We start from the raw sequence: 42,469 nt of genomic DNA, 5'->3' as shown, positions 1-42,469 counted from the left end.
TGTTTTTCTGCATAGTTCTGTTCTCCCTCTCGTTTCTATTGTAGGGGCGGGACATGTCCCGCCCTCAGCCTTTCCATCACAGCACTTTTGCCGTAAAACCGCGGGCCGGGCATGCCCGGCCCCTACAGGGCATCAGTCCTTCAAGCTGTTCATCAGGCCGCCCTTGGCGATAATGTTCTGGATGAACGGCGGGAAGGGCGCGGCCTGGAAGGTCTGGCCCGTGGTTTCGTCGGTAATGACGCCGGTGTCAAAGTTGATGCTGACTGTATCGCCCTCGTTGATTGCTTCGCTGGCGGCGGGGCATTCGAGAATCGGTAAACCGATGTTGATGGCGTTGCGGTAGAAGATGCGGGCAAAGCTCTTGGCGATAACGCAGCTGATACCGGACGCCTTGATGGCAACGGGGGCATGCTCGCGGGAGGAGCCGCAGCCAAAGTTCTCACCGCCCACCATGATGTCCCCCGCCTTGACACGGGTAACAAACGTTTTATCGATATCTTCCATACAGTGGCTTGCCAGCTCGGCGGCACTCTGGGTATTCAGGTAGCGGGCCGGGATGATCACGTCGGTGTCAATGTTGTCGCCGTATTTAAAAACAGGACCTCTTGCGTTCATAGCTCAAACCTCCCTCGGATCAGTGATGTAGCCGGTCAGGGCGCTGGCCGCCGCCGTGGCAGGGCTGGCGAGGTAGACCTCGGACTCCACGTGGCCCATGCGGCCGACGAAGTTGCGGTTGGTGGTGGAGACACAGCGCTCGCCCGCCGCCAGGATACCCATGTAGCCGCCCAGGCAGGGGCCGCAGGTGGGCGTGGAGACGATGCAGCCAGCGTCGATGAAAGCCTCGGTGTAGCCGCGCAGAATGCACTCCTTGTAGACGGCCATCGTGGCGGGGATGATGATGCCGCGCACGCCCTTAGCGATGTGCTTGCCCTTCAGGATCTCGTAGGCGGCCTCCATGTCCTCAATGCGTCCGTTGGTGCAAGAGCCAATCACGATTTGGTCGATCTTGATGTCCTTGCCCTCTTTGGCAAGATGCGTGTTCTCGGGCAGATGCGGGTAGCTGACCGTCGGCTCGAGCGCGTCGAGGTCAATCACGATGGTGCGCTCATACTCGGCGTCGGGGTCGGCCTCGTACTTGGTCCACGGGCGCTGGCTGCGGCCTTTGAGGTAGGCTTCGGTCACTTCGTCCACGGGGAAGATGCCGTTTTTGGCACCGGCCTCGATGGCCATGTTGCAGATGCAGAGGCGATCCTCCATCGTCAGGGTCTTGACGCCCTCGCCGACAAATTCCAGACTCTTGTACAGTGCGCCCGAGACGCCGATTTGACCAATCAGGTGCAGAATGACATCCTTGCCGGTGACGGGCTTGTGCAGCTGACCCTTCAGCTCGACCTTGATGGCGGCGGGGACCTTGAACCAGGCCATGCCTTTCGCCATGCCGGCGGCCATATCGGTGGAGCCGACGCCGGTGGAGAACGCGCCCACCGCGCCGTAGGTACAGGTGTGGCTGTCGGCGCCGATGATGCAGTCACCGGCGGTCACGATGCCCTGTTCGGGCAGCAGTGCGTGCTCAACGCCCATGCGGCCCACGTCGAAAAAATTGAGGATGTCGTACTTGTCGGCGAACTCGCGGCACTGCTTGGACTGGGCCGCGCTCTTGATGTCCTTGTTGGGGACAAAGTGATCCAGCACAATGTTGACGCGGGTGTTATCGAACACCGAGTCGAACCCTGCTTTTTCAAATTCGTTGATGGCCACCGGGGTGGTGATATCATTGCCGAGCACTACATCGAGCTTGGCGTTGATGAGCTGGCCCGCCGTGACGGCTGCTTCCCCGCTGTGGGCCGCTAAGATTTTTTGGGTCATGGTCATGCCCATGGTTGTGTACCTCCGTTTTAGGATCATCTCACCGTAGGGGCGGGGCATGCCCCGCCCTCGGCCTTGCCTTTACGTGCCGCCTGCCCTTATGTTGAGGGCCGGACAAGTCCGGCCCCTACCCGGCAGTGCGTTGTAGGGTGTTTACTTATTGTTGATCGCGCTTACCAGCGCCTTAATGCCCGCCACGATAATATCCGTATGCGTGCCGCAGCCCCAGCTCTCCTCGCCGGAGGCCCATTTCAGGCCGACGTAGGAGCAGGCGCGGGAGTTCGTATCGGAATCGAGGGCGTGCTCACTGTAATGCACAAGCGTGAAATGCATCCCGGTCTGCTGCTCGATGGCCGTTGCCACAGCGTCCAAGCGGCCATTACCGGTGGCGTTGCATTTGATCGTGCTGCCGCCGCTGGTGATGACGACGCTTGCCGTGATGCTGCCGTCTGAGTTCTGGATAAAGTGCGCTTCCGGCACATTGAGCGGGTGGGTGTGGTTGAGGTAGCTGCTCTCAAAGACGCCCAGCACTTCTTTCACGCTCAACTCGCGGTGCTCGTGGTCGCTGACGTCCTTGACGCGGTAGCCCAGATCCTCGCGCATTTTCGGCGGCGGGTTGTAACCGTAGTTCTGCTGCAGCAGGAAGCCGATGCCGCCCTTGCCGCTCTGGGAGTTGATACGGATGACGTCGGCATCGTAGGTACGGCCAATGTCGTGGGGGTCGATGGGGATGTAGGGGCAGGTCCACTGGTGGAGCTGCTTTTCCTTGCGCCATGTCATGCCCTTGGCGATGGCGTCCTGATGGCTGCCGCTGAACGCCGCAAAGACGAGGGAGCCTGCATACGGCGTGCGCTCGTAGACGTGCATCCGGGTCACGCGCTCGTAGACTTCGCAGATTTCGGGCATATTGCTGAAGTCAAGGTGTGGGTCCACGCCGTGGCTGTACATATTCATAGCCAGCGTGATGGCGTCCACGTTGCCGGTGCGCTCGCCGTTGCCGAAGAGGCAGCACTCGATGCGCTGAGCACCAGCCAGCACAGCCAGCTCGGCATCAGCGACGCCGCAGCCGCGGTCGTTGTGGGGGTGGGTAGAAAGAATCACGCTGTCACGATATTTCAGATGTTTGGAGCACCATTCAATCTGATTTGCGTAGATGTGGGGCATGCTCATCTCGACCGTGACCGGCAGGTTAATGATCATGGGGCGGTCGGGGGTGGGCTGCATGACGTCGAGAACGGCGTTGCAGACTTCCACGGCGTACTCCGGCTCGGTCCCGGTGAAGCTCTCGGGGCTGTACTCAAACAGGAAGTTGCCCTCGTACTCCTCGCTCAGCTGCTTGACGAGCTTAGCGCCGTCAACGGCGATCTTCTTGATTTCCTCTTTGGACTTCTTGAACACCTGCTCGCGCTGGGCGACACTGGTGGAGTTGTAGAAGTGGATAATGGCCCGGGGCGCGCCCTTGACGGCCTCGAACGTCTTGCGGATGATGTGGTCACGGCACTGGGTCAGCACCTGCACGGTCACATCCTGGGGGATGCGGTTGCCGTCGATCAGCGTGCGCAGGAACTCGTACTCGGTCTCGCTGGCGGCGGGGAAACCGACCTCGATTTCCTTAAAGCCGATTTTGACCAGCATATCGTAAAATTCAAGTTTTTCTTCCAGGTTCATCGGCACGATCAGGCTCTGATTGCCATCGCGCAGATCCACACTGCACCAGGCCGGGGCCTGCTCGATATGGTCTTTCTGGGGCCACTCATAGACATGGCCGGGTTCGACCGGCGGCGGATAGTAGCCTACATTGTACTTGGATGCGTCCATCATAATAAAAATGCCTCCTTCAAAGCGTTCGGTTCGCGCTTTGGGGAGGTAAAAATAAACCGTCCCCCAAAGGCGAAAGACCTTTGAGAGACGGGAGCAAAATTCACGTTGCTGTACCCGCGGTACCACTCTCATTGCCGTTGAAACGGCCGCTCTGTACGATCAGCTTTTCAGCGAATCGCGCCTGCATGATAACGGTCAGGTTCCGTCCGCGCCTACCTGTCAGCGCGGCTGCTCCGGGGCCAGTATACAACATCTGCCATACCGCCTTGCACCGACCGGCGGCTCTCTGCAATGGGATGGATGCTGCTTTTTCCCCTTCACTGCATTTGCAATGGTTCTATTTTAGCGGATTCTTGGGGGAATGTCAAGTATTATTTTTGCAAAATTTGCAAGGATGTGTTTTGTGTTTATCAACATTATTTATGTAGGGGCCGGGTATGCCCAGCCCCCGCGTGAAGGATAAGCAGGCACTTATGGGAAAGCTGCGGGCCGCGTATGCGCGGCCCCTACCGTGTGCCGCTACTTTTACAGGGTTTTCTTTTTATCGTTTATATGATATACTTATAATGATTTTTATTTAATTCCGAAAGGATTCTTCTATGCTTTACCAAAAATACAAACCGCTGGCCAGCCGCGTGTACTGTGCGGGGCTGGCGTTATTGCTTGTTTTGAGCGAGGTATTCAGTTCCAACCTTCAGTCTACGCTGCCGACTTTCAGCCGGGTGGCGCGGCTGGGGCTGACCGGGTTTGCCGTACTGCTGCTGGCGGGCAAAATCGTATTGCTGACCGAGTACGAGACGCAGCTGCAAAAAATCATCGTGGCCGTTGTGCTGGTCTACACGGCGTTTTCGGCCTGGTACGGCGGCGACCAGTGGTTTTTCCTGGCTGCGCTCGTCGGGCTGGGGGCCAAAGATGTGGATTTGCAGACGGCCCTGCGGGTCTACCTTGCCACGGCGGTGGCCGGGCTGCTGCTGGTGCAGGCGCTGCACTTTATCACGCCGCTGATGCCCTACAATTTCTACTGCCGCAACTGGGATTTCGGCTACGGCCACTACAACGGTTTCGGTGCGCGGTTGGTGGGCGTGTTCTTCGCCTGGGGTTGGCTGCGGCACGACCGGATGAGAGCTTTCGACTGGGCCGGGCTGGCCGCGCTGGCGATTTTTACCTACAAAGTACCCGGCAGCCGGGGCGCGTTCGGCGGTATGGCCGTGTTGTTCGGGCTGTTTCTGGTGCAGAAATTTCTGCCGAAGCTGTTTGACAACAAAATTTTCTACGGGTTTTCGATTGCCCTGCCGGTGGCGCTGGCAGCGTTCAGCCTATACGCTGGATACGTTTACAACCCCGAATGGCCCTATGAACGGATGGCACTGCTGCTGTTGAGCATTGCACTGTCGGGTCGGTTTGAGATTTGGCACAATGTTTTCTGGCAGGCCCCGCTCTCGCTGCTGGGCGGCCTGCCCACCGACGGCGACGAGCACCACGCCATTGACAACACGTTTTTGGCGGTGCCGATGAACAAAGGCATTATCGGTGCCATTCTGGTGGCCGCCGTGTTCCTGTTGCTGCTGTGGCGGTTAGCGAAGAAGCACCGCGCCACCGAGGTCATCTGCCTGGTGGCGCTGACGCTGTATCTCTTCATGGAGAACAAGCCGTTTTTGGTGTCGGCCAATCCGTTTTTGCTGATGCTGCCGGTGGTGTTTTTCGGCAGCCCCGATTCCAAAAATCAAACCGAATGAACCCTCTTAGGCTGGATCGTATCACATTTTCGCGGAAATGCGGTATCGATCCTGCCATTTTTGTGCTATACTGGGTGTATTCTAAAACAAAGGAGTCTCCCCGAATGCAGACGAAAATCGCATTTTTTGATATCGACGGCACGCTGATCGATATGCAGTCCAAGCGCATCACTGAGAAAACGCTGGAGGCTTTGCAGCGCCTGCGGGCGGGCGGCGTAAAAATCTGCCTGGCGACCGGGCGTTCCCCTGTGGCGCTGCCGGTGTTCCCGGGGGTGGAATTTGACGCCTACCTGACCTTCAACGGCTCTCTGTGTTACACGGCAGGCGGCGAGACGATTTTCAGCAATCCGATTGCACACGAGGATGTGCAGAAAATTATTGCCAACGGCGCAGCCATCGGGCGGCCTGCCTGTGTGTCGGTGCGTGACCGGCTGGCCGCCAACGGCACGGACGTGGACCTGACCGACTATTTTGCCATCGCCAAGATGGTTGTGCCCATCACCGACGAATTCGACACTGTCTGCCGGGAGGACGTCTACCAGCTGATGATGGGCGGCCGCAAGGATGAGTATGACGCAATTTTGCGCGGCGTGGACGGTGCCAAAATTGCCGCGTGGTGGGACCGCGCGGTGGATATCATCCCGTACAGCGGCGGCAAGGGTACAGGCATCGGGAAGATTCTGGAATATTACGGTTTTGACAAGGCCGAGGCAGTGGCGTTCGGCGACGGCAACAACGATATTGAGATGCTGCAAGCCGTGGGCGACGCCGTTGCCATGGGGAATGCGTCGGACGAGTTGAAAGCTGTTGCCACCGAGGTTTGCCGCCCTGTGACCGAGGACGGGGTGTATTGGTATTGCATGGAGAATGGGTTGATTTGAGGTAAAAGAAGTAGGGGCGACCATTGGTCGCCCGCGGATAGGAGGCAGCTTCCGGAAGGTTCCCGGGCGGATATGGAATCCGCCCCTACGGTGTAGGGGTCGATGCTCGTCATCGACCCGGGGACGCCGCGGCTGTCGCTATGTTCCGCGGGCGGCCAATGGCCGCCCCTACAATACGTTTTACACCCCCATCTCATAAATGCTGCGCTGGGGCATCATGCCGCACAGTAGTATGATCCTGCCAAGTTATGCAAAAAGCCGCCCCGCCGGGCAGATGTCCGGCGGGGCGGCTGTATGTTTATGGGTCAGCGGTTCTGGGGGCCGTTTTTCAGGATAACGTCATGGCTGCCGCCCTCGACGATGGAAGTGGAGGACACAACGGTCAGGCGGGCTTTTTCCTGCAGTTCGGGGATGGAGAGCGCACCGCAGTTGCACATGGTAGAGCGCACTTTGTACAGCGTCGTCTGTACACCGTCAGCCAGGGGACCGGCATAAGGCACATAGGAGTCAACGCCTTCCTCAAAGCTCAGCTTCTGGGCACCGCCCAGGTCATAGCGCTGCCAGTTGCGGGCGCGGTTGGAGCCCTCGCCCCAGTACTCCTTGACGTAGTTGCCGCCGACGCGCAGCTTGTTCGTGGGGGACTCGTCGAAGCGGGCGAAGTAACGGCCCAGCATGACAAAGTCCGCGCCCATAGCCAGTGCCAGGGTGATGTGGTAGTCCTGCACGATGCCGCCATCGGAGCAGATGGGAATATAGATGCCGGTCTCCTTATAGTACTCGTCGCGGGCCTTTGCGACCTCAATGACCGCGGTAGCCTGGCCGCGGCCAATGCCCTTGGTCTCGCGGGTGATGCAGATGGAGCCGCCGCCAATGCCGATCTTGATGAAGTCTGCGCCAGCCTTCGCCAGGAACAGGAAGCCCTCGCGGTCAACAACGTTGCCGGCACCGACCTTCACCTTGTCGCCGTAGTTCTCGCGGATCCAAGCGATGGTGCGGGACTGCCACTCGCTGAAGCCCTCGGAAGAGTCGATGCAGAGCACATCCACACCAGCGTCCACCAGTGCGGGGACGCGCTCGGCGTAGTCACGGGTGTTGATGCCCGCGCCGACGACATAGCTCTTGTTCTCGTCCAGCAGCTCGTTGACGTTCTCCTTGTGGGAGTCGTAGTCCTTGCGGAAAACCATATACTGCAGGCGACCTTCCTCGTCGATCAGGGGCAGGGAGTTGATCTTGTTGTCCCAGATGATATCATTGCAGTCGTGCAGGCTGGTGGTGGCGGGGGCCGTGACCAGCTTATCCAGCGGAGTCATGAACTCAGTGACCTTGAGATCCATCGTCATGCGGGAGAGGCGGTAGTCGCGGGAGGCGACGATGCCCAGCAGCTTGCCATGGGCAGAGCCGTCATCGGTGATGGCAACGGTGGAATGGCCGGTGCGGGTCTTGAGGTCCAGCACGTCGCCCAAGGTAGCCTCCGGCGGCAGGTTGGAGTCGGAAGTGACAAAGCCCTTCTTGTAAGCCTTGACACGGCGAACCATGTCGGCCTCCTGCTCGATAGTCTGGGAGCCGTAGATGAAGGAGACGCCGCCCTGCTTGGCCAGGGCAATCGCCAGTTTCTCACCGGAGACGGACTGCATGATGGCGGAGACCATCGGGATGTTCATTTCCAGCGGGCAGGCTTCCTCGCCCTTGCGGTATTTGACCAGCGGGGTTTTCAGGCTGACAGCCGTAGGGACGCACTCTGAAGAGGAATACCCGGGAACGAGCAGATACTCACCAAAGGTGCGGGACGGCTCGGAAAAATAGTATGCCATAATACACTCTCCTGACTTTCCTTTTTTCGACGGTTTTTACTTATTAGAAAGATTGTACCACAACCGCGGACAAAATACAAAGGATTCGGCGAAAATCTTTCTTGCACCGCGAAAAGGAAAGTTGTGGATTTTGAACAATGGATTGGGTGTGTAGTATGACTTTGGGGTGGCCGGGCGGGCCGATGCGAGCATCGGCCCCCTATAAGGGCGGCAGCTATGGCGAGGTGGAAGAGCCCCTCAGGCCTTGCTGCGCGCGGCCAGCTCCCCACTTCGTGAGGAGCCTTTTTGCGCGGGCAAAGCCCGCGTGAAAGTCTCCTCGCTTTGCGGGGAGGTGGTCGAGCGTCAGCGATGACCGGAGGGGCTCTGGCCGTTTGCTATACGCGGGCGGGATTACTGCGTCGTCGTCAGCACTACATCGCCCATCGACGCGGTAAGGGTCACGCTGCGGGGCGCGGCGGCCGTTTGGGTGTAGATACTGCTCATCGTCCTGCCGTTGAACACCACATTCCCCATGGACGTTTGCAGGTCAAGCGCGTAATCGTCGGGCCTGCCGTCCACCGTCAGGCCAATATTGCCCATGGCAGCTTCGACTTTAGCGGTTTCAACGCCCGCCAGCAGCCCCAAATCAAAATCGCCCATTGAGATATTCGCCGTAAACTGCTCTGCCTGCACGGTGCTACCGGTAAAGTTGCCCATCGCCAGATCTAAGTCGATGCTGTCGGCGGCGATGGTATTGCTGTTGTCAAATTCTGCATCGCCCATAGCGGCAGTGATGGAGAGCCTTTTAAAATGGAAGGTATTCGCATCCGGCACGGACAGGACAAACTCAGGCTCGGGCCCCAGCTCTTTGCCGAGGTTGTAGTTGGCGGGCACCTTGTAGCTGACACGCACCGGGCTTGTGTTGTCGCCCGTGTTGGTAAAGTTGAACCAGTCCTGACGCAGGTTCGTGCAGGAAAGGGTCGGCTCCGCCGCACCACTGTCCACAACGACTGTGACCGCGCCGTAGTCGATGTCGAAGGTTATATTTTTGGCGTCGGCCAGACCGGTGGTGAAATCCATCTTCTCCAATGGGCTGCCGCTGTCCGCGTCCTCGGTGGCGGCGGTCCCGTTGTAAAAGTCCTCGGTGCGGACAAGACCGGATGCAGCAGTTTCTTCCTCCGTCGGCGCAACAACCATCGACGCCGTGCCGCCGCCGGGCTTTGCAAAACTCAGCACAAGGACGCCCAGCTGAATGATCAGCGCCGCAACAATGACAACGGCAAAAATCAGCCACATTGTTTTTGCTTTGGGGCTGCGGCGCGGCGGCGCAGGCTGTGGGTCGGCGGCGGGCGGTTCGGGTGCAGTCGGCGGGGTCAGGGGCGTTTCCTCGGGCGTGGCATCGTCGGGCGTCAGGCCCTCCCCTTCCAGGATCTTGCGGGCGGCCTCGGCAGGGTCGCCCAGCTCGGCGGCGGTAGCGTCCTCGTTATCGGTACCTGCGGCGTCGAAGTATTCCTCATAATAGTTCAGCGCGTCGCGGCGCGCATCAGCTGGCAGGGCAGACAGCCGTTTTTCCAGTTCGGATAAGTACTCGTATTTTTTCATTGCGGCTCCCCCTTAAAGAGCTTGTTGATTTTGGCGGTGTAGGCTTCCCACTCGGCGGTAAGTTCCGCCAGCCGTGCGCGGCCCGCGGGCGTGATTTGATAGTAGCGGCGGTTGCGGCCGTTGAAGGCTTCGTCGTGGACGGCCAGACAGCCGTCCTTTTGCAGGCGGCGCAGCACCGGGTAGAGCGTGGATTCCGATAATTCCAGCACCGCGCGGACTTCCTGGGTGATTTTGTAACCGTAGGTGCCCGTTTCCTCCCGCCCGACGACGGCCAAAACGATCGCGTCCAGCAGCCCCGCCGTGGTATTGATGGCCATAGGGTGTCCCCCTTCCGGGTGTATGGTGTATAGGGTTATATATTATATAGCATATAATATTGTAGATTGCAATAGGCTGCCGCAACAAAATTATGTAGGGGCGGATTCCATATCCGCCCGTGGACGTTTATCTTGCCGCAAGCTCCCCGGGCGCATATAGAATGCGCCCCTACGATTCCGCCTTCACTTTTCTATTTCCTTATATAAATACCCCAGTGCGTCCGCCAGGCCGCCCAACTCGTCGATCAGCCCTTCCTCCACAGCCTGGGTGCCGTCCAATACGGTGCCCATGTCCATGACAAGCTCGCCGGTATTGTGCATCAGCTGGGTGAACCGCCGGGCCGTGATTTTGGAGTGCCCGGTCACAAAGCTGACTATGCGCTCCTGCATCTGTTCAAAATAGCGCAGCGTCTGCGGCACCCCCAGCACCATGCCGGAATGGCGCACCGGGTGCACCGTCATGGTGGCCGTGGGCACAATAAAGCTGTGCCGCGCCGCCACCGCCAGCGGGATGCCAATAGAATGCCCGCCGCCCAGCACCAGCGTGGCGCTGGGCTTGCTGACGCCCGCAATCAGTTCCGCCAGCGCCAGCCCGGCTTCCACATCACCGCCCACCGTATTCAGAATCACCAGCAGTCCTTCTATCTCGGGATCCTCCTCAATGTCCACCAGCTGGGGGATGACGTGCTCATATTTTGTCGTCTTTTGCGCGTCGGACGCCAGCGTATGGCCCTCGATCGTGCCGATGACCGTCAGGCAGTGGATGGCGTGGCGGCCCTTGGTGGCAGGCACAATGCCGTCTTCCTTTATCAAATCATGCTCCAGCCGCTTCAGGGCGGCGCTTTCGGTGGGGTTGTGCTTGGTGCCGACCTTTTTATCCTTCGTTTCCATCATTGCTCTCCTTTTCTGCGCAAACTATACACAAAAACAGTCTGTCCTGCGGCCCTGCAAAATATGCGCGGTTTGGGCCAGGGGTGTCGTTTTGTTTTGTCTATACCGCCAGAATTTCCCGTTCTATTTTTGTACAACCGTATAATAATTTGAGAAATCAGCTAAAAAACTTAGACAAAAAATTGACAACCGCCGTGCTTCATTTTATAATAAGCTATAAACAAGTATTGCAATGTGAGGGATACGATCATGGCTGTTCAAAATAAGGTGTCGCTCCCGGTCATCAAGCGACTGCCGAAATATTATCGTTATCTGACCAACCTTTCCGCCGACGGCAAGGATAAAATTTCTTCCAGCGAGCTGGCCCACATGATGGGCACCACCGCCAGCCAGGTGCGCCAGGATTTCAACTGCTTTGGTGGGTTCGGCCAGCAGGGCATCGGCTACAAGGTGGATGTGCTGCGTGCCGAGATTGGCAAGCTGCTGTTCGGCGATGGCGAAAAACTGCCCACGATTTTGGTCGGTGCCGGTCGTTTGGGTTCTGCAGTATCCAGCTTCATCAGCCGCGACGCCAACGGCTACAAGCTGCTGGGCGTGTTTGATGTGAACCCCGACTTGATCGGCAAGGAAATGTGCGGCGTGCCCATTCTTCCGCTGAGTGAGCTGGAGGCCTTCTGCACCGAGCACCATCCCGAGGTGGCCGTGCTCTGCGTGCCGCGCCAGAGCGCTATGGACCTGGCGGGTGAGCTGGTGGGCCAGGGCATCAAGGGTTTCTGGAATTTCAGCCACTACGATCTGTCGGTCGAGTACCCAGATGTCACGGTGGAGAATGTCCATCTGGGCGACAGCCTGATGAGCCTGGGGTACAGGCTGAGAAATCAGGAAAAGTGATATCTCTATAAAAAGACCGCCTTGTAGGGGCCGCACATGTGCGGCCCTCAGCCTACTGGTTGACGCGCGATTGCGGGAAGGTTGAGGGCCGGGCATGCCCGGCCCCTACGGTTATCAATAAACCGATAAGGAGCCACCATGGCAAAATTGTATTTTCGATATGGCGCTATGAACAGCGGCAAGACCACTGCGCTGATGCAGGTCGCCTACAACTATAAAGAACGCGGGATGCGCGTGCTGATTTTAAAGCCCGCCATCGACACCAAGGGGCAGGATTCCATCCTTTCCCGCCTAGGTATTTCCTGCAAAGTTGACAAGCTCGTCACACCCGACATGGACGTGGTGGAGCTGGTGCGCGCCGACGAGGCCGCCAATGGCAAGATTGCCTGCGTGCTTTGCGATGAGAGCCAGTTTTTCACGCCCGAGCAGGCCGACCAGCTGTTTCTTGTCACGGTCGATCTGGGCATTCCGGTCATCTGCTACGGCCTGCGGGCCGATTTCATGATGCGCGGCTTTCCCGGCTCGACCCGGCTGCTGGAGATTGCCCATACGATCGAGGAGCTGAAAACCATCTGCGCCTGCGGGCGCAAGGCCATCTGCAACGGCCGCAAGGTCAACGGCGAGTTCGTCTTTGAGGGTGCGCAGGTCGCGATTGATACAGTGGACGATGTGGAGTACCAAAGCCTGTGCCCCCAATGCTGGTACCGCGAATACCGTGCATTTTTAGCACGCCACCCGAAGAAGTGAACATAATTTGTGCAGGCCCCACCGGGATTTCTCCCGGTGGGGCCTTTTTTGCTCTTGGCCGCACTTATTTTGCACCGTGCATAGATGAATGCAATAATATTTGCAAAATAGCACGTTTTTTGCATCAATCTTGCATATTTTGCCCCTGGTAACGCATTTTAGTGGGTAAATATCGGTGCGCTTTGCCCTGGATATCCCCGTCCGGGTTTCCGTCGCCTTTGTTAAACTGCACAAATGCAGGTGCTCGTATTCGTAAGTTTTGACGGTGGTGTCAAATCGGTTACAAGCAACAAAGCAAGAATTGTTCGCTTTTGAGGTGGAACGCACTAAATTGACTGTTTTTTTTGTTGGTGCGTTTTGCTATCATATAGACAAGCGAATGGCAGATGTTGTGGTGCTTACACCCACACACGACAATCTGCAAAAATAAATCGCACAGCATTTTTAGGAGGACAAAACAATGAAGAAGGCAATTTCCCTTGGCGTTGCCGCTGCTATGACCGCCACTCTGCTGGCTGGCTGCGGCACCGCTGCCAGCAGCTCCGCCGCCACCAGCGAGGCTGCTTCCACTGCTGAAAGCACCGCTGCCGAGTCTACCGCTGAGGCTGCCCCCAGCGAGGCCCACGAGATCAACACCACCGATCCTATCGAGCTGACCATCAGCTGGTGGGGCGGCGACTCCCGCCACGAGGCTTACCAGAAGGCTCTGGAGGCTTTCCACGAGAAGTACCCCAACATCACCGTCTCCCCCACCTACGGCGCATGGTCCGGCTGGGAAGAGAAGCAGTCCACCGCGCTGGCCGCTGACCAGGGTTCCGATGTCATGCAGGTCAACTGGAACTGGCTGTACCAGTACAGCCCCACGGGTGAGAAGTTCGTCGACCTGCGCGAGTACAGCGATGTCATCGACCTGAGCCAGTGGAGCGATGCCGCCAAGAACGCCTGCACCGTTGCTGACAGCCTGCAGGCTGTACCCATCTCGATGACCGGCCGTATCTTCTACTGGAACATGAACACCTTCAAGCAGGCCGGTATTGAGCAGGTTCCCGCCTCCTATGATGATCTGATTGCCGCCGGCAAGGCCTTCCAGGAGAAGCTGGGCGATGATTACTATCCTCTGGCCATCGGTCAGTATGACCGCATGATCCTGATGACCTTCTACCTCGAGTCCAAGTACGGCAAGGCCTGGGTCGAGAACAACGAGTGCCAGTACAGCGAGGAAGAGGTCGTTGATGGCCTGAACTTCATCAAGTCCCTCGAGGACAACCACGTTATCCCCACCCGTCCGACCATGATCGCTGCCGGCTTCGACTCTATCGATAAGTCTCAGGAGTGGATCGATGGCAAGTACGCCGGCATCTTCGAGTGGGATTCTTCCGCCAACAAGTACCAGTCTGCTCTGGCCGACAACTCCGGCTTCACCGTCGGTGAGGAGATCAAGTTCGGCGACAAGGCCAACGGCGGCTTCTCCAAGGTCTCCATGGGCATGGCCATCACCTCCTCCTGCCAGCATCCCGTTGAGGCTGCTGCCCTGATTGACTTCCTGTGGAACGGCGAGGGCGCTGCCATCATGGGTTCCGAGTGCGGCATTCCTGCCTCCACCGCCGGTCTGGCTGCCGCTCAGGCTGCTGACGCTGTGAAGCCTCTGGTTCTTGAGGCCAACACCAAGGTTCTGGCCTTCGTCGATATGCCGCTTGACCCGTACTTCGAGTCCAGCAAGCTGAAGGACACCACCGACGGCGTTTACACCGACGTGTTCGACGGCTTCAGCTACGGCGACTACGACGCTGAGGAGGCTGCCGAGATCCTGCTGGACGGCGTTTCCGGTGTGCTGAGCGCCAACGCCTAAGAGCAATCGAAATCCTTTAAAAAGTAAAGTTTAGCCGGCCCCAGCCCCGTTATCACGCATGGCGGGGCCGGTTATTCATGTTAAAACGCAATGCAGCAATTTGTGACAAGGAGGTTTTTGGATGAGCTCTGCACCCAAAACGACCCAGCGCACACCGTTTAAGCGTTGGTGTGACGAAAACACTGGCCTGTTCTTCCTGATTCCGTGGATTCTGGGCTTCCTGATTTTCAAAGCCTATCCGTTTGCCAGCTCTCTGGTATACAGCTTTACTGACCTGAACTTCTTCAAGGGCATCAGCCAGTACGGCGTTATGAACTACGTTGAGATTTTCACCAGCCGCAAGACCGTTTCCGTTTTGCTGACTACTGTGAAATATGCCTTCATCACCGTGCCCCTCAAGCTGGTGTTCGCGCTGTTCATCGCCTACATCCTGAACTTCAAGATCAAGTTCGTCAACCTGTTCCGTACCGTTTACTACATTCCGTCCATTCTGGGCGGCTCTGTGGCCATCGCCGTTCTGTGGCGCGCCCTGTTCAAGGACACCGGCGTTGTCAACACGATTCTCGGCTTCTTTGGCATTGCCGGTCCCGACTGGCTGGCTGACAAGACTTGGGCGCTGTTCGTCATCTGCCTGCTGCGTGTGTGGCAGTTCGGCTCCGCCATGGTTCTGTTCCTGGCCGCTTTGAAGGGCGTGCCTGCCGACCTGTACGAGGCCGCCACCATTGACGGTGCTACCAAGACCCGCCAGTTCTTCTCGATCACCATTCCGATGATCACCCCCGTTATCTTCTACAACCTCGTCACCCAGATCGCACAGGCGTTCCAGGAATTCAACGGCCCCTACATCATCACCCAGGGCGGCCCGCGTAACGCTACAACGCTTGTCTCCCTGCTGGTTTACAACTACGCCTTCAAGTCCAACGAGATGGGCATGGCGTGTGCGCTGGCCTGGGTCATGTTCATCGCCGTTGCTCTGCTGACTGTGATTGCTTTCACCAGCCAGAAGCACTGGGTCTACTACGCTGATTAAGGAGGAACGAAAAATGAAACTTTCTACCGCCCATAAAATCGGCCGTTTCTTCCAGTACTTTGTGCTGATCCTTGTCGGCGTTATCATGATCTACCCGCTGGTCTGGATGGTGGGTGCCACCTTCAAGTCCAACGCCGAGATCTTCTCCGGCATCGGCTTCCTGACTGCCAACCCCACGCTGCAGGGCTACATTGACGCCGTCACTCAGAACTACGGCGGCGACATCAGCATCTGGCGCGCCTTCATCAACACCTACAGCTTCGTTATCCCCAAGGTCATCTTCACCGTTATCAGCTCTGTCATTGCCGCTTACGGCTTCAGCCGCTTTAAGTTCAAGGGCCGCGATATGCTGTTCGGCATCATGATCTCCACGCTGTTCCTGCCCCAGGTCGTTCTGAACGTTCCCCAGTACCTGATGTACAACTCCTTCGGCTGGGTCAACAGCCCCTTCTACCTGCCCCTGTGGGTGCCCACCCTGTTTGCCACCGAGACTTACTTCGTCTATCAGCTGGTGCAGTTCATGCGCAGCATCCCCCATGACCTGGACGAGGCGGCCGCCATTGATGGCTGCGGCCCGGTCAAGATCCTGTACAAGATCATTGCCCCGATGCTGAGCCCCTCTCTGGTGGCCTGTGGTCTGTTCCAGTTCATGTGGAGCTGCAACGACTACATGGGTCCCCTGCTTTACGTCCAGACCCCCAGCAAATATCCGATGTCCATTTTCGTCAAGCTGTCCATGGACGCTGACAGCGGTTTCAACTGGAACCGTATTCTGGCATTGTCCCTCATCTCCATCATCCCGCAGCTGATCGTTTTCTTCTGCGCGCAGGACGCTTTCATCGACGGTATCTCCGCCGGTGCTGTGAAGGGCTAATCGCCATTTTGGCAGTCCGAAAACCCACTTAAACCACGGCTGCCCCGCACCACAACCAGGGGGTACGGGGCAGCCTTTCTTTTGAAAATGACACTTCCCTCCCCTGCCAGGGGGACGGAGTTTTACTGATAGATTTGCAGGGTGCGGCGTCCCCGGCGCCCCGCGGGCGGATGCAAGCATCCGCCCCTGCAGCGGTGCAGACAAAAAAGGCCGCCCCATATCAGGGCGGCGGATGTTTCAACCTTACTTATTCACTCTCTTATAATACTGCCGGTACTGCTGCGGGGACAGACCCGTGGCATCCTTGAACACACGACGGAAATGGGCGGTGGTCATAAAGCCGGTCTTTTCCGCAATGTCGGAAATGCTCTCGTTCGATTTCTCGATGAGATTCTGCGCCGCCTTGATACGCACGCCGTTGATATACTCGATCAGACTCAGGTTGATGGACTTTTTGAAGAGTCTGCTCAGGTAGTAGGGGCTGATATAGAACTGGCTGGCAATGCCGGTCAGGGTCAGCTTTTCGGCGTAATGCTCGGCGATGTAGGCTTGAATTTGGTCCACGATATGGTTGCTGACGCGGCCATTCTCGCCGCCCTGCTCCTGCTGCTGGCGGCAGAGATCCTTGAGTTCCAGCAAAAGCGTGGCCAACAGCATTTTGCGCATGGCGTCGGACTCCGGGGAGGTTTCTTCCTGCAAAGCCAGCAGCTGCTGCAATAGATTGTGAATATGGTTCTGCTGCTTGACCGTGATGTTGGAGAGCAGATGGTTGTGCTCTTCGCTCAAGAACGAGAAGAAATCCACCTCCGGGAATATGTCGGTGATTTTGCTCAGGTATTCCCGGCTGAAGTTCGCAACAATGCGGCTGGAGGCCGTGTCCCCCAGCGAGGCAGTCTTGTGAATCTGGTTCTCGCCAATCAGCACAACACAGCCTGCGTTGACGATGTAGGCGGCATCCTCGATAAAATAGCGGCGGCTGCCCTCAATCTCATAGTAAATCTCATACTTATGGTGGATGTGGAAACTGGGCATCTCGTAGCCGGTATCGCGGTCAACGTGGTCAATAAAAAAGTCCACATGGGGCGAGTAGACATATTCCGAAACCATAACGCTTGCTCCTTGCTGCCGCGGTGCCATGCGCCCGGCGATTGGTTCTTGTTCTATTTACTAGAATAGCACAATTTTTGCTGTTTTTCAAACTATTTTTATACAAATTTTTATTATTTGGGGGTTTTCACATGAAAATCACGCTTGTACGTTCTATGGCGCGCAGTGCGGTATTTGAGTTGGTCAATTCCGGCTGCTACCGCGCACCGGCCCCTTACACGGTTGCCCTGGATGGTGATGCTGTCTATGATGGTGACACCAACGTTTTCTCGCTCTACTCCTTGGAGCCGGGCCGCAGCTACACGGTAGCCGTCACCCTCGACGGTGTGACTGATACGCTGGAATTTACCACCGCTGAGGAGAGCTTCTTTGTGGATGCCAGCCGCTGCGGCCTGGTGGCGGACGGCGTGACCGACAACACTGCCAAATTGCAGGCGGCGCTGTCCACCTGCCCAGTCGGCGGCACGGTCTATGTGCCCGCCGGTACTTACCGCACCCAGAGCCTGTTTTTGCAGAGCAACACAACGCTCTACCTCGAAAAAGGCTGCACGCTGCTGGGCGGCACCAAGCGCACCGACTATCCGATTTTGCCCGGTGTCCTCCCCTGCCACAACGAAAGGGACGAGCACTACCTGGCCCTGTGGGAGGGCAACCCCCTGGACAGCTTTGCGGGGCTTATCAATGTCATCAACGCCGAGAATGTGACCATCACCGGCGAGGGCACGATTGACGCCAACGCCCAGAACGGCGACTGGTACCAGAACCCGAAGAAGAAGAATATTGCCTACCGCCCCCGTCTGTTCTTTACAAACGGCGCCAAAAACGTGGTATTGCACGGTGTGCAGGTCTGCAACAGCTACTCTTGGACCATCCACCCGACCTACTCGGAGAATGTGGACATTCTGAACATCCGCATCCGCAACAGCTCCAGCAGCCCCAACACCGACGGCATCGACCCCGAGAGCTGCAAGAATGTCAATATCATCGGCAACCATATCCATGTGGGCGACGACTGCATTGCGCTGAAATCCAGCAAGCTGTTCTTAGGGATGAAGCGCCATATTCCCTGCGAGAATGTTGTCATCCGCAACTGCTGCCTGAGCCGCGGCCACGGCGGCCTGGTCATCGGCAGTGAGATGAGCGGCGGCGTCAAGAATGTCACCGTTACCCAGTGCCTGATGGATCACACTGACCGCGGCCTGCGCGTCAAGACCCGCCGTGGGCGCGGCAAGTATGCCGTCATTGACGGGCTGGTGTTCCGCGACGTCGTTATGGACGGCGTGCTGACGCCCTTTGTCATCAATATGTTCTATTTTTGCGACCCGGACGGCCGCAGCGACTATGTACAGACCCACGACCCGCTGCCGGTGGATGAGATGACCCCGACACTGGGCACGCTGGAAATGGAGAACATCACTGCCACCGATGCCCAGTACGCGGGCTGCTGGTTCAGCGGCCTGCCGGAGCAGCCCATCGGCGGCGTAAAGATGCGCAATGTGAAAATCAGCTTTGCGCCCGACGCCAAGGCGGGCCAGGCTGCCATGATGTGTGGTGCGGATGCCAGCTGCAAGGTGGGCATCCACGCCGAAAATGTGCGCAAGATCGAGCTGCACAACGTTGAAATCACCGGCTACGAGGGCGAGCGCCTGCAGTTCACCCACGTAGACAGCTATGAGGAGGACTAAGCCATGACCCACGAAGAAATCCTGTCCACCCTGGGCCATTATGTGGACTACCTGATTGCCGGTTCCACCGCCGAGGCCCCGCTGTGGAACATTGAAAAAGTGCGCAGCGGCAAGCCCAATAAGTGGAACTACATCGACGGCTGCATGATCACCGCCTGCCTGAGCCTGTACAAGACCACCGGTGACGAGAAGTTTTTGACCTTCTCCAAGAATTTTCTCGATTACTTCGTCAAGGATCACGGCGTCATTGAGACCTATGACCCTGAGGAATACAACCTGGACAATGTTAATCAGGGCAAAAACCTGTTTACCCTCTACGACCTGACCGGCGACCAGCGCTACCGCGACGCGATTGAAACGATACGCGGCCAGTTGGAGACCCAGCCCCGCACCAAGGAAGGCAACTTCTGGCACAAAAAAATCTACCCTAACCAGGTCTGGCTGGACGGCACCTACATGGCCCAGCCCTTCTACATGGAGTACGAGACCCGCTGCAACGGGATGCACGGCTGCATTGACAGCTACAAGCAGTTCATGAACATCCAGAAGCACATGAAGGACCCCAAGACCGGCCTGTACTACCACGGCTACGACGAGAGCCGCGAAATGTACTGGGCCGACCCCGTCACCGGCTGCAGCGCCAACTTCTGGCTGCGCGCCATGGGGTGGTTTCTGGTGGCGATGGTGGATGTGCTGGAACGCATGGACGAAATGCTGTACTACGAGTATCGCACCATCATGTCGATGCTGAAGGACGCCGTGGATGCGATGATCGCATTCCAGGACGCCGAGAGCGGTATGTTCTGGCAGGTCATTGACAAGGCCGGCGTCGAGGGCAACTACCTGGAGACCTCCGGCAGTGCGCTGTTTGCCTACGCGGTGCTCAAGGGCGTGCGGCTGGGCTACCTGCCTAAGCGCTATGCCGCCTACGGTGAGAAGGCCTTCTACGGCACCTGTGACCGCCACCTGGGCGTGGGCGCGGACGGTGCGCTGCAGTTGAGCGGGATCTGCCTGGTGGCAGGTCTTGGCGGTGCGACCCGCCGTGACGGCAGCCTGGCCTACTATTTCAGTGAGCCGATCGTGGAAAACGACGCCAAGGGCGTAGGCCCGCTGCTGCTGGCCTACACGGAGATCCTGGCCGCCCAAAAGCAGTAAGGAGGGGTTTGTATGCCGAAATTTATCGTGGGTGCCCGCCTGCATGACTACGGCAAGGGCACGCCCGACGAACTGTTTGCCAAGGTCTCTGCCGACGGGTTTGCCGCCGTACAGCTGGCCTACAAAAAGTGCGTGCCAACAGTCAAGAGCTATGCCGACGTGACCGACGCGCTGGTGGCCGACACTATTGCCGCCGAGAAAGCACACAGCATCCAGGTGGCCGTGCTGGGCACCTATGTGGAGCTTGCCATCAACGATGAGAGCCGCTTGCAGAACGCGGCAGATTTCAAGAGCCAGCTGGCCGTCTGCAAGGCGCTGGGGGCCGGGTGCAGTGGCACGGAGACGACCGCCATGTCCAAGCAGCCCGCCGGTACGACCCGCGAGGAAGCCCAGGAACTGCTTTGCCGCAGCCTGGCTGAGATTCTGCCCACGGCGGAGGAACTGGGCGTCACGGTGGGCATTGAGCCTGTGACGCTGCACAGCATGAACTCTCCCGCCGCCACGCGGCACATTCTGGACACGATGCGCAGCCCGAACCTGAAAGTCATCTTTGACATGAGCAACCTTGTCAACGCCGAGAACGTGCACGATCAGGCACGCATCTGGAACGACATGGGTGAGTTGCTGGGCGAGGAAATCGTCGCCGTACACTTCAAAGGCCAGGCGTTTGACGCCGAGGGCGGCCTGCTGCACACGAGCCTGGAAGAAAGCCGCACCGACTACGCCGGGGCCTTCGCCATGCTGCGCCAACTGCCCCAGGCCACCCTGCCGGTGCTGCGCGAAGAGGCCGTACCCGCCCGCGCGGCTAGCGACATTGCATTTATGAAAGGATTCTTTTGATGACTGACATTCAGAGAAAAACACTGGTAGTGGACGAGGGCGGCACCGGCGATTACCGCACGCTGACCGACGCCGTGGCCGCCTGTGCCGATACGCCCAATGAGCCGGTACGGTTCTACATCAAGCACGGCATTTATGAGGAACGGCCCTTTATTGAACTGGCCGACTATATCATCGAGGGCGAATACCGCAATGCGACCGTACTCACAGCCTCTGTGGGCGGCCGTGATCCCTGGCCGGGCGAGAGCAAGACCGGGACCTTCCGCAGTGAAACGCTGTTTCTGGGCGGCGGCAGGGCCGTTGTGCGCAACCTGACCGTGCAGAACAACGCCGGGGATGGTGCAAAGGCAGGGCAGGCGCTGGCTGTCTACGCCGACGCCAGCCGCGTGCTGATGGAGGACGTGAACCTTTACGGCAACCAGGATACATTGTTCACTGCTCCCCTGCCCCTGAAAGAGCGGGAGGAGCACGGCTTCCGCGGCCCGCGGGAAAACGCGCCCCGGCTGGACACCGTGCAGTATTACAAGAACTGCACGATCCGTGGCAACATCGACTTTATCTTCGGCGGCGCGAACGCGGTGTTTGACCGCTGCCGCATTGAGCCGTGGCACCACGCCACCGGCACCTGCTACATCACAGCCCCCAGCACACCCGCTGGCAAGCCCGGCTACCTGTTTGTGAACTGTACCGTACAGGGCAGCGCCGCGCCCGGCAGCGTCTATCTGGGCCGTCCCTGGCGGGCTGACGCGGCCTGCTACTGGCTGGACTGCGTGTTGAGCGACGAAGTCTGCACCGACGGCTGGGACAACTGGCGTGACCCCGAGAACGAAAAGACCGCCCGCTTCGGCGAGTATGGCTCCACCGGCCCCGGCAGCGCCGCCCAGCGTGCCTTTGGCAGCGTGGACAACGGCACCGAGGCCAACGCCCAGCGGGAGATGCTGGCCCGCGTAAGGGCTGAATTTGGGGTAGAATAGCCTGTATAGAAAAAGCGGCAGACCGTGCATAGTCTGCCGCTTTTCTTTATGCCTTCCCCCTTGGGGGAAGGTGGCCCCGCAGGGCCGGATGAGGGGCGAGCTTGCGGCTGCATCCCATTCAAAGGTTGCCTGACAAGCCTGCCCCTCATCAGTCCGCTTCGCGGACAGCTTCTCCCAAGGGAGAAGCCTTATTTAGTTGGCGCTCGTCACGCCGCCCTCGACGACAAGGCTGTTCTCGTAGTCGGTGCCATAGGTGTCAACAAGGGTCGCCTCATAGTCCTTGTGGAAGAAGTTTTCCTCGCCCAGGGCCTTGATCTCGTCGTTGATGGCGTTCAGCAGCGTCTCGTTGCCTTTGCTGACGGCCGGGGCGATGGTATCCTGGCTGCCCAGAGAGGGGATGCCGACGGTGTAGCCGGGGTTCTGCTTTGCGAAGGCGATGACCTCGGTGTTATCGTTGGCCCAGGCCACGCCGCCGTTCTCCAGGGCGCTCTTGGCGGTGGCGTAGGAATCGTACTTCTGCAGCGGGATGTCGGGGTAGTTCTGGGTCAGATAGGTCTCGGCGGTAGTGCCGGAAATGACGATCATCTGCTCATCGGCATTCCAGTTGTCCAGCGTGGTGACGACGCTGGAATCCGGGGAGACAACGCCCAGCGCGACATTCATGTAGGGCAGCGCAAAATCCACTTCCTCGGCACGCTCCGGCGTGACGGTGAAGTTTGCCATGATGACGTCCACCTTGCCTGTCTGCAGGTACTCAATGCGGTTGGCGGCCTCTGTGGAGACGTAGTTGACCTTGACGCCGAGATCCTCGGCCAGGCGGTTGCCGAAATAGATGTCGTAGCCCTGATACTCGCCGTTCTCGTCAACGTAACCGAACGGGTTCTTGTCGGAGAAAACGCCGATGTTAATGGTGCCGCCGGCCTTGATCTCGTCCAGCGTGCGGTAGACAACGCCGTCAGCGGATGCGGTGGAGGCTGCATCGGTGCTGGCGCTGCTGCCGCAGGCGGCCAGGGACAGGCTGAGGGTCGCGGCCAATGCCGCAGCGGTCACTTTGGTAAACTTTTTCATGATGGTACACTCCTTTTAACCTTTATATACTTTCCTCTATGTGCGGCGGGGTGAGAGTACCCCGCTCTACAACGATTTTCACTTCACGCTGTCAAACGTGAAGGTCCGCAAGAACTTCTGGGCGCGCTCGGTCTTGGGGTGGTCGAAAAACTCCTCCGGCGTGCCTTCCTCTACAATTTTGCCGCCGTCCAGGAAGATGACCCGGTCGGCAATCGCGCGGGCAAACTGCATTTCGTGGGTGACAATGATCATCGTGCGGCCCTGCTTCGCAAGATCCAACATGACGTCTAGCACCTCGCGAACCATCTCGGGGTCCAGGGCGGCCGTGACCTCGTCGAACAGCAAAATCTCGGGGTGCATAGCCAGCGCACGGACAATGGCGACGCGCTGCTTCTGGCCGCCGGACAGCTCACGCGGGTAGCTCCTGGCCTTGCCCAGCAGACCTACGCGGTCCAGCAGGTTCTCGGCCTCCTGCTGCACCTCGGCTTTCGGGCGCTTGGCCACCTTTTGGGGGGCCAGCATCACGTTGTCCAGCACAGTCAGGTGCGGGAACAGTTCATAGCTTTGGAACACCATGCCAATACGCTGCCGCAGGCTGGTAAGTCCCTTGCCGCCGTAGGCAACCGTCTCGTTGCCCAGCCGCACGCGGCCGCTCTGGGTAGGTTCCAGGGCGTTGATGCACCGCAGCAGCGTACTTTTTCCGCAGCCGCTGGGGCCGACGACCACAATGACTTCACCGGGGCGGACAGCCAGGCTGACATCGTCCAGCACGGTATTTTCACCATAGCCCTTGACAAGATGCTCCACAGTCAAAATTGGTTCTGCCATGGTTTTTTACCTCCACTTTTTCTCTAAGTACGATGCCAGCAGGCTGATGGGCCAGCAGGCCAGGAAATACAGCAGGAACACCACCAGGTAGATGCCAAACGCAGCGTTCGGGCTGGACATACGGTTGGCTTCAATAATCTGCTGCGCGACCTTCAACACCTCGACGACACCGATCATCAGCACCAGGCTGGTGGTTTTGATCATGCGGGTGATGAGGTTGATGCTCAGTGGGATCAGGCGGCGCACCGTCTGCGGGATGATGATGTACAGGTAGGTCTGACCCTTCGTCAGGCCCAGCGCCTCGCTGCTCTCGTATTGGTGCTTGGGAATGGAGATCAGCGCCCCGCGCACGAGGTCGCTCATCTCCGCTGTGCCCCACAGCACAAAAACGATGATGGACGCTGTCTCGCCCGAGAGATCCCACCCCCAGGCACGGGTGGTTCCAAAGAACACAAGGAACAGCAGCACCATCTGCGGCATGATGCGGATGATTTCCAGATACACGCGGAGAATAGCTTTGACGATGGGATTCTTGCCGCTCATCAGCACGCCCAGCAGGATGCCCAGCGGGATGCTGATGACGACGGAAATCAGGCTGATGCGCAGGGCCACCCACAGGCCACCCAGCAGGCGGGCCGCGTTTTTGCCCTTGAGCAGTACGTTAAGCCCCAAATCCGGCATAGCGCAGCCTCCTTTCCAGCCAACTGCCCAGCAGAGACACCGGCAGCAGAATCAGCAGGTAAAAGACCACCAGCAGGAACAGGCACTCGGTGGTTTTGTAGTACAGGCCGATGAGGTCTTTCGCGGTGAACATCAGGTCCATCAGGCTGATGGCGCTGAACACGCTGGTCTCCTTCAGCAGGAAAATGACGTTGGCGACGAACGCCGGCACACTGATGGACATAGCCTGCGGCAGGATGATGTAGCGCATCGTCTGCGCGTGGTCCATGCCCAGACTCATGGCGCTCTCGGTCTGAATCGGCTCGATGGATTCCAACCCGCTGCGGAACGCCTCCGCCATGTAGCTGCCGCCCAGGAACGCCAGACCCACAATACCGCAGATTTCGGCGTTGGTCTTGATGCCGATTTTCGGCAGGCCATAATAGATGAAAAACAGCTGCACCAGCAACGGCGTATTGCGGCTGAGCTCGATGTAGGCCCCCACGATGCGGCGCAGCACAGGCACCTTGTAATACTGGACCAGCGCACAGACCAGCCCGACGACTATTGCGATCACGATGCCTGCCAGGCCAAGGCGCAGGGTCAGCCACGCGGCCTTTTTGTACAGTGGCAGGTATTGTGCGATCACATTCCAATCCACGAAAGTCTCCCCTTCCCTATCGGGTCATGAACAAATTTGGGTACAAAAAAATCCGGGCTTTCGTAACGAAAGTTCCCGGACGAAGGTCAAGTTCAACACATAGGGGTGCTGGTGCGCCCCATAGACCATGCCCGGTGACAGTACATACGACAACAACACATAGCAGACATGGCAGCGTTCCCCTTTCTGGTTTTTGGTTTGCCTTTGTTCAAACCCGATGCCTGTATAATATACCTATTTACCCAGAATGTCAATAGGTTTATAGGATTTATTTGACTTTTTCCGCAAAAAAATCCCTCTGCGTTTGTGGATGGTGCACAAACGCAGAGGGATGTGTTCTATTGCAGGGAGGGAGCTTGTCCCCTCTGCGGGGCGTCGAGGACGCCGCCCCCTACAAACATCGGTTTCCAATACAAAAAAGGGCGCTGCCCTTACGGACAGCGCCCTTAGTATTGCTTTTCAGAGCAAGAAATTACTTCTCGATCTTGGAAACAACGCCGGAACCAACGGTGTGGCCGCCCTCGCGGATAGCGAAACGCAGGCCCTCTTCCATGGCGACGGGGGTGATCAGCTCAACGTGCATATCGACGTTGTCGCCGGGCATGCACATCTCAGTGCCCTCGGGCAGGGTGATGATGCCGGTAACGTCGGTGGTGCGGAAGTAGAACTGAGGACGATAGTTGTTGAAGAACGGGGTGTGACGGCCGCCCTCTTCCTTCTTCAGGACGTAAACGTGGCCGTCGAAGGTGGTGTGGGGGTGAACAGAACCGGGCTGGCACAGGCACTGGCCACGCTCGATCTGGTCGCGGTCAACACCACGCAGCAGGGCGCCGATGTTGTCGCCAGCCTGAGCGAACTCCAGGCTCTTGCGGAACATCTCCAGGCCGGTGATGGTGGTGGTCATCTTCTCTTCCTTGATACCGACGATTTCCATCTGGTCGCCGACGTGGGCAGTACCACGCTCGACACGACCGGTGGCGACGGTGCCACGGCCAGAAATGGTCATGACGTCCTCAACGGGCATCAGGAAGGGCTTGTCAGCAGCACGGTCAGGAGTGGGGATGTAGCTGTCAACAGCGTCCATCAGCTCCCAAATGCACTTGTACTCGGGGGCGTTAGGATCGGTGCTGGTGGACTCCAGAGCCTTCAGAGCAGAACCACGGATGATGGGGGTGTTGTCGCCATCGAAGTCGTACTCGTTCAGCAGCTCACGGATCTCCATCTCGACCAGATCCAGCAGCTCCTCGTCGTCGACCATGTCGCACTTGTTCATGAAGACAACGATCTTGGGCACGCCGACCTGACGGGCGAGCAGGATGTGCTCACGGGTCTGGGGCATGGGACCATCGGTAGCAGCGACAACCAGGATAGCACCGTCCATCTGAGCAGCACCGGTGATCATGTTCTTGATGTAGTCAGCATGGCCCGGGCAGTCAACGTGGGCGTAGTGACGCTTCTCGGTGTGGTACTCAACGTGAGCGGTGTTGATCGTGATACCACGAGCCTTCTCCTCGGGAGCCTTGTCGATGCTGGAGTAATCCATGAAGTCGGCGTCGCCCTTCAGAGCCAGAGTCTTGGTGATGGCAGCGGTCAGGGTAGTCTTACCATGGTCAACGTGACCAATGGTACCAATGTTGACGTGCTCCAAAGAGCGGTCAAATTTTTCCTTTTCAGCCATTGGAAGTGTCCTCCTTTAATTAAAACATATTGGTAGTCTTGCGTAAGACTATCATACAAAATTTAAAGAGAAATTGCAAGTATAATTTATGAAGTATGACTTAAAAATTACACTTTGTGAGCGCGCTCGGCCATGATCTTGTCGGCAACGCTCTTGGGAACCTGCTGATACTCATCAGGCTCCATGGAGTACTGGCCACGGCCCTGGGTCTTGGAACGCAGGTCGGTGGCGTAGCCGAACATCTCGGACAGAGGAACCATAGCAGTCACGCGGGCGGTACCGTCCTGAGACTCCTGGTTGGTGATCTGGCCGCGGCGGCTGTTCAGGTCGCCGATAACGTTGCCCATGTACTCATCAGGCACGATAACGTTGACCTTCATGATGGGCTCCATGATGACGGGATCGCACTTCTTCATAGCATCCTTGAATGCCATAGAACCGGCGATGGAGAACGCCATTTCAGAGGAGTCGACCTCATGATAAGAACCATCCCACAGGGTAACCTTGACATCAACGACGGGATAGCCAGCGAGAACGCCGGACTTCATCGCGCCCTGGATACCATTGTCAACAGCGGGGATATATTCCTTCGGGATAGCGCCGCCAACGACACCGTTGACGAACTCGTAACCCTTGCCGGGGTTGGGCTCCAGCTTGATCTTAACGTGACCATACTGGCCCTTACCACCAGACTGGCGGGCGTACTTGGTCTCCTGGTTGGCTTCCTTGCGAATGGTCTCGCGATAGGCAACCTGGGGAGCACCAACGTTGGCCTCGACCTTGAACTCGCGGAGCAGACGGTCGACGATGATCTCCAGATGGAGCTCGCCCATGCCGGCGATGATGGTCTGACCGGTCTCTTCATCGGTCCAGGTGCGGAAGGTCGGATCCTCTTCAGCGAGCTTTGCCAGCGCAATGCCCATCTTCTCAGAGCCAGCCTTGGTCTTGGGCTCGATGGCAACGCGGATAACGGGCTCCGGGAAGTTCATGGACTCCAGAATGATGGGGTGCTTCTCGTCGCACAGCGTGTCACCGGTGGTGGTATTCTTCAGACCGACAGCAGCCGCAATATCGCCCGCGTAAACGGTGTCGATGTCCTTACGGTTGTTGGCGTGCATCTGCAGGATACGGCCGATACGCTCGTTGTTATCCTTGACAGAGTTGTAGACGGTGGTGCCTGCGTCCAGCGTACCGGAGTACACACGGAAGAAGCAGAGCTTACCGACATACGGGTCAGTCATGATCTTGAAGGCCAGAGCTGCGAACGGCTGGTCGTCGGAGGAGACACGATCCTCCTCCTCGCCGGTCTCGGGGTTGGTGCCCTTGATGGCTGCAACGTCGGTAGGAGCCGGCATGTAGTCAACAATGGCATCCAGCAGCTTCTGAACGCCGCGGTTCTTGTAGGAGGAGCCGCAGACAACAGGCACGATCTCGTTGGAGATGGTAGCCTTACGCAGAGCGGCCTTGATTTCTTCCTTGGTCAGCTCTTCGCCTTCCAGGTACTTCATCATCAGCTCTTCGTCGGTCTCAGCAACAGCCTCGATCAGCTTGTCATGGTACTCCTGGGCCTTCTCCTGCATATCCTCAGGGATAGGCTCAACGCGGACGTCATTGCCCATGTCATCATAGTAGATGTCAGCCTGCATATCGATCAGGTCGATAATACCCTTGAAGGTATCTTCCTGGCCAACGGGCAGCTGGATGGGCACACCGTTTGCGTGCAGACGATCATGGAGCATCTGAACGCAGCGGTAGAAATCGGCACCCATGGTATCCATCTTGTTGACGTAAACCATGCGGGGAACCTTGTACTCGTCAGCCTGACGCCAAACGGTCTCAGACTGCGGCTCAACACCGCCCTTAGCGGCCAAAACGGTAACAGAACCGTCCAGAACGCGCAGGGAACGCTGAACCTCAACGGTGAAGTCAACGTGGCCCGGGGTGTCGATGATGTTGATACGATGGCGGTTCTTCTTGAAGAGAGCCGGATCGTGCTGGGTCTCGGTATGGCTCCAATAGCAGGTAGTAGCAGCGGAGGTGATGGTGATACCACGCTCCTGCTCCTGTTCCATCCAGTCCATCGTAGCAGCGCCGTCATGAACTTCACCGATCTTATGGTTGATACCGGTGTAGTACAGGATACGCTCGGTGGTGGTGGTCTTACCTGCGTCGATGTGGGCCATGATACCGATATTACGGGTCATTGCAAGAGATACATCTCTCGGCGTAGCCATGGCTTAAACCTCCTCGACAGCGAATCAATAACGATAGTGGGCAAAAGCCTTGTTGGCCTCGGCCATCTTGTGCGTATCCTCGCGCTTCTTGACAGAACCGCCGACACCGTTGGTGGCGTCGATGATCTCAGCAGCCAGACGAGCAGACATGGTCTTCTCGCCACGGGCGCGGCTGTAAGCAGTCAGCCAGCGCAGACCGAGGGTCTCGCGGCGAGCGGGGCTGACCTCCAGGGGGACCTGGTAGTTAGCGCCGCCGACACGGCGGGTCTTGCACTCGAGGTTAGGCATGATGTTCTCCATAGCCTTCTCGAACATCTCGAGCGGGTCGTTGCCGGTCTTTTCCTTCACGATGTTGAATGCATCGTAAACGATCTCCTGAGCAACACCTTTCTTGCCATCCAGCATGATGTAGTTGACCAGGCGGGTGACAACCTTGGAATTGTAAATAGGATCGGCCAGAACTTCGCGTTTCGCGACATTACCTCTTCTGGGCATCTTTCTTCCCTCCTTCACATAAATGATATCATCGGTACTCGAAAGTTAAGAAACTCCCGTTGTGCCACAAAAAAGGCGTTGGCCTATTTTATGGCGAAAAGATGTTTCCTTACTTCTTGGCACCGGCCTTGGGGCGCTTAGCACCGTATTTGCTGCGGGCCTGGTTACGGTTCGCAACACCCTGGGTATCCAGCGTACCACGGATGATGTGGTAACGGACACCGGGCAGATCCTTGACACGACCGCCGCGGATCAGAACAACGCTGTGCTCCTGCAGGTTATGGCCGATACCGGGAATGTAAGAGGTGACCTCGATACCATTCGTGAGGCGGACACGGGCAACTTTACGCAGAGCAGAGTTAGGCTTTTTTGGGGTCATGGTACGCACAGCAGTGCAGACACCACGCTTCTGCGGGCTGTTCAGGTTGGTGTACTCCTTTTTCTGGGAGTTATAGCTCTTCAGAAGGGCAGGTGCAGTGCTCTTTTTGACCAGGACCTCACGGCCTTTGCGCACGAGCTGGTTAAAAGTAGGCATTTCTTTTCTCCTTTCTTCACTTATTCACGCGCTTTTTTGCGGTTTGTACTGCCGAATGGCCGCACTATACCCCGCAACTCACGCAATGATTATATTACAGCATTCCGACCGGATTGTCAAGAGTATTGCCAAAAAAATCTTGAAAAAATCGTGCAATACGGAGAATTTTTCGTTTCTGAAGCAAAATGTGCAATTCTTGCCCTGGTCTGCCCGATCGGGGCACGTTTCGGAAAGTCTGTGCATAGAATAAGGGCAGCCGCGCTCCCCTTGCGCCGTGCCGGGCGCACCATATCTTGTATGTTTTGTCCATGCCGCAGAGACAAATATACATTATGCACAAAATGCAGCGTTCAGATTTATGATTTTGACGAGTCGATTTCTGTTGCATCCTGTTCCCCGTTTTGTTATAATGAGGGTACAGACAAGTCCGGGGCGTCCCCGGGCGACACTTATCTGCCACATATTTTGAGGAGGTATCGATTATGAAAAAATTCCTTGCTGTTTTGATTTCCCTGTGCATGGTATCGCTGCTCGCTGTGCCTGTTTTTGCAGATGCCAACAGTGACTACATTGCCGCCGTGAAGGCTTATCAGGCCCAGATCGCCGCCAAAGAAGCCGCTTACACGGCTGCGGTCGATGCCTACGCCAAGAATGCAAAGGCAAAGGCTGACGCCGACAGCGCCGCGATTTTGAAGGCCGCCAAGGCTGCCCAGGCGAAAGCCGATGCTGAGTGCCTTGCCGTTATCGCCGCAGGAAAAGCCACACAGACTCAGGCTGACGCCAGAGTAGCCGCCGTAATTGCCGCCGGCAAGGCCGCGCAGGCTTCCGCCGATCAGCGTGAGGCTGCCTACGCCAAAGCCGTAAAGGCATATCAGGATCAGATTGCAGCTCGTGAGGCCGCCTACATCAAGGCAGTTCTGGGCAAGTAACATCGCATACCTATTATTAAAGAGGAGCGCCCGCGGAGGGCGCTCCTCTTTTTGGTGTATTGCGTCTGTAGGGGCCGGGCATGCCCGGCCCGCTCATGTAAGGTGAACAGGCGCCTGCCGGAGGGTTGCGGGCCGCACATGTGCGGCCCCTACATCTCTACCCGGTTGCAGGGACAGGCTTACTGCAGCTTTGCCAGCGTGGCCTCCGCATCATCCAGGATGCGCTCAAACTTCTCGAGGGCCGCGTCCACGGGGGCCGGGGTGGCAAGGTCAACACCGGCGTGGCGCAGCTCGTCCAGCGGGTAGGCGCTTCCGCCCATGGACAGGAACTCCTTGTAGCGCTTGACGGCGGGCTCGCCCTCTTTCAGGATGCCCTCGGACAGAGCCACGGCGGTGGAGTAGCCAGTTGCGTACTTGTAGACGTAGAACGGGCGGTAGAAGTGCGGGATGCGCGCCCACTCGTACTGGATCTCGTCGTCGATGACCATGTCGTCGCCGAAGTAGTCAGTGACAAGGCGCTTGTACAGGGCGTTCAGGGCGGCGGCGTTCAGGGCCTCACCGCGCTCCACCATAGCGTGGGCCTCGCGCTCGAACTCGGCAAACATCGTCTGGCGGTAGACGGTGCCCTTGAAGTTCTCGAGGTACTGGTTCAGCAGGTACAGGCGGGTCTGGGGGTCGTTCTCGTTCTGGAGCAGCTGCTCAATGAGCAGGTTCTCGTTGACGGTGGACGCGACCTCAGCGACGAACAGCGTATAGTCCGCGTACTGCGGCGGCTGGTGCTGGCGGGATCGCCAGCTGTGGATGGTGTGGCCCATCTCGTGCGCCAGGGTGGAGACGCTGTCCAGCGTGCCGCTGAAATTCAGCAGGATATAGGGGTTGGAGTCATAGCAGCCGCCGGAGTAGGCACCGCCGCGCTTGCCGCGGTTGGGGTAAACGTCGATCCAACGCTCAGCGTATGCCTTGCGGACAGTTTCCTGGTAGTCTTCGCCCAGGGGGGCAACGGCTTTCAGCACCATTTCCTGCGCGGTCTCGTAGGTGTAGGATTTTTTCAGGTCGCCGACCAGCGGGGCGTAGACGTCGTAGAAATGCAGCTCATCAACGCCCAACATCTTTTTGCGCAGGCGGACATAGCGGTGCATGGCGGGCATATGCTTGCGGACGGTCGCAATGAGGTTGTCATAGACCTCGGCGGGCACGTTCTCCCCTGCCATAGCCATGGCGCGGGAGGACGGATAATTGCGGGCAGCAGCCTCGGCGGTGGCAGCCTTGATGGCACCGCTGTACATGGCCGCGAAGGTGTTGATGTGCTCGCGGTAGCTCTTGTAGTAGCTGTGGAAAGCGTTCTCGCGCAGAACACGGTCGGTACCCATTTCCAGAGGCACAAAGTTGGAGCCGGTGACCTCGACAGTCTCTCCTGCGCCGTTCTTGACGGCATCAAATAGCAGGTCGGCATCCTCCAAATTGTGGTAGGCCTCGGAGGGCGCGGACATGACCTCGCCAAAGCTGGCCAGCAGCTTTTCCTCAGCCTTGGTCAGGGTGTGGGGCTTGCTGCGCAGCAGATCCTCGAGGTTGAACTTGTAGTCGGCGACGGCGGGGTCGTTGACGATGGCGGTCAGCGTCTCCTCAGGCAGGGACAGGATTTCGGGCTGGGCGAAGGACAGGGCGGCAGCCATCTTGACGTACTTGCTGCCGACGCGGGCATACATACTCTGGGCCTTGTCGTCGCGGGTGTCCTCGTCGTGGCGCTGGGAGGCATAGCAGTACAGGCGCTCGACCTTGCGGCCCACCTCGGTGGAGGCATCGAGGTACGCACCGATGGTAACGGCATCGTTCAGTTTGCCAGCAAAGGCGGACAGACTCTCAATATCCGCGTCGAGGCTGGCGAGGGTGGCTTCCCAGGCGTCGTCGTTCTCAAACATCGGGGTCAGGTCCCACTGGAACTGCGTGTCGAGTTCGCTGCGGTCTTTTAAAATTTCAGCCATGGTTTTCTCCTTATTAATATGGTTTTGCAGAACAGAGGATATGCGTTTACAAAAGCGCCTTCTCCCATTCGGCGGGTTTGAAGCCGGGCAGGACGAAATCGTCCGCCACCAGCAGGGGGCGCTTGACGAGCATACCGTCCGATGCCAGCAGGGCGATCTGCTCGTCCTCGGTCATGGTGGGCAGCTTGTCTTTCAGACCCAGATTTTTGTAGACAAGGCCGCTGGTGTTGAAGAACCGCTTGATGGGCAGGCCGCTTTGGGCAATCCAGGCACGCAGCTCGTCGGCGGTAGGATTATCCGCCTTGATATGGCGGGCGGTGTAGGCAATGCCGTGGTCGTCCAGCCATTTTTTGGCCTTTTGGCAGGTAGAACACGGCGGGTATTGCAGGAACAGCATGGTGTCACTTCCCTTTGCATGGTCTGGTTAATTTATTATAACCGTTTTACAAGTGTGTGTCAATCGTGGACGGATGGGCATCACCAAAAATGCCCCACCGCGGGTTAGCGGTGGGGCATTTTACTTTTTATGGATTAGTGGTCGTAGGCGGCTTCGGCAGCGTCACGGGCGATCTCTGCCTGGACCAGCTCCTCCTCGACCTCCGGCAGACCGGTACCGGCGGGAATGAGCTTACCGATAATGACGTTCTCCTTCAGGCCGGCCAGCGGGTCGACCTTGCCCTTGATGGCAGCCTCGGTCAGGACACGGGTGGTCTCCTGGAAGGAAGCGGCGGACAGGAAGGAGTCGGTAGCCAGGCTGGACTTAGTGATGCCCAGCAGCACCTGGCTGGCCTGAACCAGCTTGAGGTCGGTCTGGCCTGCGTCGATGCGTTTCTGAATTTCCTCGTTCACGATCATCACATCGCGGCGGTTAACAACGCCACCGTTCAGGAAGCGGGTCGTGCTCAGGCAATCCAGCAGCTTGGCAGCCTCGAGGCCTGCGTTGACGGCGGTCTCGGTAGCGCCCTCGATCTGGCCGTTCTTCTTGAGGGTATCCAGCTCGGCGATGATCTGATCAGCAGAGCCGACATCCTCCAGGCGAACCTTGCGCATCATCTGGCGGACGATGACTTCGATATGCTTATCGTTGATGTCAACACCCTGCAGACGGTAAACCTTCTGAACCTCGCTGATGAGGTAGTTTTGGGTAGCGATGGGGCCCTGGACGGCCAGGATATCCTGCGGATACGCATGGCCTTCGGTCAGCAGAGCACCCTTGGCGACCTCGTCGCCCTCCATGACCTTCAGGCGCTGGCCGAAGGGAATCAGGTAGCTCTTAGTGACAGGGGCGCCGTTCTCGTCCACGCCGGTAATCTCGGCATGGCGGCTCTTTTTGGTGTCGTCGATGTGGACAGTACCACCAATCTCGGTCATGATAGCCATGGCCTTGGGACGGCGGCTCTCGAACAATTCCTCAACGCGGGGAAGACCCTGGGTGATATCTTCGGCAGATGCGATACCGCCGGTATGGAAGGTACGCATGGTCAGCTGGGTACCGGGCTCGCCGATGGACTCAGCAGCGATGATACCGACAGACTCACCGACCTTGACGCACTGGCCGTTGGACATATTGGAGCCGTAGCAGCGGGCGCAGACGCCGACATGCGCACGGCAGGTCATGACGGAGCGAATCTCCAGCTCGGTGATGCCGGCGTTGACGATCTTTTCAGCGTCGAACATATCCATCATCTTGTCCTTGCTGACGAGCAGCTCGCCAGTGGCAGGATCATGGACATCATGCAGGGAGTAACGGCCGTTCAAGCGCTCCTTGAAGCTCTCAACGACGGAGTTGCCCTCGCTGATCTCGCGGACCCAGATGCCCTCGGTTGCGTGGCAGTCCTCCTCACGGATGATAACTTCCTGGGAGACATCGACCAGACGGCGGGTCAGGTAACCAGAGTCAGCGGTACGCAGAGCGGTATCAGCCAAGCCCTTACGAGCGCCTCGAGAAGAGATGAAGTATTCCAGGATATTCAGGCCTTCACGATAGTTGGCGCGGATAGGCATTTCCAGCGTCTTACCGGCCGTGTTCGCCAGCAGACCGCGCATACCGGCCAGCTGCTTGATCTGGTCCATAGAACCACGGGCACCGGAATCGGACATCATATAGATGGGGTTGCGCTGGTGGTTCTTCTTCAGGTTGTCGCTCAGAGCCTCGGAGACTTCCTCCGTGGCAGCCTGCCAGATCTCGACCGTCTTGCGGTAGCGCTCCTCGTCGGAGATCAGGCCGCGGTTGAAGTTCTTCATGACCTTCTCGATCTTCTTGTCAGCGGCAGCCAGAATCTCCGGCTTTTCCTCGGGCATGATAGCATCGGGAACGGCGACGGTGATAGCGGACAGGGTGGAGTATTTGTAGCCCTGGGCCTTGATCTGATCCAGCATCATGGCGCAGGTCTTGGTGCCATGCTTGGTCAGGCAGCGGCTGATGATGTCGGGCAAGCCCTTCTTCGTCAGCTTGTCGCTCTTGCCGCCGGAAGCGATCTTCAGCGTGCGGGGGTTCATCTCGTAGTCGAACTTCGTAGCCGGGTCGGTACGATCGACATAGCCCAGATCCTGCGGGATCGGGTTGTTGAAGATGATCTGGCCCATCGTGGTATCGACCAGACCGGTCTCCTCCACGCCGTCAAAGGTCATGGTGCGGCGCACCTTGATGGGTGCCTGCAGGGTGATCAGACCCTCGGAGTAGGCCATCATGGCCTCGGCTTCATCGCGGAAGACCTTGCCGTGGCCCTTATCCTCGGGGTTGACGAGGGTCAGGTAGTAGCTGCCCAGGATCATATCCTGCGTGGGCACGGTGACGGGCTCGCCGTCAGAAGGCTTCAGCAGGTTGCCGGAGGCCAGCATCAGCATCTTGGCTTCGCGCTGGGCCTCGGTGGACAGCGGCAGATGGACAGCCATCTGGTCGCCGTCAAAGTCGGCGTTGAAGGGAGTGCAGACCAGGGGGTGCAGCTTGATGGCACGGCCCTCGACCAGGACAGGCTCAAAGGCCTGGATGCCCAGACGGTGCAGCGTAGGTGCACGGTTCAGCAGGACCGGGTGGCCCTTGATGACGGTCTCGAGGGAGTCCCAGACCTCAGGGCGGGCGCGCTCGACCATCTTGCGGGCGGACTTGATGTTGTTGGCCTTCTCCTTCTCGACCAGGTCCTTCATGACGAAGGGCTTGAACAGCTCGAGGGCCATCTCCTTAGGCAGACCGCACTGGTACATCTTCAGCTCGGGGCCAACGACGATAACGGAACGGCCAGAGTAGTCAACACGCTTGCCCAGCAGGTTCTGGCGGAAGCGGCCCTGCTTGCCTTTCAGCATATCGGACAGGGACTTCAGAGCACGGTTGTTGGCACCGGTGACCGGGCGGCCGCGGCGGCCGTTGTCGATCAGGGCGTCCACAGCCTCCTGCAGCATACGCTTCTCGTTGCGGACAATGATGTCAGGCGCACCGAGTTCCAGCAGGCGCTTCAGGCGGTTGTTGCGGTTGATGACGCGGCGGTACAGATCGTTCAGGTCGGAGGTCGCAAAACGGCCGCCGTCCAGCTGCAGCAGGGGGCGCAGATCCGGCGGGATGACCGGGATGACCGTCATGATCATCCACTCGGGGCGCTGGTTGCTCTCGAGAAAGCTCTCAACGCACTCCAAGCGCTTCAGCAGACGGACGCGCTTCTGGCCGTTGGCATGCTCCAACTCTTCGCGCAGCTCTTTGCTCAGTTTGTCGAGGTCGATCTCAGCCAACAGCTTCTGGATGGCTTCAGCACCCATGCCGGCTTCAAACGTATCCTCGTACTTTTCGCGCATTTCCTTGTACTCGCGCTCGGTCAGCAGCTGCTTTTTCTCCAGCGGCGTGAAACCGGGGTCGGTGACAATGTAGTTGGCGAAATACAGCACCTTGTCCAGCTGGCGGGGGCTGATGTCCAGCATCAGGCCGATGCGGCTGGGAATACCCTTGAAGTACCAGATGTGGGAAACCGGTGCAGCCAGCTCAATGTGGCCCATGCGCTCACGGCGAACCTTGGCGCGGGTGACTTCAACGCCGCACTTGTCGCAGATCTTGCCCTTATAACGGATGCGCTTGTACTTGCCGCAGTGGCACTCCCAGTCCTTGGTAGGTCCAAAAATGCGCTCGCAGTACAGGCCGTCGCGCTCCGGCTTCAGGGTGCGGTAGTTGATGGTTTCGGGCTTGGTGACCTCGCCGTAGCTCCAGGCACGGATCTGGTCCGGGGAGGCAAGGCCGATCTTAATAGAATCGAATTCTTTATTTTCCATTCAGCGAACCCTCTCAAATTCAATATGACACACGATACACTCTCAATCAGTCGTCGAAGGAATCAGACTCGATCGCAGCGAGGTCGTCAGCCGTGGGGCCTGCATCCTCGTCCAGATCATCGTCAAAGCCTTCGTCGGCATCCTTGACGCTGTAATCGTCCTGCAGCTCACTCTCGACCATGACGTTATCGCCCAGGTCGTAGTCATTGTTCTCAAAGCTGCTGTCATCATCGTCAAACTCTTGACGCATATCGACGGCGTTGCCTTCCTTATCCTGCACAACGATATCCAGGCCCAGGCTCTGCAGCTCTTTGAGCATAACGCGGAAGCTCTCGGGGATACCGGGGCGCGGGATCGGCTCGCCCTTGACGATGGCCTCGTAGGTCTTGACACGGCCCACGACGTCGTCGGACTTGATGGTCAGGATCTCCTGCAGGGTGTAAGCGGCGCCGTAGGCTTCCAGCGCCCAGACTTCCATCTCGCCGAAGCGCTGGCCGCCGAACTGTGCCTTGCCGCCCAGAGGCTGCTGGGTGACCATGGAGTAGGGGCCGGTAGAACGTGCGTGAATCTTATCGTCAACCAGGTGATGCAGCTTGAGGTAGTACATATAGCCTACCGTGACCTTGTTGGGGAACTGCTCGCCGGTACGGCCGTCGTAAACGGTGGTCTTGCCGTCGTCGGTCAGGTCGATCTTGGAGAAGTCAATGACGTGGCCCTTCTCGCCCATCAAGCGGTCGAGGTGGGTCGGGTACTCGGGGGCATTCTCACCATGCCACTTTTCGCGGGCCTCGGCGAAGCAGTCACGCAGGTCGGACTCGTGTGCGCCGTCGAAAACGGGGGTCTGGACCTTCCAGCCCAGCGCCTTGGCGACATAGCCCAGGTTGACTTCCAGCACCTGACCGATGTTCATACGGGAAGGAACGCCCAGGGGGTTCAGCACGATGTCCAACGGGGTGCCGTCGGGCAGGAAGGGCATATCCTCCTGCGGCAGGATGCGGGAAACAACGCCCTTGTTGCCGTGACGGCCGGCCATCTTATCGCCGACGCTGATCTTACGCTTCTGGGCGATGTAGCAGCGCACGCACATACGCACGCCGGGCTGCAGCTCGTCGCTGTTCTCGGGGGTAAAGACCTTGACGTCAACAACGATGCCGTAGGCGCCGTGGGGCACGCGCAGGGAGGTGTCACGGACTTCGCGGGCCTTCTCACCGAAGATGGCGCGCAGCAGGCGTTCCTCGGCGGTCAGCTCGGTCTCGCCCTTCGGGGTGACCTTGCCGACGAGGATGTCGCCGGTCTTGACCTCAGCACCGATGCGGATGATGCCGCGGTCGTCCAGATCTTTCAGAGCGTCGTCGCCGACGTTCGGGATATCGCGGGTGATTTCCTCAGGTCCGAGCTTGGTATCGCGGGCCTCGGTCTCGTACTCTTCGATATGGATGGAGGTGTAGACATCCTCGCGGACAAGCTTCTCGTTCAGCAGAACGGCGTCCTCGTAGTTATAGCCTTCCCAGGTCATGAAGCCGACCAGGGCGTTCTTGCCCAGACTGATCTCGCCGTTGCGGGTCGCGGGGCCGTCCGCCAGCACGTCGCCGGCCTTGACGGTCTCGCCCACGTTGACGATGGGGCGTTGGTTGTTGCAGTTGCCCTGGTTGGAGCGCATGAACTTGATGAGTTCGTAGGTATCGGCAGAACCGTCTGCGCAGCGGACAACGACCTTTTCAGCATCCACATACTCAACCGTGCCGTCGTGGGCGGCCAGGACGCAGACACCGGAGTCGGTGGCAGCCTTGTACTCCATGCCGGTGGCGACCAGCGGCTGCTGGGTGACCATCAGAGGCACGGCCTGGCGCTGCATGTTGGAGCCCATCAGAGCACGGTTACAGTCATCATTCTCCAGGAACGGAATGCAGGCCGTAGCGACGGAAACCATCATGCGGGGAGAAACATCCATAAAGTCGACCTGAGAGGCCTCAAACTCCTGGATGTCGTTGCGGTGACGGCCGGAAACGCGGGTACGGACGAAGTGGTTGTTCTCGTCCAGCGGCTCGTTGGCCTGGGCGACGATGTACTCGTCCTCCTCGTCGGCGGTCATATAGATAACTTCATCGGTGACGGTGCCGGTAGCCTTGTCCACCTTGCGGTAGGGGGCCTCGACAAAGCCGTACTTGTTGATCTTGGCGTAGGTAGCCAAGTAGGAAATCAGACCGATGTTCGGGCCTTCAGGCGTCTCGATGGGGCACAGACGGCCATAGTGGGTGTAATGAACGTCGCGGACCTCGAAGCCTGCGCGGTCACGGGACAGACCGCCGGGGCCCAGAGCGGACAGACGACGCTTGTGGGTCAACTCGGCCAGGGGGTTGTTCTGGTCCATGAACTGGGACAGCGGGCTGGAACCGATGAACTCCTTGATAGCGGCGACGACCGGGCGGATGTTGACCAGGCTCTGCGGGGTGATTTCGCCGTTCTCCTGGTTCTGCAGGGTCATGCGCTCACGGATGACGCGTTCCATGCGGGAGAAGCCGATGCGGAACTGGTTCTGCAGCAGCTCACCGACGCTGCGGACGCGGCGGTTGCCCAGGTGGTCGATCTCATCGGTGGTGCCGATGCCGTGATCCAGGCCCAGCAGGTAATTGACAGATGCGAAGATGTCATCGACGGTGACGGTGCGGCTGATCAGAACATCGTGGTTCTGGCGCAGCAGCTCCTTCTGCTCCTCCACGTCAGAGGTGGTGTCGAGGATCTTGCGGATCTCGGCGAAGTTGGCACGCTCGTTGACACCGGCCTCGGCCTCAACGTCAAAGCTGAAGAAATTCTGGGCGTTGACGCAACCGTTGGAAATGACGATGAACGGACGCGGCTCCTCGCCCTTCTTCTCGACCAGGATGACAACGCGGGTGACACCGGCGTTGTCGATTTCCTCAGCCTTGGCCATGTTGATCTTCTCGCCCTTGGCGGCCAGCAGCTCGCCGGTCAGGGGGGCGATGATATCCTCAGCAGCCTTGTAGCCGGCAATGCGGCGGGTCAGGCTGAGCTTGTTGTTCATCTTGTAGCGGCCGAAACGAGCCAGGTCGTAGCGGCGCGGGTCGAAGAACAGGTTGTTCAGATGGGCGCGGGAGTTCTCGACCGTCGGGGGCTCACCGGGGCGCAGCTTGCGGTAAACCTCCAGCAGGCCTTCCTCGGTGTTGTGGGTGATGTCCTTCTCGAGAGAGGCGTTGATCTTCGGCTCAGAGTCGCCGAAGAACTGCTTGATCTGCTCATCGGTGGACAGGCCCAGGGCACGCAGCAGCGTGGTGACAGGCAGCTTGCGGTTCTTATCGATGCGGACATAGTACACATCGGAGGAATCCGTCTCATACTCCAGCCATGCGCCGCGGTTGGGGTTCATGGTGGCGGTAAACAGGTCCTTGCCGGTACGGTCCTTGCTGGAGCCATAGAAAACACCGGGGGAACGGACCAGCTGAGAGACGATCGCACGCTCTGCACCGTTGGAAATAAAGGTGCCGGCATCGGTCATGAGCGGGAAGTCGCCCATGAAAATCTCCTGCTCCTTCACCTCACCGGTCTGCTTGTTGAACAGACGGGCAGTGACGTACAGGGGTGCCGCATACGTGGCATCCCGCTCTTTACATTCTTTAATAGAATATTTGGGGTTCTTGTCCAGCCGATAATCAACGAACTCCAGCACCAGGTTGCCGGTGTAGTCCTCGATCGCGGCAATGTCGTGGAAAACCTCGTGCAGGCCTTCCTCCAGGAACCAGTTGTAAGAGTTTTTCTGGATCTCGATCAGATTGGGCATACCAATCACTTCGTTGATGCGGGAAAAGCTCATGCGGGTCGTTCTGCCGTTTTGTACGGGCTTGACCTTTACCATAAAACGCGACCACTCCTATTCCATAGATTGACAAAGTTGGCGAAAGCGACCCGAAAGCATACTGTGAAAATGCGGCATATTCGTCGTTTTTCACAAACTTTTCGATTTTGCAGATTTCGCAAAACCCCTTTAGGGCGCTCTATTCCATTTTTGTGATACTGTATTAGTATACAGGGTAAAAGGCTTGCTGTCAAGGTTTTTTCGGCTTTTTTATGAAGTTTTTTCTTCGTGTCGAACGCCCGGGCCAGTGTAACAAAATTTCAGCAATTTGCTGATTTTGCACCGTTTCCCCGCACTTGACAAATCCGGCGCAGCGGTTATACCTGCCCGTTTCGGCAGTTTTCACAAGGTTAGGTGTGATATTTTAAACAGGTTTACCCTTGACAAAGGGGTGCGTTTTACAGGATAGTTATTATAAATAACTCCATAAGGCTCCCCTTGAGGGGAGGCTTCAAGTCGGGCGATACAGAAAAGGAAGTTTTGCATATGAATATTCTCGGTCAGAAAATCAGCCTGCGCCGCATCCTGGGCATGATTGCAGGCGTGGTCATTATCGGCATCGGCATTGCGGTGTTCAAGTTTTCGCACCTGGGGAACGACTCCATCAGTGCGCTGAACCTGCGGCTGGCGGAGTTGGTCGGCCTGCCGTTCAGCATCGAGAATGTGCTCATGAACCTGTTCCTGTTTATACCGCAGCTGATTTGGGGGCGGCGGTACATCGGGCTGGGCACCATCATCAACAGCTTTTGCATCGGGTTTATTGTGACGTTCACGAACGACGCGCTTGTCCGGGTGTTTGGCACGGCGGACACACTCCCTGTACAGCTGGTCTGGGTGGCCGTGGGTGTGCTGGTGGTGGCGTTTGGGTGTTCACTGTACCAGACGGCCGATTTAGGCGTTGCGCCCTATGACGCGCTCTCGCTGATGATGGCTGACCGCCTCCCTGTCCCCTACTTCGGCTGCCGTGTTTTCACCGACGCGCTGTGCGCGGTCATCACATTTGTGTCGGGCGGTCTAATTGGTCTGGGCACACTGATCTGTGCGTTTGGGCTGGGACCGTTCGTGCAGTTTTTCAGCAAAAATTTCTCGGAGAAAGTTTTGCGGTACAGCCCGGCAAAAAAGTAAGCGGCTGCGGAAACGTTCCCGGGGCGCCGAGGACGCCGACCCCTACAACAAGAAAAGCCTTCCCCTGTGGGGGAAGGCTTTTTTGTTGTCACA

At 58.1% G+C, this 42,469-nt stretch carries 34 protein-coding genes and 1 other annotated feature (1 of these 35 only partly in view); of the genes, 13 read left to right on the top strand and 21 right to left on the bottom strand.

Annotated elements, in window-relative coordinates:
• Positions 1–132: 132 nt before the first annotated feature.
• The 3 genes from leuD to ACZO0A_RS04165 form a co-directional block, all read right to left on the bottom strand.
• A complete protein-coding gene (leuD, locus tag ACZO0A_RS04175; protein WP_302377198.1) occupies positions 133–615 on the bottom strand; it encodes a 3-isopropylmalate dehydratase small subunit in 483 nt (160 codons plus the stop codon).
• Between the two features lie 3 nt (positions 616–618).
• Positions 619–1,878 carry a 3-isopropylmalate dehydratase large subunit gene (gene leuC, locus ACZO0A_RS04170; RefSeq protein ID WP_215693430.1) on the bottom strand — a complete coding sequence of 420 codons (1,260 nt, stop codon included), beginning with the start codon at positions 1,876–1,878 and terminating at the stop codon, positions 619–621.
• Positions 1,879–2,019: 141 nt separating this feature from the next.
• Positions 2,020–3,687 (bottom strand): 2-isopropylmalate synthase, encoded by a 1,668-nt coding sequence (locus ACZO0A_RS04165; protein ID WP_302377196.1) that lies wholly within the window; start codon positions 3,685–3,687, stop codon positions 2,020–2,022.
• Positions 3,688–3,767: 80 nt separating this feature from the next.
• Positions 3,768–4,017: a binding site (T-box leader), on the bottom strand.
• Between the two features lie 269 nt (positions 4,018–4,286).
• Between ACZO0A_RS04165 and ACZO0A_RS04160 the strand changes: the two genes are divergently transcribed.
• Both ACZO0A_RS04160 and ACZO0A_RS04155 read left to right on the top strand, forming a co-directional pair.
• Complete coding sequence (locus tag ACZO0A_RS04160; RefSeq protein WP_302377194.1) at positions 4,287–5,423, top strand: hypothetical protein; 1,137 nt, start codon at positions 4,287–4,289, stop codon at positions 5,421–5,423.
• Positions 5,424–5,527: 104 nt separating this feature from the next.
• Positions 5,528–6,304, top strand: a complete 777-nt coding sequence (locus tag ACZO0A_RS04155; protein ID WP_302377192.1) for an HAD family hydrolase — start codon at positions 5,528–5,530, stop codon at positions 6,302–6,304.
• A gap of 305 nt (positions 6,305–6,609) precedes the next feature.
• On the opposite strand, the gene ACZO0A_RS04150 is transcribed toward ACZO0A_RS04155, so the two are convergent.
• From ACZO0A_RS04150 to ACZO0A_RS04135, 4 genes are all read right to left on the bottom strand, one after another.
• Positions 6,610–8,115, bottom strand: coding sequence for an IMP dehydrogenase (locus ACZO0A_RS04150; protein WP_291213015.1), 1,506 nt, complete (start codon positions 8,113–8,115; stop codon positions 6,610–6,612).
• Positions 8,116–8,505: 390 nt separating this feature from the next.
• On the bottom strand, positions 8,506–9,696 hold the full coding sequence (locus ACZO0A_RS04145; protein ID WP_294718248.1) for an HAAS signaling domain-containing protein: 1,191 nt from the start codon (positions 9,694–9,696) through the stop codon (positions 8,506–8,508).
• Positions 9,693–10,013, bottom strand: a complete 321-nt coding sequence (locus tag ACZO0A_RS04140) for a PadR family transcriptional regulator (protein ID WP_291231948.1) — start codon at positions 10,011–10,013, stop codon at positions 9,693–9,695. Before ACZO0A_RS04140 ends, ACZO0A_RS04145 begins: the two co-directional genes overlap by 4 nt.
• 183 nt (positions 10,014–10,196) lie before the next feature.
• Positions 10,197–10,904 carry a ClpP family protease gene (locus ACZO0A_RS04135; RefSeq protein WP_215693417.1) on the bottom strand — a complete coding sequence of 236 codons (708 nt, stop codon included), beginning with the start codon at positions 10,902–10,904 and terminating at the stop codon, positions 10,197–10,199.
• 249 nt (positions 10,905–11,153) lie between these two features.
• Between ACZO0A_RS04135 and ACZO0A_RS04130 the strand changes: the two genes are divergently transcribed.
• From ACZO0A_RS04130 to ACZO0A_RS04110, 5 genes are all read left to right on the top strand, one after another.
• On the top strand, positions 11,154–11,795 hold the full coding sequence (locus ACZO0A_RS04130; protein WP_215693415.1) for a redox-sensing transcriptional repressor Rex: 642 nt from the start codon (positions 11,154–11,156) through the stop codon (positions 11,793–11,795).
• Positions 11,796–11,933: 138 nt separating this feature from the next.
• Complete coding sequence (locus ACZO0A_RS04125) at positions 11,934–12,542, top strand: thymidine kinase (protein WP_294718247.1); 609 nt, start codon at positions 11,934–11,936, stop codon at positions 12,540–12,542.
• Positions 12,543–13,002: 460 nt separating this feature from the next.
• On the top strand, positions 13,003–14,391 hold the full coding sequence (locus ACZO0A_RS04120; RefSeq protein ID WP_215693411.1) for an ABC transporter substrate-binding protein: 1,389 nt from the start codon (positions 13,003–13,005) through the stop codon (positions 14,389–14,391).
• Positions 14,392–14,512: 121 nt separating this feature from the next.
• A complete protein-coding gene (locus ACZO0A_RS04115) occupies positions 14,513–15,421 on the top strand; it encodes a carbohydrate ABC transporter permease (RefSeq protein ID WP_215693410.1) in 909 nt (302 codons plus the stop codon).
• A 13-nt stretch (positions 15,422–15,434) separates the two neighbouring features.
• Positions 15,435–16,295: a carbohydrate ABC transporter permease gene (locus ACZO0A_RS04110; protein WP_291231946.1), complete on the top strand. Its 861-nt coding sequence runs from the start codon at positions 15,435–15,437 to the stop codon at positions 16,293–16,295.
• A gap of 243 nt (positions 16,296–16,538) precedes the next feature.
• On the opposite strand, the gene ACZO0A_RS04105 is transcribed toward ACZO0A_RS04110, so the two are convergent.
• Positions 16,539–17,402 carry a helix-turn-helix domain-containing protein gene (locus ACZO0A_RS04105; RefSeq protein ID WP_486846069.1) on the bottom strand — a complete coding sequence of 288 codons (864 nt, stop codon included), beginning with the start codon at positions 17,400–17,402 and terminating at the stop codon, positions 16,539–16,541.
• A 131-nt stretch (positions 17,403–17,533) separates the two neighbouring features.
• On the opposite strand from ACZO0A_RS04105, the gene ACZO0A_RS04100 reads away from it, so the two are divergent.
• Genes ACZO0A_RS04100 through ACZO0A_RS04085 form a run of 4 tightly spaced genes read left to right on the top strand, consistent with a single transcriptional unit; the run spans position 17,534 to position 22,056 of the window.
• A complete protein-coding gene (locus tag ACZO0A_RS04100; protein ID WP_294718245.1) occupies positions 17,534–19,087 on the top strand; it encodes a glycoside hydrolase family 28 protein in 1,554 nt (517 codons plus the stop codon).
• Between the two features lie 3 nt (positions 19,088–19,090).
• Positions 19,091–20,242 carry a glycoside hydrolase family 88/105 protein gene (locus tag ACZO0A_RS04095; protein WP_486846068.1) on the top strand — a complete coding sequence of 384 codons (1,152 nt, stop codon included), beginning with the start codon at positions 19,091–19,093 and terminating at the stop codon, positions 20,240–20,242.
• 12 nt (positions 20,243–20,254) lie between these two features.
• Complete coding sequence (locus tag ACZO0A_RS04090) at positions 20,255–21,082, top strand: sugar phosphate isomerase/epimerase family protein (protein ID WP_486846067.1); 828 nt, start codon at positions 20,255–20,257, stop codon at positions 21,080–21,082.
• Positions 21,082–22,056, top strand: coding sequence for a pectinesterase family protein (locus ACZO0A_RS04085; protein ID WP_486846066.1), 975 nt, complete (start codon positions 21,082–21,084; stop codon positions 22,054–22,056). The genes ACZO0A_RS04090 and ACZO0A_RS04085 overlap by 1 nt, the downstream gene beginning before the upstream one ends.
• Before the next feature lie 192 nt (positions 22,057–22,248).
• On the opposite strand, the gene ACZO0A_RS04080 is transcribed toward ACZO0A_RS04085, so the two are convergent.
• The 8 genes from ACZO0A_RS04080 to rpsL all read right to left on the bottom strand — a co-directional run bounded on the left by ACZO0A_RS04080 (position 22,249) and on the right by rpsL (position 30,215).
• Entirely contained in the window at positions 22,249–23,124 is an 876-nt protein-coding gene (locus ACZO0A_RS04080; RefSeq protein ID WP_486846065.1) for a transporter substrate-binding domain-containing protein, read from the bottom strand.
• A gap of 78 nt (positions 23,125–23,202) precedes the next feature.
• Complete coding sequence (locus ACZO0A_RS04075; protein ID WP_302499709.1) at positions 23,203–23,952, bottom strand: amino acid ABC transporter ATP-binding protein; 750 nt, start codon at positions 23,950–23,952, stop codon at positions 23,203–23,205.
• A 6-nt stretch (positions 23,953–23,958) separates the two neighbouring features.
• On the bottom strand, positions 23,959–24,633 hold the full coding sequence (locus ACZO0A_RS04070) for an amino acid ABC transporter permease (RefSeq protein ID WP_337808100.1): 675 nt from the start codon (positions 24,631–24,633) through the stop codon (positions 23,959–23,961).
• Positions 24,614–25,273 (bottom strand): amino acid ABC transporter permease, encoded by a 660-nt coding sequence (locus ACZO0A_RS04065; protein ID WP_302377179.1) that lies wholly within the window; start codon positions 25,271–25,273, stop codon positions 24,614–24,616. Before ACZO0A_RS04065 ends, ACZO0A_RS04070 begins: the two co-directional genes overlap by 20 nt.
• 472 nt (positions 25,274–25,745) lie before the next feature.
• Positions 25,746–26,951 carry an elongation factor Tu gene (gene tuf, locus ACZO0A_RS04060; RefSeq protein ID WP_147610548.1) on the bottom strand — a complete coding sequence of 402 codons (1,206 nt, stop codon included), beginning with the start codon at positions 26,949–26,951 and terminating at the stop codon, positions 25,746–25,748.
• 107 nt (positions 26,952–27,058) lie between these two features.
• Entirely contained in the window at positions 27,059–29,185 is a 2,127-nt protein-coding gene (gene fusA, locus ACZO0A_RS04055) for an elongation factor G (RefSeq protein ID WP_302493023.1), read from the bottom strand.
• A 24-nt stretch (positions 29,186–29,209) separates the two neighbouring features.
• Positions 29,210–29,680 carry a 30S ribosomal protein S7 gene (rpsG, locus tag ACZO0A_RS04050; protein ID WP_147610546.1) on the bottom strand — a complete coding sequence of 157 codons (471 nt, stop codon included), beginning with the start codon at positions 29,678–29,680 and terminating at the stop codon, positions 29,210–29,212.
• 109 nt (positions 29,681–29,789) lie between these two features.
• Positions 29,790–30,215: a 30S ribosomal protein S12 gene (gene rpsL, locus ACZO0A_RS04045; protein ID WP_078784251.1), complete on the bottom strand. Its 426-nt coding sequence runs from the start codon at positions 30,213–30,215 to the stop codon at positions 29,790–29,792.
• Between the two features lie 482 nt (positions 30,216–30,697).
• Here rpsL and ACZO0A_RS04040 point away from each other — a divergent pair, with 482 nt between their 5' ends.
• On the top strand, positions 30,698–31,144 hold the full coding sequence (locus tag ACZO0A_RS04040; protein WP_302377696.1) for a hypothetical protein: 447 nt from the start codon (positions 30,698–30,700) through the stop codon (positions 31,142–31,144).
• 179 nt (positions 31,145–31,323) lie between these two features.
• On the opposite strand, the gene pepF is transcribed toward ACZO0A_RS04040, so the two are convergent.
• From pepF to rpoB, 4 genes are all read right to left on the bottom strand, one after another.
• On the bottom strand, positions 31,324–33,126 hold the full coding sequence (pepF, locus tag ACZO0A_RS04035; protein ID WP_291211020.1) for an oligoendopeptidase F: 1,803 nt from the start codon (positions 33,124–33,126) through the stop codon (positions 31,324–31,326).
• A 46-nt stretch (positions 33,127–33,172) separates the two neighbouring features.
• Positions 33,173–33,523, bottom strand: a complete 351-nt coding sequence (locus ACZO0A_RS04030; RefSeq protein ID WP_215693388.1) for an arsenate reductase family protein — start codon at positions 33,521–33,523, stop codon at positions 33,173–33,175.
• Positions 33,524–33,657: 134 nt separating this feature from the next.
• The gene (gene rpoC, locus ACZO0A_RS04025; RefSeq protein WP_302377697.1) at positions 33,658–37,380 is read right to left on the bottom strand and encodes a DNA-directed RNA polymerase subunit beta'; all 3,723 of its coding nucleotides are present in this window, start codon (positions 37,378–37,380) and stop codon (positions 33,658–33,660) included.
• Positions 37,381–37,426: 46 nt separating this feature from the next.
• Positions 37,427–41,251 carry a DNA-directed RNA polymerase subunit beta gene (rpoB, locus tag ACZO0A_RS04020; protein WP_215693384.1) on the bottom strand — a complete coding sequence of 1,275 codons (3,825 nt, stop codon included), beginning with the start codon at positions 41,249–41,251 and terminating at the stop codon, positions 37,427–37,429.
• Between the two features lie 486 nt (positions 41,252–41,737).
• Between rpoB and ACZO0A_RS04015 the strand changes: the two genes are divergently transcribed.
• Positions 41,738–42,376, top strand: a complete 639-nt coding sequence (locus ACZO0A_RS04015) for a YczE/YyaS/YitT family protein (RefSeq protein ID WP_215693382.1) — start codon at positions 41,738–41,740, stop codon at positions 42,374–42,376.
• Between the two features lie 88 nt (positions 42,377–42,464).
• On the opposite strand, the gene ACZO0A_RS04010 is transcribed toward ACZO0A_RS04015, so the two are convergent.
• Positions 42,465–42,469, bottom strand: partial view of a sodium-dependent transporter gene (locus ACZO0A_RS04010; protein WP_368043168.1) — the 3' portion only. 1,375 nt of this gene lie beyond the right edge of the window; 5 of the gene's 1,380 nt are visible here — the last part of the coding sequence; its start codon lies beyond the right edge, outside the window — the gene reads right to left on this strand; its stop codon occupies positions 42,465–42,467.

The organism is Gemmiger sp. (assembly GCF_057431175.1).
The sequence above is the reverse complement of the archived record's forward strand: the minus strand, read 5'-3'. Positions and strand labels throughout refer to the sequence as shown.

Excerpts from the sequence above, each read along its gene's own strand:
- leuD (WP_302377198.1), bottom strand. The coding sequence starts at position 615 with ATGAACGCAAGAGGTCCTGTTTTTAAATACGGCGACAACATTGACACC.
- leuC (WP_215693430.1), bottom strand. The coding sequence starts at position 1,878 with ATGGGCATGACCATGACCCAAAAAATCTTAGCGGCCCACAGCGGGGAA.
- ACZO0A_RS04165 (WP_302377196.1), bottom strand. The coding sequence starts at position 3,687 with ATGATGGACGCATCCAAGTACAATGTAGGCTACTATCCGCCGCCGGTC.
- ACZO0A_RS04160 (WP_302377194.1), top strand. The coding sequence starts at position 4,287 with ATGCTTTACCAAAAATACAAACCGCTGGCCAGCCGCGTGTACTGTGCG.
- ACZO0A_RS04155 (WP_302377192.1), top strand. The coding sequence starts at position 5,528 with ATGCAGACGAAAATCGCATTTTTTGATATCGACGGCACGCTGATCGAT.
- ACZO0A_RS04150 (WP_291213015.1), bottom strand. The coding sequence starts at position 8,115 with ATGGCATACTATTTTTCCGAGCCGTCCCGCACCTTTGGTGAGTATCTG.
- ACZO0A_RS04145 (WP_294718248.1), bottom strand. The coding sequence starts at position 9,696 with ATGAAAAAATACGAGTACTTATCCGAACTGGAAAAACGGCTGTCTGCC.
- ACZO0A_RS04140 (WP_291231948.1), bottom strand. The coding sequence starts at position 10,013 with ATGGCCATCAATACCACGGCGGGGCTGCTGGACGCGATCGTTTTGGCC.
- ACZO0A_RS04135 (WP_215693417.1), bottom strand. The coding sequence starts at position 10,904 with ATGGAAACGAAGGATAAAAAGGTCGGCACCAAGCACAACCCCACCGAA.
- ACZO0A_RS04130 (WP_215693415.1), top strand. The coding sequence starts at position 11,154 with ATGGCTGTTCAAAATAAGGTGTCGCTCCCGGTCATCAAGCGACTGCCG.
- ACZO0A_RS04125 (WP_294718247.1), top strand. The coding sequence starts at position 11,934 with ATGGCAAAATTGTATTTTCGATATGGCGCTATGAACAGCGGCAAGACC.
- ACZO0A_RS04120 (WP_215693411.1), top strand. The coding sequence starts at position 13,003 with ATGAAGAAGGCAATTTCCCTTGGCGTTGCCGCTGCTATGACCGCCACT.
- ACZO0A_RS04115 (WP_215693410.1), top strand. The coding sequence starts at position 14,513 with ATGAGCTCTGCACCCAAAACGACCCAGCGCACACCGTTTAAGCGTTGG.
- ACZO0A_RS04110 (WP_291231946.1), top strand. The coding sequence starts at position 15,435 with ATGAAACTTTCTACCGCCCATAAAATCGGCCGTTTCTTCCAGTACTTT.
- ACZO0A_RS04105 (WP_486846069.1), bottom strand. The coding sequence starts at position 17,402 with ATGGTTTCGGAATATGTCTACTCGCCCCATGTGGACTTTTTTATTGAC.
- ACZO0A_RS04100 (WP_294718245.1), top strand. The coding sequence starts at position 17,534 with ATGAAAATCACGCTTGTACGTTCTATGGCGCGCAGTGCGGTATTTGAG.
- ACZO0A_RS04095 (WP_486846068.1), top strand. The coding sequence starts at position 19,091 with ATGACCCACGAAGAAATCCTGTCCACCCTGGGCCATTATGTGGACTAC.
- ACZO0A_RS04090 (WP_486846067.1), top strand. The coding sequence starts at position 20,255 with ATGCCGAAATTTATCGTGGGTGCCCGCCTGCATGACTACGGCAAGGGC.
- ACZO0A_RS04085 (WP_486846066.1), top strand. The coding sequence starts at position 21,082 with ATGACTGACATTCAGAGAAAAACACTGGTAGTGGACGAGGGCGGCACC.
- ACZO0A_RS04080 (WP_486846065.1), bottom strand. The coding sequence starts at position 23,124 with ATGAAAAAGTTTACCAAAGTGACCGCTGCGGCATTGGCCGCGACCCTC.
- ACZO0A_RS04075 (WP_302499709.1), bottom strand. The coding sequence starts at position 23,952 with ATGGCAGAACCAATTTTGACTGTGGAGCATCTTGTCAAGGGCTATGGT.
- ACZO0A_RS04070 (WP_337808100.1), bottom strand. The coding sequence starts at position 24,633 with ATGCCGGATTTGGGGCTTAACGTACTGCTCAAGGGCAAAAACGCGGCC.
- tuf (WP_147610548.1), bottom strand. The coding sequence starts at position 26,951 with ATGGCTGAAAAGGAAAAATTTGACCGCTCTTTGGAGCACGTCAACATT.
- fusA (WP_302493023.1), bottom strand. The coding sequence starts at position 29,185 with ATGGCTACGCCGAGAGATGTATCTCTTGCAATGACCCGTAATATCGGT.
- rpsG (WP_147610546.1), bottom strand. The coding sequence starts at position 29,680 with ATGCCCAGAAGAGGTAATGTCGCGAAACGCGAAGTTCTGGCCGATCCT.
- rpsL (WP_078784251.1), bottom strand. The coding sequence starts at position 30,215 with ATGCCTACTTTTAACCAGCTCGTGCGCAAAGGCCGTGAGGTCCTGGTC.
- ACZO0A_RS04040 (WP_302377696.1), top strand. The coding sequence starts at position 30,698 with ATGAAAAAATTCCTTGCTGTTTTGATTTCCCTGTGCATGGTATCGCTG.
- pepF (WP_291211020.1), bottom strand. The coding sequence starts at position 33,126 with ATGGCTGAAATTTTAAAAGACCGCAGCGAACTCGACACGCAGTTCCAG.
- ACZO0A_RS04030 (WP_215693388.1), bottom strand. The coding sequence starts at position 33,523 with ATGCTGTTCCTGCAATACCCGCCGTGTTCTACCTGCCAAAAGGCCAAA.
- rpoC (WP_302377697.1), bottom strand. The coding sequence starts at position 37,380 with ATGGAAAATAAAGAATTCGATTCTATTAAGATCGGCCTTGCCTCCCCG.
- rpoB (WP_215693384.1), bottom strand. The coding sequence starts at position 41,251 with ATGGTAAAGGTCAAGCCCGTACAAAACGGCAGAACGACCCGCATGAGC.
- ACZO0A_RS04015 (WP_215693382.1), top strand. The coding sequence starts at position 41,738 with ATGAATATTCTCGGTCAGAAAATCAGCCTGCGCCGCATCCTGGGCATG.